This is a genomic window from Staphylococcus sp. HGB0015 (assembly GCF_000411275.1).
Lineage (GTDB): Bacteria > Bacillota > Bacilli > Staphylococcales > Staphylococcaceae > Staphylococcus > Staphylococcus schleiferi.
This window is the reverse complement of record NZ_KE150417.1, coordinates 229,306-286,976: the sequence shown is the minus strand read 5'-3', so window position 1 is coordinate 286,976 and position 57,671 is coordinate 229,306. Positions and strand designations below refer to the sequence as shown.

Sequence of the window (57,671 nt, the reverse complement as noted above, 5' to 3'; positions counted from 1 at the left end):
CTATATTCACGCTTTAAAATTATTTATTCGCAATTGCTTTAATACCAGGTAATTCTTTACCTTCTAAATATTCTAATGACGCACCGCCACCAGTTGAAATGTGTGTAAAGTCTTCTTCAAAACCAAGTTGCATAGCTGCAGCAGCTGAATCGCCACCACCAATTATTGTTGTTGCATCTTTAAGTTCTGCAATCGCTTCACATACACCAATTGTACCTTTAGCAAAGTTACTAAATTCAAAAACACCCATTGGGCCGTTCCATACAACTGTATGTGCACCTTCAAGTTGTTTTTTGAATAACTCAACAGTTTTTGGTCCGATGTCCATTGCTTCTTGATCAGTAGGGATTTCATCGATAGATACAGTTGTAATTTGTGCATCGTTAGAAAATTCTTTTGCCACTTTACCGTCAATTGGTAATACGATTTGGTCCCCTGCACGGTCTAATAAATCTTTGGCAAAATCAATTTTATCTGCTTCAAGTAGTGAAAGACCGATTTCTTTACCTTGTGCTTTTAAGAAAGTGTACGCCATTCCGCCACCGATTAACACTTTATCTGCTATTTTTAATAAGTTTTCAATGACGCCAATTTTATCAGATACTTTAGCGCCACCTAAAATCGCAACAACAGGTTTTTCAGGATTTTCAACAACGCCACCAATGAATTTGATTTCTTTTTCCATTAAGAAACCTGCAACAGCTTCAAGGTGTGTTGAGATTCCTACGTTAGAAGCGTGTTCACGGTGTGCTGTACCGAAAGCATCGTTGACGAAAATGTCACCTAAAGATGCCCAGTATTTACCAAGTTCAGGATCATTTTTAGATTCTTTTTTACCATCTACATCTTCAAAACGTGTGTTTTCAAACATTAAAACTTCGCCTTCGTTTAATGCTTTAATGGCAGATTCTAATTTTTCTCCACGTGTTTCTGGAATAAACTGAACCTCTTTGTTTAGTTTTTCTGATAAACGTTTCGCAACCGGTGCTAATGAGAGTTTCTCTTTATCACTTTCTTCTTTGACTTTACCTAAATGTGAGAAAACAACAACTTTCCCACCTTGTTCAATGATATATTTTAATGTTGGTAATGCCTGAACAATTCGGTTGTCGTTCGTAATTTCGCCGTCTTTCATTGGAACATTGAAATCTGCACGCACAAGTACAACTTTACCTTTTAACTCAACATCTGTTACATCCTTTTTTGCCATCGAGAATCCTCCTCATAAAAAGTCATGAATTTTAAAATAAGCGGAGAAGCGTTTGTGCTCCTCCGCTTACTACAAGCTACAAAATAGTTCGAAGCACATATAGTCGTACTTACAATCCTATTTTAATCTATTTTATTTAGCGTGGCTTGCTAAATGTTCTAAAGTACGAACAAGTTGAGCAGTATATGACATTTCGTTGTCGTACCAAGAAGCAACTTTAACTAATTGACGGTCGCCAACAGTCATTACACGAGTTTGAGTTGCATCGAATAATGCACCGTAAGTCATACCTAAAACGTCTGAAGAAACAATTTCGTCTTCAGTGTAACCGAATGATTCGTTAGTTGCTGCTTTCATTACTTTGTTTACTTCTTCAACAGTCACTTCTTTATCTAAAACAACTGTTAATTCTGTTAATGAACCAGTTGCAACTGGAACACGTTGTGCACCACCGTCTAATTTACCGGCAATTTCTGGAATAACTAAACCGATTGCTTTTGCTGCACCTGTAGAGTTAGGGATAATGTTTTCAGCAGCAGCACGCGCACGACGTTTGTCACCTTTTCTGTGAGGTGCATCTTGTGTATTTTGGTCACCAGTATATGCGTGAATTGTAGTCATTAAACCTTCAACAATACCGAATTCGTCGTGTAAAGTTTTTGCAACAGGTGCTAATGAGTTTGTAGTACATGATGCACCTGAAACAACTGTTTCAGAACCATCTAAATCGTCGTGGTTAACATTATATACGATTGTTTTAAGATCACCTTTAGCCGGTGCTGAGATTAATACTTTTTTAGCGCCTGCTTGAATGTGTGCTTCAGCTTTTTCTTTATCTGTGAAGAAACCAGTACATTCTAATACTACGTCTACACCAAGGTCACCCCAAGGTAATTTAGCAGGTTCTGGTTCAGAGAATGATTTCACTTCTTTACCATTCACACGGAAACCACCATCAATTACTTCCACTTCTTCAGTAAAACGTCCTTGCATTGTGTCATATTTCAATAAATGTGCAAGCATATCGTCATCTGTTAAATCGTTTACAGCTACGACCTCAATGTTTTCTACATCTTGAATTCTTCTAAATGCTAAACGACCTATTCTACCAAATCCGTTAATTGCTACTTTTACTGCCATGTTAATGGCCTCCTTTAATGATATTTAAAAAGTGGATCAATTCAAAATTAAACAAATCACGCACTTTTTATTATAACTAAATTGTTTCACTCGTAATGACTTTTGCCGCAGCTTCATCTGTAATTAAAACAGTATTGGGAGAAGCGATTTTAAGGTATGCCTTAATTGCAAGACCTTTCGACGCACCACCCGCTACAGCAAAAATGTGTGCTTTTGATTGAGCTTCTTCTAACTGAATTCCAATCGTTTTAACCTTGTGAATGATGTTACCTTGTTGATCAAAATAGTATCCTAACGATTCACCGACAGCATGATGATGTTGAAGCTTTTCGATGACTTCTAATGGCGATTGTCTTCGTTTCGCCATTTTCAGCGCATCACCAATACCATGAATAGTGAATTGAGACTCTCTAATTTTATCCAATGTCTGGATAACAGAAGGTTCTTGCATCAAATTTTGATAAGTCAACTCACTCACTTGCTCAGGGACGTATAGTGTAGTGTAGTCGCCCCCGGTTCTCTGTGCCATTCTAGAACAAATTGTGTTGGCTTGAAAAACAACATTTTGACCTAAGCCACCGCGTGCTGGAACAAACAAAACATGGAAGGGAAGTTTCGACATCGCATCACTAACTGATGCCATAGTTGAACCACCCGTTACTGAAACAATTGCACGATCGTACAATTGCTTTTCAAGCAGTTGCCCAGCAATTCGACCAAGTTCTACCTTTACAGCAGAATCTGTATCGCTGTTCCCCGGAATGACATGAACTTCATTGATATCGTATTGACCTTTAATCGTTTGAGCAAGGCGATGATAATCAGAATAATGATTGAAATAAGCATTCAACTGTGTGACTACATCCTTACCTTCTACTGTCAACGCCATACCTGTGGGTTTGACAGAAATTAACTCTTGATGTTTAAGTAAATCTGTTTCTGAACGTAAAACACGTTCTGTCAAATTCAACATCTCACTCAAAGTTCGTCGTCCTACAGGTTGATATTTCTGAATCGTTGCTAAAATAGAGAACCTTCGATACATTTTGTCTATCAAGTCAGGCACAATTTTTTGTTGCACTTGAATCATACGTTCCAAGGTAAATGCCCCCTTAATAGTCAATTAGATGGTCAACTTTGAGCCACGCTTTGACATTTATAGTCCCAAGCACTGTAAAAAAATATATCTTGTTGTTTACAAACCCATCATACTACTGAAAAAGATAAAATGCAAGTCATAAACCATCCCAATTCAATAAAAGGTTGGACGAATAACGACCAACAATAATCTCATATGACTTCCATTTCATTTATAGCACGTTACACCATTTTTAAACATCATTATCTATTTTATTGCAAGACGTTAAGTTATTTCATATATTTACATAAAGAGGTGATTCTATGTCAAGAGATTCCGAACAGCCCGAGGTTATAGACCCTTCAGATCCACGCTATCGTCGCCCCGAAGATATACAACGCGGTTTAAACGAAAATAGATATGAAGGTGGAAATTATACCTATACGCGTTACTATGGGTGTACGCCTGTAGGCTGCTTGCCAGGTTGTTTATTTTCCATTTTTTTATCAATACTTTTAACATTATTACTCAATTTACTTTTTTAATATGAACAAGAAGAAATAAGTCGAAATGCGCATTTTATACTTCTAGTCAACATCCATATCAAGTGATTAGAAATAATAAAGTTGCAAAATAAAAAGCATAGCCACACGCTTTATGCGTTGAGTTGACTATGCCTTTTCTTTATCTTATTCATATAGTAACCGCGCAACACGATACGGTTCAAAATCTTCCGTTCTTCGTTTACTTTGCGTTTCAAAGTGTATTTCTTAAGCCATTTTAATGTTGATTACTTTTATCTTCTGACGGTTTTTGATTTTGGCCTTGGTTTTGGTTTTGATTTTGTTGAGGTCGTTGTTGAGAATGACCATTAGGTTGTTGTGTTGAAGGTTCCTTTTTAGGCTCCTGTGTTGAAGATGGTGGCGTTTTAGGTTCGTTTGAAGATGGTTCATTCGTCTTCGGTTCCGACGATTTTGGTTCTGAACTATCTGGTTTTTCATTCGTCTTCGGTTCTTTTTTAGGTTCCTCAGTCTTCGGCTCTTCTTTCTTAGGTTTTTCTGTTTTCGGCTCTGTTGATTTAGGTTTTTGCTGCTGATTACGTTGGTTTTGTAACTCTGCTTGACGTTCCGCTTCAATCGATTGTTGACGCGCCGCTTCTAAAGATCTTTCTTGCTCCGCTTGTTCTTTTTCAATACTTTTTTCTTTTTCTCTCTTTTCTTGCGCTTTTTTCTCTTTTTCTTTTTTAATTTCAGCATCACGCTTTTCTTTTTGTTCCTCAATAGACTTCTCTTTTAATCGCTCACTACTTCGGTGTGATTGATCGACGAATGAAAAGATTGCAAACACTAATCCTGCTAGCAATAATAATACGACAATAATACTGATAATCGCTAAACCTCGTTTTTTCTTTTTCCCGTTTTCAGCATATTTTGGTCCTTGTCCACTTCTTTTTGGTGCTGACATGATTTTCCCTCTCTTTATTAAGATCTCAATCTATTTAGTTTAAGCTATATTTATTTTTAAACTTACGTCTTGTCTGCCTTGTGATATTACAATTATACAATATTAGAAAGTTGACGACTATGTGACTTTTAAATTAATAACATTCAATATAAATCATATCACTCAAAACGACAAGGCACCAATTATCGAAATCTCCTAAATCAAAACCATGATCCATCTCACTCACCTTTTATGAAACAACACTACCCAAAACTATGATTCATTACTATTGTAACGAAATGGGGCATATTAAGTCCAAATTGCTATTGAATCTAAAAAACTTCCATGCCTCATCTGCTGATACTACTTTCAAGGTGAAGTTTAAAAATAATCATAATGAGGAAATGATTAACTATTACACCATTAATCATCTAAACATAAACGAAGATAATAAAAAGAGGTCTGAATGCTGCATCATTCAGGCCTCAACTAAAGGGAGTCAAAAATTACCTTCGTCGTATATATTATGGGGTATACTGAATTTAATTAAGAGATGTATTAATTATCGAAGGTACTTCTATTATAACGCACTTTGTGAATTAATAAACACACTTTAATGCATTTAAAGTGAAAAGTTAATGTCTGTTCTATGACAATAATATGAACAAGTCAAAAGGAGTGGTTTAAGTGACGAATTATTTAATAACTGGTGGCACAGGTATGGTTGGTACAGCACTAGTTGAAGACATTTCACAACGACCTGATTCAATGATTTACATCCTTACACGTAGCGATCGAAGTTCAAAATCTTCGCGTATTCAATATATAAATTGGAATCAAACGGGTTGGGAACAAAAAGTCCCCGACATTGATATCGTTATTAACTTAGCAGGCGCGACGTTAAATAAAAGATGGACAAAGACGCATCAACAACTTATGATGACAAGCCGAATACAATCCACGCGCGCACTATATGACTTATTTAAAACACGCAAGCAAAAGCCGAGTGTGCTTTTCAACGCAAGTGCGATGGGATATTATCCACCATCTCATACTGCAACGTATACGGAAGACTTTCGTACAACACCACATGATCTTTTATCCGAAATCGTTTATCAATGGGAAAAGCAGGCTTCACTATTTGAATCACTAGGTACACGTGTGATTTTAGGCCGATTTGGCCTCATCCTCTCTCAAAATGGTGGCGCTCTGCCTATGATCGAAAAACCTTATCGTTTCTTTGTAGGAGGGCGTATCGGTAGTGGTCATCAATGGTATTCATGGATTCATCTTGAAGATTTAAAACGCGCAATTCTATTCTTGATTGATCATAAAACAGCTTCCGGTGTGTACAACCTTGCTGCACCTGCGCCTGAAACGCAAAATCAGTTTGGGAAAATACTTGGAAATACGTTGCATCGCCCCCACTACACATGGATGCCAGCTACACTTATGCGACTAGTTCTAGGGAAAATGTCAACATTGGTACTTGATACACAATTCATCGTCCCTCAAAAACTCAATCAGCTCCACTTTACATTTAATTATCCAACGCTTTCACTTGCACTTAATGACATCTATAGCCATTAAGTGAACTGACCCGTGTTGAATGCTAAAAGTGCTCCGATGATATCATTTCTAGTGATATAATCAATCAGAATTGACACGTTGAAACACCATACATGTCAGTTCTGATTTTTAATGTTATCGCTAATTAAATCGCGCACATAAAGACACTTTATTTTAATTGTATCTGATAAAACGCAAGATTAAGCCATTGTTCAAATTTATATCCAACTTTCTCTAACGTTCCCATATGTCGAAATCCAAATTTTTCATGTAACAGTTTACTTTGTATGTTTTGATCATCAATACCTGCCACCATCGTTTGAAACTGTTTTTCACGGGCATCTTGAATTAATATTTCTAATAATTGAGAAGCAATGCCTTGTCTTCTCGCATTAGGACTGACGTATAAAGAATGTTCGATCGTAAATTGGTAAGCGGGCCAATTTCTAAATTGACCATACGTAGCAAAGCCTAAGACCTCCCCATTCCGTTCGTATACAAATACAGGTTGTTGTAATTGTTGTTTCGTTTGAAACCATTTTTCACGTTCTTCTAATGTTACTGTTTCATATGTATAGACAGCAGTCGTATGCTTAATCGCATGATTGTAGATTTCTTGAATTTGAGTCAGATCATTCACTTGTGCCTGTCTTATCACGTCTTTTCTCCCCTTTTCCCTCATTTAAATAAAGCCTATTTATTTTTTCATTAAAAAAGAGTGGCGCATAAATCTAAAATACGCTTTCAGATTTCATTGCTCCACTCATTACATATTAAGATGAGATAGGTTCATCATCTTATAAATAACAGAAACTTCTCTATTATTCTGGTTGCATTACTTCATCAATTAAGCCATAAGCTTTAGCTTCTTCAGCAGTTAAGAAGTTATCACGATCAGTGTCTTTCTCGATTTTTTCAATATCTTGGCCTGTACGTTCAGCTAAGATTTTATTTAATTTTGCGCGTGTTTTTAAAATGTGGTTCGCAGCAATTTCGATTTCAGTTGCTTGACCTTGCGCCCCACCAAGTGGTTGGTGAATCATCACTTCAGCATTAGGTAACGCGTAACGTTTTCCTTTAGCTCCTGCTGCAAGTAAGAATGAGCCCATTGAAGCAGCCATACCAATACAAATTGTTTGTACATCTGGTTTGATATGTTGGATTGTATCATAAATCGCAAATCCAGCTGTTACACTACCACCAGGAGAGTTGATATAGAGGTAAATATCTTTTTCTGCATCTTGTGCTTGTAAAAATAAAAGTTGTGATACGATTGAGTTTGCTACATTATCGTCAATAGCAGACCCTAACATAATAATACGGTCTTTTAATAAACGTGAATAAATGTCATATGCACGTTCCCCGCGATTTGTCGTTTCAATTACTGTAGGAATTAAATTCATAGATTATTTCCTCCTAATTTCTTTGATTTGATTTTATTCTAACCTAAAAGTCAAACATGGTCAAAAATTACGCTTTTAACTTTCACTATTTTAAGAGTTGACCCCTACAATGCATGAAGGTAAAATGATGAGTGTACGTTTCAATTTACCCCTCGTAGTGTAATGGATAACACTTAAGATTCCGGTTCTTACAATAGAGGTTCGATTCCTCTCGAGGGGGCTATCTTACTTTTTAAAATCAAGGCCCCCTAACGATGGGGTTCTTTTTATTTTACTCGTTAATCATATACCATATTATATTGAACTTCAGTGATTTAAAACGATGTCATTTCTTACGAAGTTTTATTATACAAAGAAAGCGCTCAGACGATTTTCTAGTAAAAGTCTCTGAGCACCATTTTTTTGAATTGATGTCTAAGCCCATATCGCGCATACTTTACGAAATGCACTATCAAATAGCATTGAAATATAACATAAAAAACAGGTTATCCAGACTGATTAATTGCCTACTTTTTACACTTCAAATCGTTCTCCGCTTCTGATTTTATCCGCCATTTCGTTTAACTTTCTTAAACGATGATTGATGCCCGATTTCGAAATGGTTCCCGTACTGACCATTTCACCTAATTCTTTCAATGAGACATCTTGATGTTCAATTCTTAATTTTGCCACTTCTCTCAGTCGATCCGGCAAATTATCTATCCCAATTTCTTCATCTATCAGTTGAATACTTTCAACTTGCTTCATAGCTGCACTGACCGTTTTATTTAAATTCGCTGTCTCACAATTTACCAGTCGATTTACAGAGTTTCGCATGTCTCTGACTATTCTAACGTCTTCAAATTTGAGCAATGCTTGGTAACCACCGATTAAACTTAAAAATTCTGCTATACGTTCCGCTTCTTTAAGATACGTAATCCAACCTTTTTTACGCTCCAAACTTTTCGCATTGAGCTCGTATGTATTCATCAATTGCGTAAGTCCTTCAGAGTGACCCTCATACAGAGAAAATATTTCTAGATGATATGATGAAGTTTCTGGGTTATTAACTGAACCTCCTGCGAGAAATGCGCCGCGTAAATAACTTCTTCTCATTTCGTCATCTTTAACCATAGTTGGATCGATATCATGGCTAAACATTCCATTTTTAAGTATTCCTAACTCGTCTAAAATCTCTTTTGCTTTCATTTTTATTCGACATATATAAATGTTATTTTTCTTTAATTTCATCTTTTTACGTACTAATATTTCGACTTCAACCTGAAAAACAAGTTTTATTAGTGTATAGATACGTCTTGCAGTTGTGGCATTTTCAGTTTGAATATTAATGACAAACTGTTGATGCGATAGGCTTAAGGCCCCGTTCATACGAATTAAAGCACTGAGCTCTGCCTTAGCGTTATCTTTATCAACTTCAATCCTTGTCAGCTCATTTTTCATTTCTGATGCAAAGCTCATAATGAATCGTTTCCTTTCTATTTATCAAGAATCAATATGGCTAAAGTTATGATTTGAATTGATCAGGGTCAAATTGAATTGTACTAATTTCTTGTAATGCAATTTCATAAATCATCTCTGCCAATATTTCTGTTCGATGTCTCACGTATTCGTGCTCTGTAATTTCAGCGAGATGCTCTCCTGTTACAAGTTGAACACCTTGTTCCTTTAATACCTCTTCATCACAATAAACAGGTTTAGCACCTTTGTCTTCATACTTTTGAAGTATTTCTTGTGAGAATGGTAATTGATTCGCAATCACAAAATCAATGACATTTGCACCCAGTTGTTGATGAATGGCACGAATATGATCTGTAACTGTATATTCATCTGTCTCTCCAGGCTGGGTCATTATGTTTGAAACATATAATTTTTTAGCATCACTTTCGACAATAGCTTCGGCAATGCCATTGACACAAAGGTTAGAAATCACACTCGTATAAAGAGAACCAGGCCCTAAAACGATTAAGTCTGCTTCTCTTAGTGCTGCAACAGCTTCATCCATCGGTTTCACATCAGCCGGCTCTAAAAAGACACGTTTAATTTTTTTATGTTTTCGAGGAATATTAGATTCACCCGTTACGATTTCTCCATCTTCCATCTCTGCGTTAAGCGCGACACTTGAATTTGTAGACGGTATGACGCGTCCTTTGATATTCAAGATTTTACTGAGCTCTTTTACCGCATGGCCAAAATCATTCGTAATATTGGTTAATGCGGCAATCAATAAGTTGCCAACAGAATGGCCGCTAATGATATCCTTTTCGAATCGATATTGGAACAGCTGTTCTAACAGCGGCTCGACATCACTCAATGCAACCAGTACGTTCCTTACATCACCCGGTGCTGGTATATCCATTTCGCTTCTGATTTTGCCTGTACTTCCGCCGTCATCTGCGACTGTTACAATCGCTGTAATATCTATTGGGAAGGATTTGAGACCCCTTGCCAAAACAGATAAGCCTGTCCCTCCGCCAATCAGCACTAATTTGAGTTGTTTCATTTTATTCGCCACTTTCTATATGTGCATCACGATGATGAACATATATGTTATAATCATACGTCTGCTTAAGTTCCTCAGCTAATCGTTGTGCTAATGCGACAGAACGGTGTTGTCCTCCTGTACAACCAATTGCAATAACAAGTTGTGATTTCCCTTCTTTTTTATATCCAGGAATCATGAATAATAAGAGATCCAATAATTTTTCATAAAATGTATTCGTCTCTTTCCATTTCATCACGTATTTATATACTTCTTCGTCCATACCTGTCAACGGACGGAGCTCCTCTACATAAAAAGGATTCGGTAAGAAGCGTACATCAAAAACCAAATCTGCATCTATTTGAATACCATGCTTGAAACCGAAACTTGTCACATTGATTGTAAATGTTGATTTATTCTCTTTATTAAAATTCTCGTATACTCTTTTTCTTAATGCTTTCGGTGTTAACTTTGTAGTATCTAAAGTATAATTGGCCAAACTTCTCACTTCGGCAAGTAAATTACGTTCTTCATTTATCGCTGCAACTAGAGTTAAATCGCCCTGCTCTTGAAGCGGATGCTTACGGCGTGTTTCTTTATAACGAGAAATTAATTTTTCCGTTTCAGCATCTACAAACAGTACATCTACGATTACATTTTTTCTACTTTGCACAGCATCTATTTCACGCACTAAGTATTTAAAAAATTCTCGTCCTCTTAGGTCGATACCAATCGCTACTTTTTGTAACGAAGGGTTGCCTTGCTCCATTAATTCTACAAACTTAGGCAATAAAATAGGTGGAAGATTATCGACACAAAAATAGCCTAAATCTTCTAAACTCTGAATAACGACAGATTTTCCAGCGCCTGAAAGTCCTGTAATGACGAGTAATTCACTTTTAACGATTTCATTGTTTTCTTCATGTTGCATTGTTGACCACCATCCCTTAAGATTCTCTTTTAGTGTACATGAAAATCCTTCAAAGTCATAGACAGAAAGCTAAAATTTAACACTTTTCATAACCGTATGTATTGATGATGATGTAACAATGATAGTCTCTACCAATATACTTTAACAACTCGGCTAGCACTCATTTTCTGATCATCTTGTCATAACAAAGCACTATTTTCATAAGCATAAAAAACAATGATAAATAAAAAGAGTGGGACTTGGAAACTCGTTGTTACGTTAGATTCCATTGTCCCACCTGTATAGGGTGTCGTTTATTTAATATATGAACACGCAAAATATAGCGTATTCGAACAGATTAACTTCAATCTTATAAAACGATTACTTAAAATCGTGATTAAGCTTCATCGTGCAAGCTTTCGATATACGCTTGAACACTTTCTGCTGCGATACTACCATCACTTGTTGCTGTTACGATTTGACGTAATCCTTTTTCACGAACATCTCCAGCTACATAAATCCCTTTAACAGCTGTGCTCATGTCTGGATTTGCGACAATATAGCCTACTTCATTTGTAATGCCTAAGTTTTCAAACGGTTGTGTAAGAGGTTTCATGCCGATATAGACAAATAAGCCATCCGCATCCACTGTTTGTTCAGTGCCATCAACTGTTGAAACTAACGTCAATGAACCTACTTTACCATCTTTTTCGTTAACTGATTTAAGTGTATGGTTCCAAATAAAATCAATTTTTTCGTTTTTGAACGCACGATCTTGTAATATTTTTTGTGCTCTTAATTGATCTCTACGGTGAACAATAGTCACTTTATCTGCAAATTTTGTTAGATAAGTTCCTTCTTCAACAGCAGAGTCTCCTCCACCTACAACGTAGACATTTTTATTTTTAAAGAAGGCGCCGTCACATACAGCACAGTAACTCACACCACGGCCACCAAGTTGTTCTTCTCCAGGTACACCAATTTTTTTGTATTCTGCACCTGTTGCAATAATCACAGCAGTTGCCTCGATTTCGCTTGTGCCGAGATCGATAACTTTGTAATCGCCTTTATCTTCGATGCCTTTAATATCACCATATTTGTATTCGGCACCAAATTTTTTAGAGTGATCGAACATTTTATTTGATAAATCCGGTCCTGAAATCATTTCAAAACCTGGGAAATTTTCAACTTCTTCAGTGTTCGCCATTTGTCCACCTGGCACACCGCGTTCAATCATAACTGTTTTTAAATTCGCACGTGAAGCATAAACCGCAGCTGTCATACCTGCTGGGCCTGCACCGATGATTGCAACATCATATCTTACTTGTTCTGACATGATTCGTTCCTCCTCTTAATTTCATCATAAAAATTTTACAACATTTAAATACGAGACTCAAACTTATATGCTCAACAACCAATTGAGCGCAATTTCAAACATTTCTGGACACACGTCAAATAGTTCAATGAGCTCTTGTCGATTTAATGATTGTGCACCAGCATTAAAATACAAATAGGTAACTGCCGCAACATATGCGTTTACTTCATCAACATCTATTTTTTCCACCGATAAACTATCTGCATAATTAATCCAACTTAAAAATAATGCATCATCACCTTTAGTTTTAGGGAGGTGATAAAGCTTTTCCATTCCTTTGTGTATAAAATGTAACTTTGTGAGCTGTAGGTTTTGTATTAAATAGGAAAGATAGAGTTTCTCATAATCGCCTAGTGTTTCTAATATATCCCATACATCTTTCGTCATTAAAACCTCTTTACCATTTAATTGATTCAATAAAAAGAGCCCATAAAGACGTTCATGCTGATCCTCACTGGTTAATAGTGGTTCAATATGACGGTTAAAGTACTGTCTACTTTCATCCACGACCCAAGGTGGAAAACCAGGATTCGCTTTAAGAAATTGTGTCAATGCTTGCCAAAAATATTCACTTTGTTCAATATGACCCAGGTAATAATAATTATATGAAAGTGCATGAAAAAGCTGGAAAGTTTGAAATTTTCCTCTTCGGTGGAGGGGTAAGAGTAAATATTGTGATGCTTGATATTGCTTTAAATAACTTAACACGATTCCCAATTTAAAAGATTCTTCATCGTTAATTGGGACGACTTTATTGAGTAGTTTGAGGTAGTGATTAAACAGTGTTTGTTCATTCATATTATACAACAATAAAGTATAGTGACATAAAGCATGGACATCTGAAGCGTCTTCTTTCAAAAGCCGTTCAAACATTTCTTTTGCAATCGTGTTCTCGTTTAAATAGAGATAGCACATGGCAAGTAAATTTCGAATGAGGCGATTTTCTTGAATGACTTCATCTTGTCGTAGTAAGTACGCTCTGGCATCTAACAAGCGCCCTTGCCCAAACAAATATTGAAAAACGACTTGTGTTACAAACAATTGGCTTTCTAATTCAAGTTCATTTTCGCCAGTAAAAGAAACTTCAAACATACTCTCAAGTTCTTCGCGGTAGTCTTCATCTTCCGCGATAAACGCGTAGCTCAAACCAAATAAATAAGCTTTATTCGGTTCATTTAAATCAATGTTTAATTGACTAAGTTCATAATAAGAGGCCTCGAGTTCAGAGCCTTTACTGATTTCTTCGTAATAAATGGCTTCTGCCTTGCTTGGTGCATTTAATTTGATTAAGCAAGTCGCAAGTTGTTGCTTCGCCTCAAAATGATCGGGTGACAATTCTAACACTTTTTCTAAATAGCGCTGTGCTTTCACATAATCTTGCTGTTGCATTTTCTGTTGTGCCAAACGTTCATAAACAGAGACATCAGACCACAACTGTATAATATTATTCTTTTGTGTCATCATTGCCACCTCTCTTTCTCTTATTGTTCTTTTATTTGAATCGGTTTACCATAAGCAATGACATCATTGGGTATATCTTTTGAAACAACGCTGCCTGCACCGATTTTAGTACGCGCACCAATTTTAACACCAGGAAGAATTGTAACATTAGCTCCAATCATCGTATCGTCACCAATTTCAATCTCTCCTACTCTCAGTGCATCGGTCAAAAATTCATGTGTCAGTAGTGTTGTATTATAACCAATAATGACATTTTTGCCTATTTTTATTTTTTCAGGATAAAAAATATCAGGTGTCACTTTGAAAGCAATCGCCGTATATGGCCCGATTGTCATCTTCAAAATATGTCGATAGAGCCAGCGTTTGAATTTCAAACTCGGTACAAATCGCGCCAGTTCAATAATTAATGTATTTTTAAACAATTTTGTAAAACTTTGATAGTCATACATGTGCCAAAGCGCATTATGCGTTTTGGTCGGAATGACCGTTAAACGTCTTTTCATTTAACGTGACCCTTTCTTTTCCCAAGGCCAATTTAAAACACTTGCTTCTCGATACAACGGTGCTTTGGATTTAAATCGTCTCCATATAAACAGTGCTACACCAATCACAATAGCGATAATAGAGACAAGCTGTGCAATTCGAATCGTCTCAGTTAACATCAAGCTATCTGTTCGCAAGCCTTCGATATAGAAACGTCCAATTGAGTACCAAATTAAATACGTAAAAAATGTTTCGCCAATGCGAAGACGTCGACGTAAAAGAATTAGAATGATAAAACCAATCACATTCCATATGGATTCATATAAAAAAGTAGGGTGATAATAAATACCGTCGATTTTCATATTCTCAATTATGAATTGTGGTAAATGCAATTGTTCCAAAAAGGCGCGACTAACTGGCCCACCATGAGCCTCATGGTTCATGAAATTCCCCCAGCGTCCAATCCCTTGCGCCAATATAATGCTAGGTGCAACGATATCGCCGAGTTGTAAAGGATGCCAATCTTTGCGATAACAATAATACATTCCCATGGCAAACGCACCAATTAGGCCACCGTGGATCGCTATCCCTCCACGCCAAATCATAATAATCTCTGCGGGATTTTGTAAGTAATAATCCAAGTGGAATAAAACAAAATAGAGTCGTGCAGTAACGATAGCGACAACGACGCAGACAATTAAAATATTAATTAAATCGTCTTCTTTAAAGCCCACTTTTTGTGCACTTTTTTGTGCAAACCAATAACCAATTAATATTGCAGTTGCTATAATAATCCCATACCACTTGATTTGCAAACCACCTAGATCAATTGCTACAGGATTGATGTAACCAATCATCATTCTTTATCTCCTTTTTGATGTGTACTATTTTTTAATATTTCAGCATTTAAACGTTCATTAAATTCTTCTGCTGTATTAATGCCCATAATATTGAGTCGATAATTCATTGCAGCTACTTCAATAATGACAGCCACGTTTCTTCCTGGCCGAACTGGGACTGTTTTTTTAGTAATTTCCGTATCCAAAATTTTAAGCGTCTCGTGATTCAATCCAACGCGATCATATAATTTGTTTTGATCCCACGTTTCAAGATTGATATTCAGCCGTATGCGTTTTTGCGTCAAGATAGAACCTGCTCCAAAAAGCGTCATCACGTTAATAATTCCTAGCCCTCTTATTTCTAGTAAATGCTCAATAATTTTAGGCGGCTTACCAATCAATTCGTTTTTATTGATTTCCTTAATTTCTACATTATCATCTGCGACCAGACGATGACCGCGCTTCACAAGTTCTAAAGCCGTTTCACTTTTACCTATGCCTGAATCTCCAGTAATTAATACCCCAATCCCATACACGTCTACCAGTACACCATGTAATGCTGTAGAATTTGCTAATTCGTGCTCAAGATAAGACGTGAGACGTCCCATGACACGTGTCGTAGCTTCGTCCACATAAATGAGTGGTGTATCTAATGCTTTAGACGCTTCTAACAATTCCTCAGGCGCTTCAAGTCCTCTCGTGATAATAATTGCTGGTGTTTCTGGACGACAAAGTTTTCTCATCCGCCCCTGTCTATCCTCATCTGGCAATAAATTATAAAACGAAAGTTCTGTTGTACCTAATAGTTGAATTCGATTCGAAGCATAATGCGAGAAATAGCCTGCCATCTCTAAACCGGGTCTAGAGATATCTGTATTATGAATAGGTCGGTTTAAACCTGCTTCACCAGCTATCACTTTCAAATTAAATCGCTTTACTAAATCTTGAGTTGTTAACATGTCAGTCACCTCAGTATTCACTCTATCTCTCGTTAATCATCATATAGAAAGACGCAAAATAACAGTCTATTGCGAGACTAATCTCCACGCGCTTACTTAATCACACTTCTTTTTAACGCAGTCCTATCCGATGTACTGTGCCTATCGTGGTTAATTATGTCCTATATTATACATGAAATGCGAAAGAATGAGATGTATTTCATTATTAAAAAACTTTTACATTCATCTTAACTCGTTGTGTCTCATCCATTAAAAACGGTTCACTCTACTCAATGACCCTATTCATTTTAACATTTTTACTATTTAAGAAGGAACATCTACCACTAGACAGATAAAAAAGTCCTCAAAATTCATAAATCACATGAATTTTAGGGACTCATATAAGAACAATTTCTACACTATCATTTTAGTGCGAAATCACAATGATCATCTGTTAAATAAAGGGCATTTACTTTTCTTTATTCAATCTATCTGTCACTTCTTTTAATGTTTTTTCAAATTGTTTTAAAGGATCAATAGGGTGTGCTTCTTTATTTTGCTTTGCTTGTTCGCGCTGTTGATTGACATATTCAACGCCTTGACGTAGTGTTTCACTCACATTTTCAAATGTATCGCGGACAAAGTCTTCTACTGAAGATTTAAAATCGCTGTCTACATTTGTATCATCGGCTTTTGCTTCGGTTTTTTGAGTATCTGAATGGTTCGTTTGCGCTTGTGCTGTCGTTGTGTCTGTTGCCATTGCATCTAATAGTATTGCTGCTTCTTCTACTGAAATCTTTCCAGCTTGTAGTAATTCTAACACTTTGAATTTTGCTTCTTTCATTTACTAGCCCTCCTGTCGCGCTTTATCACGTGCCAATATTTCTTTCAAATATCGTCCAGTGTATGAAGTTGGATGTGCGGCAATCTCTTCAGGTGTTCCTGTTGCTAAGATTGTCCCGCCACCGTCACCACCTTCTGGCCCTAAGTCAATTAAATGGTCAGCAGTTTTAATGACATCAAGGTTATGTTCAATAATAACGACTGTATCACCATTGTCAACAAGTCGATTTAAAACTTTTAATAATCGGCTAATATCGTCAACATGTAAACCTGTTGTTGGCTCATCTAAAATATAAATTGAACGTCCAGTTGAACGTTTATGCAATTCAGATGCGAGTTTCACACGTTGTGCTTCACCACCCGATAGTGTTGTTGCTGGTTGACCCAACGTAATATAACCTAAACCTACATCCACAAGCGTCTGTAATTTACGTTTGATTTTAGGGATATTTTCAAAGAAATGGACTGCGTCTTCAACTGTCATCTCTAAAACATCAGAAATGTTTTTACCTTTATATGTGACTTCTAAAGTTTCGCGATTATAACGTTTCCCTCCACATACTTCACAAGGTACATAAACATCTGGTAAGAAATGCATTTCAATTTTGATAATACCGTCACCTTTACATGCTTCACAACGTCCGCCTTTCACATTAAAGCTAAAACGTCCTTTTTGATAACCTCGTACCTTTGCTTCGTTCGTTGAGGCAAAAACATCTCGTATATCATCAAAAACACCTGTATATGTGGCTGGATTAGATCTTGGCGTACGACCGATAGGTGACTGATCAATATCTATAATTTTATCAATCTCTTCTATACCTGTAATTTCATCATGTGCACCAGGTCTCACTTTTGATTTATTGATCGCTTTAGCAAGAGATTTATACAATACTTCATTAACAAGCGAACTTTTTCCAGAACCTGAAACCCCAGTTACCACATTCATCACTGACAACGGAAAATCAACATCTACACCTTTAAGGTTGTTACTTCTCGCGCCTTTCACTGAAATCTTACGGTCGGTTTTTTCTCGACGATGTTCAGGAACAGGAATAAACTTTTTACCACTCAAATATTGACCTGTCAGTGATTTTTTATCTCGCATCACCTGTTTAGGTGTACCACTAGAAACAACATGACCTCCATGATCACCTGCACCTGGTCCGATATCGACAAGATAGTCCGCTTCAATCATGGTATCTTCATCATGTTCGACAACAATTAATGTATTTCCTAAATCGCGCATTTCTTTTAGCGTATTGATGAGACGATCGTTATCACGCTGATGCAAACCAATCGAAGGTTCATCAAGTACATAAAGGACACCAGAAAGACGTGAACCGATTTGAGTTGCCAAACGGATACGTTGCGCTTCTCCTCCTGACAGTGTACCTGATGCACGATTCAACGTTAAATAATCCAAACCTACGTTATTCAAAAAGGATAAACGAGATGTAATCTCTTTTAAAATTAAACGCGCAATTTGGGCATCTTGATCTGATAATTCGATATTTTCATAGTAATCAAGCGCTTCTTTTATAGATTGTTCAACGACTTCACCAATATTTTTTCCAGCAACATAAACTGAAAGTGCTTCTCGACTTAATCTTTGTCCATGACACGTTTCACAAGGTTGTTCTGCCATATATTTTTGCATCATTTCACGGACATATTCTGAAGGCGATTCATGGTAACGGCGCTCAATATTCGGAATGACCCCTTCAAACGGCATCGTACGTGTACGCTGTTGTCCATTTTTCGATTGGAATGAGAAAGTAATTTCTTTATCTCCGGAACCATGCAAAATAATGCTTTTTTGTCGATCAGTTAATTTTTTATAAGGTTTATCCATATTGATTTTATAAACTTCACACACACGTTTTAATAACGTTGGATAAAAATCTGAACTCGTTGGCTCCCATGGGACAATCGCCCCTTCATTAAGGGATTTGTCTTTGTCAGGAACAACTAAATCAATATCAACGGTTAATTTAGTTCCTAAACCATCACAAGTCGGACATGCACCAAATGGACTGTTAAAACTGAACATTCTTGGCTCTAGCTCACCAATCGAAAAACCACATATTGGACATGCATGTTTTTCAGAAAACTCAAGTTGGTCTCCGTCAATGACATCGACAACAAGACGACCATCTGCAAGTTCTAATACGGTTTCAATTGAATCAGCCAGACGCGTTTCAATACCTGCTTTGACTACTAAACGATCGACAACAATTTCAATGGTGTGATTTTTATTTTTATCAAGTTCTGGCACTTGTGTCACGTCCATTATCTCGCCATCAACGCGGACACGCACATATCCCTTTTTACTAATATCATTCAATAATTTTTCGTGCGTTCCTTTACGATGATTAACGACAGGTGCCATTAATTGGATCTTTGTCCGTTCTTCTAACGCCATAATTCTATCCGTCATTTGTTGTACAGTCTGTGATTGTATCTCAATACCATGATTTGGACAATAAGGTTTGCCGATACGTGCATATAGCAAACGAATATAATCATAAATTTCAGTTACCGTAGCTACTGTAGAACGTGGATTTTTACTCGTTGTTTTTTGGTCTATTGATATTGCAGGTGACAAGCCTTCTATTGTATCCACATCAGGCTTGTCCATTTGACCTAAAAATTGACGTGCATATGCACTTAATGATTCGACGTATCGACGTTGCCCCTCAGCATAAATCGTATCAAAAGCCAATGAGGATTTACCTGATCCAGATAAACCCGTCATCACTATCAATTTTTGTTTAGGTAATTCAATATCAACATTTTTTAAATTATGGGCGCGTGCCCCTTTCACAACAATCGACGGTTCTTTCATGCTTTTCACCCTTCTGATTTTAATTCGAATAATAAATCTCTTAATTCTGTTGCTTTTTCGAAATCCAGTGCTTTTGCTGCTTCTTTCATTTCTTTTTCGACATTTTCTATCGTTTTTTGACGCTCTTTTTTCGTCATTTTCTTCGGCACTTCTGTACGTGCATCTTCATTTGTCTCATCAGATTCCACAGTCGCACTAATCACATCATGAATTTGCTTATTAATTGTTTGAGGCACTATGCCGTGCGCCTCATTGTAAGCCATTTGAATTTCACGACGTCGTTCGGTTTCATCGATTGCGACTTGCATAGAGTCAGTGATTTTATCCGCATACATGATAACTTCACCTTTGTCATTTCGGGCTGCACGACCAATCGTTTGAATAAGGGAACGTTCAGAACGTAAAAAGCCCTCTTTATCAGCATCTAAAATCACAACTAAAGAAACTTCTGGTATATCTAAACCTTCACGCAACAAGTTGATACCAATTAATACATCAAATGTTCCCATTCTTAAATCTCGAATGATTTCTATACGTTCAAGCGTTTTAATTTCTGAGTGGAGATAATTAACTTTGACACCTGCTTCTTTAAGATATGTGGTTAAGTCTTCACTCATTTTTTTCGTTAAGGTCGTAATTAAGACACGTTCATTACGCTCTGTGCGTTCTTGAATCTCACTTAACAGGTCGTCGATTTGGTTTTTCGTAGGTCGTACTTCAATTTTAGGATCTAGTAAGCCTGTTGGTCGAATAATTTGTTCCACCATTTCGTTAGTATGTTCAAGTTCGTAAGGTCCTGGTGTTGCTGAAACATATACGAGTTGCTTCGTTTTTTCTTCAAATTCTTCAAATTTCAAAGGTCTATTGTCTAACGCACTTGGTAAACGAAAACCATGCTCAACCAGTACCTTTTTACGTGCTTGGTCACCATTATACATACCCCGGATTTGTGGTAAAGTCACATGTGATTCATCAATCATCACTAACCAATCGTCACCGAAATAGTCTAGCAACGTATACGGCGTCGAACCTAAAGGTCTTAATGTTAAATGAACCGAGTAATTTTCGATCCCTGAAGTGAATCCCATTTCTCGCATCATTTCTAAATCATAATTTGTACGTTGTTCTAAACGTTGTGCCTCTAAAAGTTTGTTTTCACTTCTTAAATGTTCAAGTTGTGTTTCAAGTTCTTTTTCAATTCTTTCGATTGCAATTTTCATTTTTTCTTCACGTGTTACGAAGTGTGATGCAGGGAATAACGCAAAATGTTCTCGTTCTTTAAGAACTTCCCCAGTTAAATAATTAATCTCGCTAATTCGATCAATCTCATCACCAAAAAATTCAACCCGAATACATAATTCATCACGTGAAGCTGGGAAAATCTCAACAACGTCTCCACGCACTCTGAAAGTTCCCCGTTTAAAATCGATATCGTTACGTGTATACTGCACATCAACAAGCTTTCTCAATAAATCACTGCGATCCATTTCCATTCCGACACGAATACTTACTACCAAGTCACGATATTCATCCGGATTCCCTAAACCATAAATACAGCTTACACTTGCAATAATAATGACATCATCTCTCTCAAATAACGCACTTGTTGCAGAGTGACGCAGTTGATCAATTTCGTCATTAATAGATGCGTCTTTTTCTATAAATGTGTCAGTAGATGGAACATACGCCTCAGGTTGGTAATAATCATAATAACTCACAAAATACTCTACTCTGTTTTCAGGAAAGAAGGCTTTAAATTCACTGTAGAGTTGTCCTGCGAGCGTTTTATTGTGAGCAATAATTAATGTTGGTTTCCCTACTTCTTTTATCACATTACTCATTGTAAAGGTTTTACCTGTTCCAGTAGCCCCTAACAATGTTTGATGGCGCTTGCCTTCCTTAATCCCTTTCACAAGCGCCTCTATTGCTTTAGGTTGATCACCTTGTGGATCAAATTTTGAAGCAATTTTAAAATCATGATGCTCCATCCCTGTTCGCCTCCTATCAACTTAATACTCATATTTTAACAGAATACAATTAAAAAATACAAACATTTGTTCGTAACACGTGATTGTGCTTGCGCGATGTTTTAACATGTCAAAAAGGAGCGTATCTGATTGCCATGTCTTGCTTTTCAGATTCACTCCTGGTGAAAAATATTTATTTTTATAATCATTCTAAATATAACATTTGTAATGTAAATATTCTTAAATGTTATATTCCACTGTCATCATCATGCTCAGTCCGGTTTTTCTCTAAGTAATCCATAATGAGATATCCTGCTAGCAATGAGACAACATCTAAGAAAATAATCCATTCATTATGAAAGAAGCCTTTGTAGACTGAAGCCCCTATAACTACAAGAGTAATGAGAGTCCCTATCCATTTACTTCTCGTTACCGTACTGAAAAGAACAACAAGTACACATGGAAAAAATGCGGCTAATATATACCAGATCAATCCAATCACATCTTTCTTTTATTAAGGATATGCATTGTTGTTTCTCTTAATTCCGTTTTAGGGATAAATCTTTCTGTTAACATTTCAGGAATAATATGCTCTATGAAATCTTGAACTGAGTACAAATGATCAAATTGCATGATGGTTTCGAGACTCATTTCGTAAATTTCGAAAAATAGCGGTTCAGGATTTCTTTTTTGAATTTCTCCAAACGTTTCATACAGTAAGTCAATTTTATCAGCTACTGATAAAATTTGTCCTTCTAGAGAATCATCTTTCCCTTCCTGTAATCGACGTCGATATATATCTTGATACTTTTCTGGAATCTCTTCCTTAATAAAAGTATCAACCATTTCTTCCTCAACTTGTGAAAAGAGTTTTTTTAACTCACCGCTTGCATACTTGACAGGTGTTTTAATATCACCAGTAAAAACCTCTGCAAAGTCATGATTTAATGCCTTTTCGTATAAACTTTTCCAATCCACTGTTTTCCCATGATACTCTTCAACAGTGCCTAAATATTGGGCGATTTTTGTTACTTTAAATGAATGTGCCGCTACATTATGCTCAAAATACTTAAATTTTCCCGGTAAACGAATTAATTTTTCTAAATCTGATAATCTTTTAAAATATTGATGGACGCCCATAGCCAACCTCCTCTAAAATCAATTAAGCGCATGCAAGCTATTTGTTGATTATATTAACACATTTATATTGAATTTTTCACTTGTTTTTACAGCTTTCACTGATATTTAACAAAAATGAATACAATTTAAAATAATTCTTTACGCGAAGTCATAAAGTTTAAAAAACAAACGAGCCGACGCACCATCAATATCAGTTTTTTTAGCATTTAATGGCTGTACACTTTATATGGTGGTTATGTGTCTATAATAATTAAGTCGCAAACTTCCGATTGCTTCTTCGAGTCTCGCTTTCCCAGGCGCCTTACCTCAACTAATTTTGGCTTTTATTGTAGCTCATAAGAAGCCAAAATGGATTTTCGGTTTCGACTCTATGCCTCGGGAGTCTCGACTCGGTACGCAATCTATTAAGCAATTTCACTATTAAAAAGTGGCATTGCTTTTTTCTTTGGTCTTTTATACAGTCTAAAAATAATAAAAATGCGATTTTTGAAGTTATAAAGGTTCTTCATTTTTAATTTGAAAAACATGTATAAAAAAGGAACGAAGATGAATCCTAATATCATAGGGTTCATTTTTCGTTCCTATTTTGATACAACTTAATGCATGAGATGTCTTAAATAAGCCTCAATAAATGGACTAATATCGCCATCCATCACTGCATTGACATTGCCTGTTTCTTCATTTGTTCGATGATCTTTTACCATGGAATACGGATGGAATACATAGGATCTAATTTGGCTTCCCCATCCAATTTCTTTTTGTTCACCACGAATAGCCGCTAACTCTTGCTCTTTTTGTTCGAGCTCAAGTTGATAAAGCTTTGCTTTTAACATCTTCATCGCAGCTTCTCTGTTTTTAATTTGTGAACGCTCATTTTGGTTGTTCACCACAATACCAGTTGGATGGTGCGTAATACGAATGGCAGACTCTGTTTTATTAATATGTTGTCCGCCGGCACCAGAAGCACGGAAAGTATCAACGGAAATGTCATCAGGATTGATTTCAATTTCAATCTTTTCGTTGTTGAACTCAGGTATTACATCACAAGATGCGAAAGACGTATGACGTCGGCCAGAAGAATCAAAAGGTGAAATACGTACTAAACGATGAACACCTTTTTCAGCTTTCAAATAGCCATAAGCATTATGACCTTTCACAAGCATGGTAACACTTTTGACACCCGCCTCATCACCCGCTTGGTAGTCAACAATCTCCGTTTTAAATCCTTGTTGCTCGCAAAAACGCTGATACATACGTAACAACATATTGGTCCAATCTTGAGATTCTGTTCCACCTGCACCGGGGTGCAACTCTATAATTGCGTTATTCGCATCATGTTCACCATTAAGTAAGAGTTGCAATTCAAAATGATTAAGCTTCTCTTCAAAATCGATGACTTCAGCCTCTATATCTTGCTTGATATCTTCATCATATTCGTCTTGCAAGAGCTCAACGGTTGCTTCCATATTTTCAATCGTTTCTGCGACTTCATAATAATCTTGAACTACTGACTTTAACGCATTATTTTTATCGATGATTTCTTGAGCGCGGTTTTGATTGTCCCAAAAATGTGGGTCAGCCATCATTTCCTCATACTCTTGAATATTTGTCTCTTTGTTTTCTAAGTCAAAGAGACCCCCTAAGTTGTTCTAATTTCGAGGTATAGTCATCAATATTACGCTTAATCTCTGATAATTCCATATTTATCTCTCCTTCAAATGTTCAACAACTTATTTTCCATGGCAATTCTTATATTTTTTGCCACTACCACATGGACATTGCTCATTACGACCAATTTCTTGGTCCTTTACAAAAGGTTGGGGCTTAGCTTTCTCTTTGCCGTCCTCAGCTGAGACGTGCTTCCCCTCCAACTCCTTTGTTTTTTCACGCTCCACATCATCATCCACAGTAATTACTGATTTTAGGATATATTTACTTACATCTTCTTCAATGCTTTGCATCATGATATCAAATAACTCATGACCTTCATTTTGATAATCTCTTAAAGGATTTTGTTGACCATATGAACGTAAGTGAATCCCTTGTCTTAATTGATCCATCGTATCGATATGTGATGTCCAATGATCATCGATAGAACGAAGGAGAATCATACGTTCAAACTCTGGCATACGATCGCCTAATTGAGATTTTTGTCGCTCATAGGCAGCCTCGATTTTAGCCCAGATGACTTCATACATATCCTCTTGGTCTTTACCTTTAATTTCACTTTCTTTTAAGTCACCCTCATGTAAGAAAACGTCTTCGATATAATGAATAATAGGTTCATAATCCATTTTTTCTTCGTCTTCATTCACATAATAATTCAATGTTCGTTGCAACGTTGATTTCATCATTTGAATCACGAGCTCTGAACTTTCAACTTCATCAATAATGCGATTTCGCTCTTCATACATAATTTCACGTTGCTTACGTAAAACTTCATCATATTCTAAAATACGTTTACGTGCATCAAAGTTGTTACCTTCAACACGTTTTTGCGCAGATTCTACAGCACGAGAAACCATTCTAGATTCAATCGGCGTAGAGTCATCCATTCCCAATCGGTTCATCATCGCTTGCATTCGATCTGAACCGAAACGCACCATTAAATCATCTTGTAATGAAAGGTAGAAACGACTGTCCCCTTGGTCGCCTTGACGACCTGAACGACCACGTAATTGGTCATCAATACGGCGAGATTCATGTCGTTCTGTGCCAATAACAGCAAGTCCTCCGAGTTCTTCTACACCTTCGCCAAGTTTAATATCTGTACCACGACCGGCCATATTTGTTGCAATTGTTACTGATCCTCTTTGACCTGCACCCGCAACAATTTCAGCTTCTCTTTCATGGTTTTTAGCATTTAATACACTATGACGAATACCACGCTTTTTAAGCAAGTTAGAAATATATTCAGAAGTTTCAACCGCAACTGTCCCTAGTAAAACCGGTTGACCTTTACGGTGTTTTTCTATAACCTCTTCGACAACCGCATCGAATTTACCTTTTTGACTCACATAAATTAAATCGGACTTATCGTGACGTTGAACAGGTCGGTTGGTTGGGATTTGCGTTACTGTCATATTGTAAATATTACGGAATTCTTCTTCCTCTGTTTTAGCTGTCCCTGTCATACCAGCCAACTTGTTATACATTCTGAAATAGTTTTGGAATGTAATTGAGGCCATTGTTTTAGACTCATTTTGAATTTTTACGTTTTCTTTTGCTTCAATTGCTTGATGCAATCCTTCTGAAAAACGACGTCCAGGCATTGTACGACCTGTAAATTGGTCTACAATTAAAATTTCGCCGCCTGTCACCATATAGTCAACGTCGCGTTGCATTGTATAATGTGCACGTAACGCAAGGTTAATATGGTGAATAATATCAACGTGTTTGACATCATATAAATTCTCTATTTTGAACATACGCTCAGCTTTATCAATTCCTTGCTCAGTTAATTGAATCGCTTTTGTTTGTAAGTCGTAATTATAATCTTCTTCAGATTTAAGCATCTTCGCAAAAACATTGGCTTGCGTATAAAGTGACGTTGATTTTTCGGCTTCTCCAGAAATAATTAAAGGCGTACGTGCTTCATCAATTAAAATAGAGTCAACCTCATCAATAATTGCAAAATTGAGCGGACGCATAACACGGTCTTCTTTATAGTTCACCATGTTATCTCTTAAATAATCGAAACCAAGTTCGTTATTTGTACTGTACGTAATGTCTTTACTGTACGCTTCACGTTTGTCGATAGTGCTCAAACTGTTTAAGTTCAAGCCTACAGATAGACCTAAAAAGTTATACAGTTCAGCCATTTCTTCACTTTGTACACTAGATAAATATTCATTGACTGTAATGACATGCACACCGCGACCAGTGAGTGCATTTAAATACGTTGGCATTGTTGCAGTCAATGTTTTACCTTCACCTGTTCTCATTTCAGCGATGTCACCATTATGGATAGCAATCCCACCCATGATTTGAACTTTGTAAGGTGTCATATTGAATACACGTTTAGAGGCTTCACGGACGAGCGCAAATGCTTCAGGTAAAATGTCATCTAACTTATTATTTTGTTTTCTAATATCTTCAACTTTTTGTACTTCTTCTTGAAAAGCTTTCGTTTTCGCTTTCATTTCATCATCAGTTAATAGCGCCATTTGTTCTTCTAAGGCTATGACTTTATCTGCTAATTTACTTAAACGTTTGACTTCTCTTTTATTACCGTCAACCAGTTTAGTTAAAAAACCCATTTTGTTCGCTCCTTTAGCGTTAATACTGTGTCGCTTACAACAACTCATCATACCATTTTTGAGTATAAATTTATACTCAAATACTCAGTTACATTGCCGTCGTTATTTATCACACTACTATCATACGCGTATTTTACTAAAAAAGAAATCTATGGCAATGGTCTACCATAGATTTCTTAAATATCAATCCAATATGTCATGAACTCCATTCGCTATAATGATAGGCTCAAAAACGATGCCTAAGTGGTGAAATTCACGCTTTCTTACTCGACATATTGATTATTCAGTTTCAATTAAACCGTATTTTCCATCTTTACGACGATATACAATACTTGTACCATCTGTTTCTCGGTCATTGAATACGAAGAAATCATGTCCTAATAAGTTCATTTGTAAAACCGCTTCTTCTGAATCCATTGGTTTTAAACTAAATGTTTTTGAACGGATGATTTCGATATCAGAATCTGTAGCTTCGTTTTCAACTTCTGGTTCTGCACCTTCAACATCAACAAAAACGTCTTCTTCAAAACCACGATCTCTATTTTTACGGTTTACACGTGTTTTATATTTACGGACTTGACGTTCAAGTTTATTATTAATCAAATCGATTCCGGCATATAAATCATCGTGACGTTCTTCCGCACGAAGTGTAACATTCTTCAAAGGAATTGTCACTTCAATTTTAGTGCTAGAGTTTTGGTATGTTTTAACTTTAACATGAGCAGTTGCATTGGGTACATTAGTGAAATAACGTTCTAATTTACCAATCTTCTCCTCAATATAATTTCTGATAGCATCTGTGATTGTGAGGTTGTCTCCATGAATTTCAAAGTTAATCATAGTGCTCGCTCCTTTCAACCTCTTTTTAAAATATATTCCTTACTTATATTTTAACATGTTTACGCTATCTCGCAAACGTTAACATACTTAATTTTCTGACTTTTTGTTGTAATAATACATCTGCGGCACAATGCGCTGTATGCCCCGTTGTGTAAATATCATCAATAAGTAGAATAGACTTGTTTTCTAAACAAATCACACTTTCATCATGTTCAAAATAAATCGGATTCTGAACCTTAAATCGTTCGCTTGGCGTCAAAGTATATTGTTTCGGTCGTACGTTCATCTTTAAACAATCAACATAAGCGATTTTTTGAAAATCTAATATCGTCTTTACTGGATTAAAAGTACGTTTGATATCATTTTCTCGACTTGAGGGCATAGGAACAATGAAATCAATATCATGTGCTGGTATTTTAATATAATAAGCAAAAATCTCTGCTAGCGCCACATCTTGTAAAAATTTATATTGGTGAAAGAGCGTTTTAATAAAACCTTGATAATGAAAAATCGCGTTTATCCTTTCAAAGGGTTGCGTAGAAAGATTGAGGTGATCACAATTACGACAATATCCAGATGTATAGGCACCTAAACAATAAGGACATCGGCCCTCTTTATTAAAACGGCAAGCTTGGATAGCTTCGTCACAACTTATACATACAATTTTTGGCTTTAAAAAAAGCGATCGTATCCCCACCTCTTCATCATACGTTTTCATACAGTAATGGCATCTCACCCATCAATCCACCCTCTCTGCCTCGCGATTCGATTCATCATTTTGATTTCACGTCGTGCTGTAAACATCGCTGTTGTTCTTCCCTCATGGAAAAAACATACATCGCCTCCTGGGCTTTGCATTTTCCGCCCTACACGTCCAGCAATTTGAATTAATGCTGTTGCAGAAAATCGATGACTGTCAACCACCCAGACATCTAAGTCTGCCATTGTAAAGCCACGTTCTAATATCGTGGTTGTTAACATAATTGAATACGCTTTTTGTCGTAGGGCTTCAACTTTCTTTATGCGCGCACTATCTTCACTATGCACAAAGTGCAGTTGCTCTATTTGATGACGATACGTTTCAAAAAATTTTCGCATTTGTTGAATATCACTAAAGAATATCAGTGTGGTTCGTTGCTGTTTTTGTTGATGTTTCATTTGATTAAGAAGGTAAAGTTGAACTTTGGAAAAACGAACTTTAAAGTATTTAAAACGTGGGACGACAAGTGGCTTTTGATGAAAACGAGCAGGTAAAGTAATCGTATGTTCATTATCAAACTGTGCTTTTAATTTTTTAGGTGGCGTAGCTGTCATATAAATCAAACTTTTATGTGTTCTTGCGGCATTTTCAATTGTGCTCATTAAAGTCGTATCCATCGACAAAGGAAAAGCGTCTACTTCATCTACAAATATCACATGGAAATGATTTTTAAATCGATACAGCTGGTGTACAGTTGAAATTACAAAATGCGCATCATACTGCTGTTTGCTCGCTTGATGTAGCACATCAATCGCTTCGCTTTCAAATGATTGCTGAACACGATAACTGAGTTCAATCACAACATCTAGTCGCGGAGAAACGATTGCCACATTGTAGGCGGCGCGTCTTGCGCGTGCAATAGCTTCAAACATCATCTCTGTTTTCCCAGCACCTGTTACAGCATGAACTAATAAACTTTCGAAATTCATAACCGCTTGTACAATACGATCAGAAGCAAATTGTTGCTGTTCCGACAACTGGAAAGTGAGATGATACACACCTGTTGTACACTTCATTAAACTTTTCGTTATAAAGACCGTCGTTAAATTATCAATCCGCCCCATTTGAATACAGTGGCGACAATATACAACTGTGTTATCGTGGTACGGACTCTTGTAACGATAAAAATGTTCAGGCGCTGTTGTCGCACATCTCGCACAAAGCCATCCTTGTTTCGTTCGTTCAATGCCTTTCTTTTGTGTTTCGATATCTACTTCCCTACATAGCGCTACATCAGTAATTAGTTGTCCGTTAAGATACATTTAAGTGGCCCCTTTCACCTGTATACACGTTTATGTCCAATGAATTACTTTCTCGCTTTCAAAAATATTTGCACATTGTTTTATAACTTCATGCTATTCAAAAATCAATGACAGGCCGATGAATTTAAATAACTGGCAATGAAACATCTTTTATAAGCGGATTCGTCTTTAAACATCACAAAAAAATAAAGACATCTTAAAACCAACACTAAGCGTTTGGTTTTAAAATGCCTTATACTTTGAATAAGTTTATTCAACTTCTTCATCTGCTTCAGGTAAACGGATATCACGGTTCGTCACACCAATCCCAAATCCACCTAATCCTAAATGAGACGAAATCACAGGACCAAATTCAGAAAATGCAATGTTTTTCTCAGGGAAACGTTCGCGTAAACTTTGAAAAACATCACGTGATTCTTCTTTATTATTACCACCGATCACCATCACTGTCGCTGTATCGAATTGATCACCTAATTCAATTGCTTTTTGTTCGATTAATTTCAACGCTTTCTTTTTAGTACGGACTTTTTCATAAGGAACAATTAAGCCATCTTCAAATGTAAGCACGGGTTTCATTTTGAGTAAGTTTCCAATCCATGCTTGCGCCCCAGTAATTCGGCCACTTTTATGTAAATTTTTCAAATCATCTACAACTAAAAAAGCACCCGTATGATCTCTCATTTCAATCAAATCGGCTAATATTTCTTGTACATCTAAACCTTGAGCAATTAGATCTAACGCACGAATAACAAGTGCACCCTCTGGTAAACATGCAATTTTTGAATCGACTGGGTGAACGTTAATACCTTCAACCATATCAGCTGCTTGTAATGCTGTTTGATACGCACCACTAATACCACTTGAAAGATGAACCGTAATTACATCTGTATAGCCCTCATTTTTGTATGCTTCATAAGCATTTATCATCTCGCCAATTGCGGGTTGACTTGTCGTCGGAATTGTCGCTGATTTTTCTAATATATCATAAAATTCATCTGCAAAAATTGAAATATTTTCTTTATAATTCTCACCGTTTTCCAATGTAATACTCAATGGTACAACACGAATATTATATTTTTCTAAAACATGCTGAGGGATATAGCTTGTTGAATCAGTCATCACAGCTATCTTCATTTTTATTTCCTCCTCTAAAAGCTAAAACACAATCGTGTATTTTATTTGCAATCACTTTGATATGATTTAAGTGATATGAACGCTAATCGAAAAGATAGCGATAATTGTCAATGTGTGCTGTTCGGACTCGAATGTTGTCAAGTATGGCGATGCATATTTAAACGAAACCTACACACGCCTTTACACCTCCAGTTTAATTCAACCGAAAGACACAAATCCTTACAATATGTACTTGATACTTTCTTTTATATCAGATTTCTTATTATATTGCTATTGTTTTAACATACAACAATTTATAATTATATCAACAGTTTTCATAGGTTTCCAATAGGTATTGTGGATACAATCACTTCACGCACATCAATTATTATGCTTTAACAATACATGAAAGACGCTTGATTCATTCATGATAACTGCTAACGCGTACAAGAAAAATCATCACACATCGTGGTGTGACATCAAGCACAAAAAATGATTGCAACATTTGCCTAACCTTATATGAAGCTTATTAATATAGTATAATAGACAACGTAATTTGAACAATAAAGGGTGACATTTATGACAGATTCAGTCATTACAATAAAAGATGAGCATATCATAGAAAATGTAATTAATAAATCACGATTCATTGCACATATCAAACCTGTACAAGATGAATCAGAAGCAAAAGCATTTATAGAGGCCAAAAAGAAAGAACACCGTGAAGCCACACACAATTGCTCAGCATATACAATTGGGGATACCATGTTAATCCAAAAAGCAAATGACGATGGTGAACCTAGTGGTACTGCAGGAGTTCCTATGTTAGAAATGTTAAAAAAACTGGAGGTTCATAATGCAGCGGTCGTTGTTACACGTTATTTTGGAGGCATTAAATTAGGTACGGGCGGTCTGATTCGTGCATATGGTGGCGCAGTGAGAGATGTCATCCAAGATATTGGACGTGTTACTTTAAAGCCTGCAATTCCAACGCGACTGTCGATTGCATATGAACTGACAGGTAAGTTTGAGCACGAACTTCAAAGTACCAACTTCATATTAAGAGATACAAATTATACGGATCAAGTTACATATCATATTGATGTGTTAGAAGAAGATTACGATGCGTATATTCAATTTGTAAACCAACATACGCAAGGCAAGTTCACTATGGAAGAAGATCCTGTTAAACGTTTGCCTTTCGATATCGATTAACGAATGACTTCAAAAATCGATTCACCTTTTCATAACTTGTGAAAAATCATTGATGCATATATCCTCAATATTCTTTCATGAAAAGCAAATAAAAACGGGAATGGGCTATACACCCAATCCCGTTCTAACTTGTTGATGAACAAACGAACTTCGTTGAATTACGCTTTAAATTTTTAATATTTGCTTCGATAAAAGCACTTCATCTTCTTAATACTAAATCCATCCTTAAGATTCTGTCATCAAAATGAATTTGAAAAGACTACACTATTTTCTGCTCTCTTTTCGCTTTGAAATTAAGTTAAGTAGCGGTCGATAATCATCGTCAATTAATCCCGTAAACTCAACAATCAATTCAATTGTAACCACAATCAGAATAATCATTAAGAATACGCCCCATGGTTGTGATAAATATAAAATAATACTTACAACACTAAACATGAAAGCGATGGAATAAATGAGTATAACGGTTTGACGGTGTGTATAACCTAAGTCCAACAGTTTATGATGGAGGTGCGATTTATCTGCTTGCATAATATGTTGCCCTTTTTTCACTCGACGAATCATTGCAAATAAAGTATCAATGAATGGTACAGCTAAAATGACTATCGGGAAAAATAGGGATATAAATGTAATATTTTTAAAACCAAGTAATGATACAAAGCCAATAATAAAGCCAATCAATAACGCCCCGCTATCCCCTAAAAATATTTTTGCAGGGTGGAAATTGAATACGAGAAAACCGAGTAGTGAACCAATTAATACACTACAAATCATGATGATAAAGATATTACCTTGTAAGATGGCAATAAATGCAATCGTAGCTAATGCAATGACAGATACCCCTGCAGCTAGGCCGTCCAAACCATCAATAAGGTTAATGGCATTTGTAATGGCAACAATCCAAAAAATAGTAATCGGGATACCTAGCCACCCAAAATGAATTGTCGGTCCAATAGGCAAGGAAATAAAATCTATGGTCACCCCATAAGAGACAACTACAGTTGCTGCTAATATTTGACCTATTAACTTAATAATAGGTTTAAGGTCATATAAATCATCAATCAAACCCACTAAATAAATCACAACTGAACCTAGAAGTAACGGCTTAATCTCCCTTTCAATAGGTTCTCCAAGCCATATACCAATTAAAAATGAGAGTAAAATCGCCGATCCTCCCAGCATTGAAATAGGCTTAGTGTGGATCTTACGAAAATTAGGCTTATCAACAATATCCAATTTTTTAGAAACAGCGATAACGACCGGTATAATCATCAAACTGACTATCATTGAAACGCCAATGAGTATTAAAGTATACATCAGTTCACCTTCAATAAATGAAAATTTTCTTTATTAATATTCGACAAACAACAGCATATTTATAATGAGCTACCTTTAGAAAGTTTAACGTAAAGAATGAACTGTACTAAAACATAAATAAAAGTTAGAATGCTTTGTATAAGACAATCTAGAAGTTAGAACCAACATTCATCTTTTATAAACTTCAAACGGTAAATTGCGCACGCTTGTAAAGCGCATACGTCACCTTGTGCGCGATTGCGCTTTGAGCATGAATCAAATACTCATGCGGTTTATTTTAAAATAAAACTATTTGCATTAAAATCAATTTAAAAATGGTTTTACACGCTCAATCCTGTTATATATCCTACCATTCAAACGCTTCAAACACTTTATTATATTATCATATATTAACATGTAAATGCCTTTAATAACATTTATAGGAGCGAAAATTATTATTTTCTTTTTCATTATCATTGTATATTCTTTTACGATTATTCTCATTATCATTCAATGCATCATAATCGACAACTATTTGACACAATTGTGATATTTTAATTTTTTTAACTTATTATAAAAATACTAATACGACGTTTTATCATTTAAAATTCTGATTTTCTCTTATAAAAATGAATGACAAAATGTAACATTTCACTTACAATAACTAATGGTAAAGAAAAGGAGTCATAAATTATGATTGAAGCTATTATCTATAATATTTCAGTAACCATTGCTGGTATATATTTATTTCATCGTCTCCAATACGCAGAATCACACGATTTTAGATTTTCAAAAAGCTATATCACCGTATTGATGACAATTGTTGGACTATTATTAGCATTATATCCTGTACCTATAGAACATTATATGGTTCAGCTTTCTTTTGTTCCTTTACTATTTTTAGGACGCTATACAAATTCCTTTTACACATTTATTTCAGCCATGATTATTGCGCTTGTTGGCTATTTTGTATTATCTACATCTTTAACTTATGCTATAGCACTCATTATCATTGCAGGTGTTGTGAGCACTATCGGACCATTTTTAAAACAGAACCATGTCGTTGCAATTCAAATTTTGAATGTATTAAGTATCATTATTTTGACCGTTATTGCATTATTCATGCCATCGTATGATATTAAAGAAGTCATCTACTTAATACCACTTTCTGTGATTGCTACTTTAGTAACAGCGATTTTCTATGTTGATTTATTAAGATTTTTCTCTTTAATCGAACGTTACGAAAATGAAGAAACGGTGGATTATTTGACGGGATTAGGAAATGTTAAAGAATTTGACCGTCATCTCAACGAAGTCTCACGTATTGCAGATGATAATAACCAAAGTTTAGCTTTATTGCTGATAGACATTGATGGGTTCAAAGATGTCAATGATGCACATACACATCGTGCTGGAGATGCTGTTTTAAAACAAATGTCTCACTTATTCCAAAATTACGTGCCTAAAAAGACTAAAATTTTTCGTAATGGCGGTGAAGAATTTTCGATTGTCCTTCGTCATTATTCTTTAGATGAATGTGTGAAACTCGCCGAAAACATTCGAAAAGCAGTTGAAAAGTCTAATTTTCACCTTCCTGATAAAACGGTAATTAAACTTTCTGTATCGATTGGTGTTGGTTATTTAGATAGTGACGCACATAAATCTCATCGAAAAGTTTTTAAAGATGCAGATGACATGCTCCACGTTGCAAAAAATGAAGGCCGTAATAAAGTGATGTTTAATCCAATTATTAAATTACAATAAGCAAAATATTTTAGACACTTCGCGTAAGACATGTTCAATCACGCCAAGTGTCTTTTTTGATCTCTATATTTCTAGTCGCTTTATTTCAAATTAAAAAACAATTCTAGAACAATAACGCCTTGTTCAGAAACCTAAGCATATAGCGCATAAATGAATCTCCTTTTTTCTAATGTGTAATTATTTTAAGATGATTTTTTGTGTGACCCTATTATGAAAAATATTATTTATTCCCTATATATAAAGCTTTTGCTTATGATTTTTTGAAAACATGGGTATTATATATTGCAAGACCCTTTATTCCAATGTAGACTGACAATTGATTGTTATTAAAAAGGAGGCATAGTCATGGCAGAGGCATTAACGATTATAGATGAAGATAAAGTCATTGACGTTGTCTTACTTGCAGGCAAAGTCCTACTCGAAAGTGGTGCTGAAACGTACCGCGTTGAGGATACAATGGGCCGAATTGCTGCAAGCTATGGACTTGAAGATACATATGCTTTCGTCACATCTACAGCCATCATCTTTTCTTTAAATGATCGTACGAATACACGTCTTGTTCGTGTGCGTGAACGTACGACGGATTTAGAAAAAATTGCAATGGCTAATAATATCTCACGAAAAATCTCACGAAATGCTTTAACATTAGATGAAGCAAAATCGGAGTTAATTCATTTAGACCATGCTTCGTTACAGTATTCGTTTATTATTAAATTTATATCCGCTTCCATTGCATGTGGCTTCTTCTTATTCATGTTTGGCGGTGTCGCACATGATTTTATTTATGCAGTTATTGCAGGTGGCGCGGCATTTTTAACATTTGATTTAGTACAACGCTTTATACAGATTAAATTTTTCTCTGAATTTATAAGTGCAATGGTCGTGATTACGATTGCTGCCTTTTTTACTAAGATCGGCTGGGCAATCAATCAGGATATTATCACAATCGCTGGTGTTATGCCCCTTGTCCCAGGTATTTTAATTACGAATGCCATTCGTGACTTAATGGCGGGAGAACTGCTTGCCGGAATGTCTCGAGGTGTCGAAGCGGCATTGACCTCTTTTGCAATCGGTGCAGGCGTCGCGATTGTTTTACTCATATTTTAAGAAAGGTGTGGGAAGCATTGACAGTCATTTTGTATTATATTGCGCAGTTTATGATTAGTTTTTTTTCTACAATGCTATTTTCAGTTATATTCAATGCGCCTAAGCGATTGCTAGTTGCGTCAGGCTTTGTTGGTGCAATGGGTTGGTCTATTTATAAATTCACTGTAGATATGAACTACGGTATCGTGATGGCTGCTTTTCTTGGAAGCTTTATATTAGCGGTTATGAGCCATACGATGAGCCGACGTTATAAACGCCCTGTCATTATTTTTATATTACCTGGTATCATTCCTCTTGTACCCGGAGGCGCAGCTTATGAGGCAACACGACTCTTAGTATCAAATTCCTATACACCCGCTGTAAACCAGTTTTTAGAAGTCACACTAACATCAGGCGCGATTGCTTTTGGAATACTCTGCGCTGAGATCTTCTATTACATCTATACACGCATCAAGCATTACTATGGTAAACTAAAAGGTAAGACTTATCGTAAAGGATATCATATGAATAATCGTATTTAACGTAAGAGAAGGAGTGGTCAACTTGAAAGAACAAATTATTGAAAGACTTACACGCTACACTAAAATTAATACACAATCTGATCCAAATAGTGAGTCAACACCTTCCACTACAAGACAATGGGATTTATTACATCTTTTAGAGGAAGAATTGACAGCGATGGGATTGCAAACAGATTTGGATGATCAAGGCTATTTATTTGCGACATTAGAAGCCAATATTGAAGCGCCGGTGTCAACTATTGGCTTTTTAGCGCATGTAGACACTTCTCCTGATTTTAATGCTGCAAATGTCAATCCTCAAATCGTCGACAATTATGACGGTGGCATTATTAAATTAGGTACATCTGGACGTGAAATCAATCCTGAAGTTTTTCCAGACATCGTTAAAGTTAAAGGACATACTTTAATGACGACTGATGGCACTTCATTATTAGGTGCAGATGATAAAGCAGGCGTCGTGGAAATCATGGAAGCATTACGTTATCTATTAGAGCATCCAGAAATTAAACATGGTCGTATCCGAGTAGGCTTCACTCCTGATGAAGAAATTGGTCGTGGACCACATCAATTTGATGTTGAACGTTTTGATGCGGATTTTGCTTATACAATGGATGGCAGTCAATTAGGGGAACTTCAATATGAAAGTTTTAATGCTGCAGAAGCAACGGTTACTTTTGAAGGCGTCAATGTTCATCCCGGTTCTGCAAAAGATAAAATGGTCAACGCTTTAAATCTAGCGAATACTTTTCATCAATCGCTACCTGCTCACGAAGTTCCTGAGCACACAGAAGGTTACGAAGGATTCTTCCACCTGATGCAAATGAATGGTAATGTTGAAAAAGTGACATCACAATATATTATTCGAGACCATGATCGTACTTCATTTGAAAATCGAAAACAAACTTTAATTGAAATTCAAGAGAAAATAAACGAACAGTATTATTACAATCCTGTAAACCTTGTCATTCATGACCAATACCATAATATGGCAGAAAAAATCACACCACTTCAACATATTATAGATATTCCTAAAGCCGTTTATAAAGATTTAGGTATTACGCCAAATACTGCACCTATCCGTGGCGGTACAGATGGTTCACAATTATCATTTATGGGTTTACCTACACCAAATCTTTTCACAGGCTGTGACAATTTTCATGGGCCGTATGAATATGCATCGATTGATGTTATGGAAAAAGCAGTTCAAGTCATCATTGGTATCGTACAAAAAGTGGCTGAAAATCAAAAAGCATAACTTTATGACTATCAAAAGAGGTCAAAAAGAGTCAGAGAAGCTGTATTCTCTGACTCTTTTTTATCGACTGTATTTCTCTTTTAAATCATTCTTCATTGAGGGAGATAATTTAAAACGTCTCAATCTAGAAGTTATCATTAAAACCACTTAAATTGGTGTTATCCTAAGCCACATTTATTGTGGTAAATGCGTGCGCAATAACTTGATGGCTTGTATTGTATTATGGCGTAATTGAATCCCCATTTTGAAATCCGTCAATTGCTTTGGCATTTCGATAAAGCTATTAAACATGCCCGTTACACCTAAAGCTTCGAAACGTTCAAATTTATCTGCAGTGCCACACAATGCCACAGAAACTTTATCATGCTTTTGACATAATTCAGCGATGCGCAATGATGATGTATCGATAATTTCATCTTGTTCATCTATGCCTTCACCAAAAATGATTAAATCTGCTTGTCCAACTAATTGGTCAAGTCCTGTAATTTGATCCACAAGTTCATGGCTTGTATTGATTTCGGCATTAAAGAGTGCCGCCATAGTAGCAGCAATCCCTCCGCCTGCACCGCCTCTTTCAATAGGACCTAACAACAATTGATGTTCGTTTTTAAATAACTCACTCAAATACCATAATAGATTATCAATTTCTACAGCTTGCGTTCTCTCTATTTGCTGTTCTGTATAAGTTTTCATAATCGCACTTTGTTTACCATATAACTTACTTTCAAAATCGACCAGAACTTGAATACGACATTGTTGTAACCGTTGATCCAAATCACTTGTATCAATACGGCGAACATGTTTAATTTGGCGTGCGCCTTTAGTCATATCAACACGTTGGCCCTCGTCATCATAAAAACGTGCACCTAACGCTTCTAGCATACCCGCACCGCCATCATAGGAACCAATGCCACCAACTGAAATAACGATATGTTGTGCCGCTTTATCTAACGCATGTCGAATGACTTCACCCAGACCATAGCTTGTCAAATTGACGTGTGACGCTTGACCTGTTAAAAATTGACTTGCTTCAATCACTGTTAAACCATCATCTGTTTGGCCGTATGTGACATCAACGGCTTGCATTTCAGCATTATGCACAGAGATTCGATATTGTGTTCCAGACTTCCATAGAAATACTGCGTTCAGCAATTCTCTTCTACCATTAAATAATGGAACTTGAACGATATCTGCCGATTCTAATTGGCTCGCTACAGCTTCTTCCACATAGCGATTAGCATCATAACTCGAAATAATGCCATTATATTCATCCATCGCAACTAAAACTTTCATTTTGTCACCCTCTTATCTCTCATATCACTTAAATATCAAATCGAAACGATTCATCATTGATTATACTGTTTTTTCACTACTCAAACTGCTAGCGTACTATGATCGCTAGGCTTATGATACAATAGGCGCCTTGCTGGCATAAATGCTATAACAAGGTTTGCTTTTTGGAAAGATTAAACTTCCATTTTCTCCCTGTTTGTCCATTTTAATAATCATGGATTGTTCAACCACTCCATATTATAGCGTTGACTTATAATTGAATACAAACGAATAGAACGCTTATAGACATTTTGTAGTGATTCTACAATAACCTATAAGCGTTCCTTTTTACAAATTGATTACTCTTCAGCTTGCGCAAGTGAAGATACATTAATATTATTGTGGCTATCATGCCATTTGACCTCACCATTTACAAAATAAAATGCTTGTGGTGATTCGTGCTGAATACCTGTTTTTTCAGCAATATAATCCGATAACTCTCTTTCTTCTTGAACAACGAGATAATAACCGTCCATATCACGTTCATATAAAAATTTATTAAACTGATCAAATGCATTTTCAGAAATCGGACATGTGTTACTATGCTTTAATATAAAAATATAGTTGTTTTGTTCAAGCACTTGCTCAAATTGGTCAATCGAAGTTAGCTTTATCGCCATTCTCTTCACCTCTAAGTATATTTTCTGTTTGTCTTTTATCTATCATTTAATTCAACTTTTCTCAATGTGTACCATTATACACACATAATCTATCCTTGTTAACCTTTAATTTTGATTGAAACTGGAAATCTACACGTATGAAATCCGTTCTTTCCTTCCTTATGAAGCAAATGATTCCCCATTAATCCTTAGTCTTATGAGTGATATTATTTAGACTCTAACTTTCTTTTTTCCTTTTCAAAAGGTTGATCGAAACGTTCTAAATCGTCTCCTTTTGTTACTAATTGATTCACATCAAATTTTGATAATTTTTCACTATATTGAATCGTTTTCGCTCTTTCTTGATAATAACGTTCTAATTTGTAATACATTTCAATCGCATTTTGACGCGCGTTATTTGTGGCACTGTCTTTTAATTGCGTTTTGTTTAATTCTTTTATTTGTCCTTGAATGAGCGGTAACATTTCTTTATGGATGGCATCTAATTGCGCCTTTTCACTTTTAGCATTCATTGACTTTTCTGCTATTTCTTTAATCGCTTGGTTGTTACTAATGAGTTTATTTTCAAGCATTTCACTTTCTCTTGAACCTTGCTCTGTTTGTTTCGCCAAGTTCATTTGCGACTCGACACGACTACGGTGTTTTTCAAATGCTTGTGTAGAATCGAGAATTTTTTCATTAGATTGAATAGATTTTTGACAAAGTGCTATAAATAAATCTAATTGTTTGATTTCATGTTCTTTTTGATCAATTCCTTTTAAATATGTTGATTTTAATGCTTTCAATGAATCATCTCGTGCCGGTAGTTGATTGGCTGCCTCTCGATAATCTTTAAATTTTGGCTTTAACTTTTGATCAATTGCTTTTTTTATGTCATTAAAAGCTTGTTTATTTTTATCTGTCGTATCAGTTTGACTTAAATAATGAATTTGATTTAAGTCCATTTGATTGAGTGTTTTGCTTAATACGCGTTCTTTTTCATTGACTATTTTCATGCGTTGATCAAACGCTTTTAATTGGTCTTCAGACGAATGCATACATGCCGGAAGTAACGTGAGCGCTAAAAAGCTTAAAATTATAATTTTAATCCATTTTTTCATCATTGCACCCCTTATTAATTCGTATTATACAGAAACATATTTAACTTGAAAATAATATATGTTATAGTTATGCAGAATTAAGCAAAATGCCTTATTTTAGCCATAAGGAGGCTTTCACATGTATCGTCATGTTCAACCTTTTATTACTGCGCAACACCAAGATTTTTATGCGCAACAATATCAAAAATATCGAGACATTCTCTTTAACTTATTGAAGTCTCCAGTGAAAAGTACACAGCATATCGGAGGGACCTTTCATTTTAACTATCCTACTGAGCCCATCCTAGACATTTTAGTCGGTGTGGACAACCTTCATGACATTACTTCATTAGATGAAAAAAGATTAAATTATGCTGGATTTTATCGTTTGCATCATCCTTATGAAAAAAAGGTCATGATGGCAAAGTTTAATAACTTAATTGATTTAAAACAGGAAGTCCGACTGCATATTCTCCAACGTCACACCCCTATTTTCGAACAGTATGCGCAATATCACGATTTGTTAACATCCCATCCAAAAGCCATTGACTATTTTTCAACACAAAAACAGCAATTGACAGGTACAACGTTAGCTATTCGAGATTATGAAGCACAAAAAGCACAATGGTTTAAAAATCTGCGCCAATATTCATCTTAGAATTTCGATTAAAACATGACGCTTTATCATAAAACAGTTAAAATAGAATTAAATAAATTTCTGCCGACATTTCTAAAATAAAATATTAAACAGAACTTTAGTGCAGAAATAATTATATTATCAATGAATACAGACAAAGAAAGGATGTTAATTTTGAATCATTCTAGCATCTTACAAGGATTAAAAGCGCTCGTCCCAGAACGCATCATTAAAGTAGATGAGCCTCTTAAACGTTATACTTATACAAAAACTGGAGGTAAAGCAGACTTTTATATCTCGCCTGATTCATATAAAGATGTACAAAAAGTCGTAAAATACGCTTACGATAACCAAATTCCAGTAACTTATTTAGGTAATGGCTCTAACATTATTATTCGCGATGGTGGGATTAGAGGCATTGTTTTAAGTTTGTTAGATTTAAATCATATTGAAGCTTCTGATGCGACAATCATTGCGGGTAGTGGTGCAGCAATTATTGACGTCTCAAGAAAAGCACGTGATTTGTCACTGACAGGGCTTGAATTTGCTTGCGGTATTCCAGGTTCAGTTGGGGGCGCTGTTTATATGAACGCTGGCGCATATGGTGGCGAGATTAAAGATGTCATTGATTATGCACGTGTGATTAACGAACGAGGGGAATTGCTCCAACTCACACATAATGAATTAGAACTCGATTATCGAAATAGTATTATCCAACAGCAACATTATGTTGTCCTTGAAGCTGCCTTTACCCTAACACCTGGTCAGCTCGAAAGTATTCAAGAAAAGATGGATGATTTAACAGCGCGCCGAGAGTCAAAACAACCGCTTGAATATCCATCATGTGGGAGTGTCTTCCGTCGCCCACCTGGCTATTTTGCTGGGAAACTCATACAAGACTCAAATTTGCAAGGGCATCGTATTGGCGGCGTAGAAGTATCGACGAAGCACGCAGGATTTATGGTAAATGTTGATAACGGGACAGCAACAGATTATGAAAGTCTCATCCACCATGTTCAATCTGTTGTAAAAGAGAAATTTGATGTCGCATTAGAACGTGAAGTTCGCATTATTGGAGAAAAGTTAGAAGATCAATAGTAACTGATGTGAGGAGCGAATAGCATGCCTAAAGTGTATGGTGCCACTGTAGATAAAGAAACACGATGTATTCATTATCATACGCCTTATGATATTATTGCAATAAAGTTTAAATGCTGTGAAAAATATTACCCTTGCTTTAAGTGCCATAATGAATCTGAGAAGCATCGCCCAAAACGCTGGCACTCAGATGAATTCCAAGTAAATGCCATTATGTGTGGCGTTTGCGGCCATGAAATGTCAATTGAAACTTATATGATGTCGGAAGCTTGTCCAGAATGTGATGCCCATTTTAACAATCGATGTAAATTCCATTATCATCACTATTTCGAGATTTAATATGGCTTTCATTTGAGCTAAAATCAGAAATTCTTTTATTTTGTTTATCATAACTTCACATTAGTGAAATGACTGAAAAGGAATGACTGGGGTGAATCATGCCTCCCCTAGCATGAACAGCTAAAGTGGGACAAAAATCTACACGATTTTTGCCCCGCTCTTTTTATTGTCTTATCAAAATAAGATTGGATATCCCGTCCCAACCTCATCTTTAAATATTAATTATAGAATGAAGTGATGTTGAGCATTGTGGAATATATCCAATGCTCAAAGCGTGCTTTCAAAGTTAGATGATATGAGCTGCAAAAATTCTCTTTTTTGTTTGACCGTATTCTTGACTTAGATTCACCTCTACATTTTGCGCTTCAGTTCTATTTGAAAGAGCTACAAAAACAACCTCACCAGTTGGAGGTGAGGTTGCTCGATCAAATTGTATAGACTTCCTCAAGACATCCCGGCGTCTAACATGTCATCACGCCTAGAAAAAGAGGAGTTCATATCTTTTATGCTTTATCGTTGTCATCAAAAATAAAGTCTTCGTCTTGTAAGCCTTCAACGTTAAGCGCTAATACGTAACCGTCTCCTTTTACTGAAAAGAAGTCATGGTTTTTAGTTGTACGGTCTAAAGCATTTTCAATAATTGGGCTGAACTCTTTTTCTTCAAAGTACGGTTCAAAACCTAAGTTAGAAAGTGCTTTGTTACCGTTATATTGTACATAATTAAGCACGTCATCAGCTAAACCAAGAGGCTCATACAATTTACGTGTGTAAGATTCTTCGTTTGCATATAAATCTTCTAATAATTTATACATTTCACGATCCGCTTTTTGTTTTTCACTTTCGGATAACTCACTACGTAAACTTTGTGCATCCAGTCCAGTAAATAGACCATGAATGGATTCATCCAATAAAATTTTACGAATAATTTCTCCAGATGTCGTCATACGACCTTGTCCTGCTAAATAAAGTGGATAATAGAAACCAGAGAAGAATAAAAATGTTTCTAAAAACACACTTGCAACACGCGCCATATATTGATCATATATCGTTGTTTCTTTCGCCCATAATTTATGATACGTTCCGACAATTTTCTCAGATTTGTATTTCAAATGTGGCTCTTCAATTACCCATTTGTCCAATAACTCATCTGTTTCACTTGAAGGAAGCAATGTTGTGAAAATATGTGAATAACTTTTCGCATGAATCTGTTCCATCATCCCCATAAAAGCATAGACCGCTTTTTTACGTAAGTCACTTGTATGCATCATGATTAAAGGCATACCATCATCAGCTTGATGTGTGTCTAATCCTGTTAACCCGGCTAATGCTTTTTTAAAGGCATCTTGTTCTTGTTCAGTTAAAGTTTTCCAACTCGCAATATCTTTTGAAACTTTAAATTCGGTTTCAACCCACATTTGAGCAATGTTTTGACGCCAAAACATATTCGTCATATCTTCTTGAGTATTCCAATTTACAGCTATCATTAATTTCCATTTCTCCTTATCTTTTTTATTAGTATCACGATCTATGCATCACGCATGTATGGGGCTAAAATCAATGATTTCGTTGCCCCAAGCATTATAATAGAGATGCACTTATGCTTAATATGAATTTGGCATCAATTTATGCCTAAATTGAGCAACTTGTACATTCTTCGACGCTAAGTAATTTATTTCTTGTGTAATATAAAGATTTAAGCCCTTTATAATGTGCATAAACATAAAGTCGAGATAATTCACGTGTTGAGATTTCTGAGTTTACATAGAGAATTGTAGAAATACCTTGATCAATGTGTGTTTGAATCGTTGCAATTAAGTCGATTAATTTCATTTGATCTGTGTTAAATGCTGATTTGTAATACCACATCGTTTGCGGTGATAAAAATGGCATTGGATAAAATGTTTCAGAATTTCCGTATGTGCGTCGTTCAATTTGATCCACGATTGGCATAACGGAACTTGTCGCATTTTGTACATATGAGATGCTTTGAGTTGGTGCAATCGCTAAGCGGTATGCATGGTAAAGACCGTATTTTTCAACTTCAGCTTGTAATGCTTTCCAGTCTTCTCGTGTTGGTATATCGTGATTTTCAAATAATGCTTTGACTTTGTCATATTGTGGCAAAAAGTCTTCAGATGTATAACGCTCAAAATAGCGACCATTCGCATAATCCGTTTGTTCAAAGCCAACAAAAGTTTCGCCACGTTCTTTTGCGATTTCCATAGAACGTTCAATTGAGTAATAGTTCATCATCATGAAGAAAACATTGGCAAAGTCTCTAGCTTCTTCTGATTCATAGCTTATTTTATTTTTCGCAAGATAGCCGTGTAAGTTCATCACACCTAAACCAACTGAATGAAGTTCGCTGTTTGCTTTTCTTACACCAGGTGCGTTTTGAATATTAGCTTCATCACTTACAACAGTCAGTGCATCCATACCTGTATGCACAGAATCTCTGAATTTGTCTGATTCCATTACATTGACAATGTTTAATGAACCTAAGTTACATGAAATATCTCGTTTAATTTCATCTTCAATACCATAATCATTAATGACAGATGTTTCTTGTAATTGGAAAATCTCCGTACATAAGTTACTCATTTTGATTTGGCCGATATTAGAGTTCGCATGCACACGATTGGCGTTGTCTTTAAACATTAAATAAGGATAGCCTGATTGCAATTGTGTTTGCGCGATCATATTTAACATTTCACGTGCGTCTTTGCTTTTCTTCATAATATTTGGATTTTCAACAAGTTGGTCGTAATATTCATCAATATTAATGTCATCAAGTGTGACACCGTATTCTTTTTCAACCGTATGTGGTGCAAACATAAAGAAGTCTTTACCTTCTTTTGCTAGTTCGAAAAACTTAGATGGCACAATTAGACCTGTAGAAATCGTAGACAAACGTAAATCTTCATCGGCATTTACTTTTTTAGTGTCTAAAAACTCTTCCACGTCATAATGGAAAATATTAAGGTATACTGCACCTGCCCCTGGACGTTGACCTAACTGATCGGCATAACTAAAGCCACCTTCTAAAGCTTTAGCAACAGGGAGCACACCTTTTGCTACACCTTTGATGCCTTTGATTGCTTCGCCTCTGGCACGTAGTTTGGATAGATTAATAGCGACACCGCCACCAATCTTACTCAGTTGTTTTGCAGTTGAATCTATGTAGTTAATGGAATTTAAGCTGTCGTCCACTTCTAATAAGAAACATGATACAAGTTCCCCACGGCGCGCACGTCCTGCATTTAAAAATGTAGGCGTCGCTGGTTGGTAACGTTGATCAATCATCGCTTGAATAAATTGTTTTGCTAAAGCGACATTACCTTTTGCAAGGTATAGTGACACAATCACGACATGCTGATGATAATCTTCAAGGTATTTTGATTTATCATTGGTTTTAAGTGCATAGTCTTTAAAAAACTTACTTGCTGACATATAGCTCGCAAATGCAAATGGAATTGAAGATGCAAATGCAATGACTTCAGCAAGTTGCGCTTCACTGTATTCGTTAAATACGTTGTAGTAAAAATTATTATCAACTAAAAAGTGAAGGCGCTCCAATTCACTATCAAAATGAACGGTTTTATCTTTAATTTCTTCAAGATACACCGCTAACGCTTCTTGGTCTTTTTCTATTTGAAAAAAGCCGTTTTCATTTCTCTTTGTGACTTGATTGTTTAATTCAATGTGATTGTACTGCTTTTGTTCCATAGTTTTCATAAAAATTGACCACCTTCTCTTTAAATTCTGTTGTGTCTTGGGCATTCCCATGTAATTCAAACTTCAATAATAAAGGGACATTGTACTCATCAGAAATTGTTACGCCAGCCTTTGCGAAGTTTTGTCCCCAGTTGCGATTTCCACTTGCTGCAACGCCCTTTAAATATTCATGGTTTTTCCCTAAAAATTGTTGTACTGGTTGAGGCACCTCTCCAAAACCAATTGTACTTGTCACAATAATAAAGGGTTCTGTTATCTCTTTGGATGCATTCGTTTCATTAATCTCAAGTGTGTTATCAAGTTCTGCACGCTTAACAAAGCGTCTTACATTGCCGGTAAAAGAATAAAAAACGACTTTCATATTGAATAACCGCCTTTCATATTAAATGAACGCTTTTTATATAATTGCTTTTGTTTTCTCTCAATCACAATATAATTCTCATTAAATTAAATGCGAACATATATTTGTTGTCATATGCGCTTTAAAATGATGCGCGCATTTCGCAAATTGTTATATTCATCATGCAATCGTTCATCAAAAAATTAATAACACTACATGTAGAGAAGAAAAGAAATAGAATGTGCAAAAACGTGTAATCCTCTATCAATTCCATCTGTTTTTATCCTATTTCTCATCTTTCAAACACAATATATAGTGTTTGTTTTTATTTGTCGGTACTATATTATGTGTTTCATTATACATAAGTCCTTTCTGTTTTTAAAGAGATAAATATGAACTTTTGTCACCGATTGTCATCAAAAGCGATAGTATCAATAGGTTTAGGAAACAGAAAAATTTTTTCTGTAAGAAAACATTTTTAACGCTTGACTTTTGATGATAAAAGGATTACTAGGCGACGCAAATAGAACATATGTTCCCCTTTATTGTACACTTCCTTCACAAAATTTCAAGATATAATGCACGGTAACGCTTTTTATGCTACGATGTATAAGTCAAATTTTTATAATTAAGAGGCGATTTAATGAATTCAAAAATGAAAGGCATCGTTGCTATCTTAATTTCTGCGATTGGTTTTAGCTTTATGGCTGTGTTCTTTCGTCTCGCGGGAGATTTGCCCGTATTTCAAAAATCATTAGCTCGAAATTTTGTAGCGATGTTTATTCCCCTTTTCTTTATTATTAAATTCAAGCAACCCTTTTTCGGTAAACTCAGCAGTCAACCTTTACTCATTACACGCTCGATTTTAGGATTAACGGGTGTGTTGTTAAATATATATGCCATTGATCATATGGTTTTAAGCGATGCAGACATACTTATGAAACTCAACCCATTTTGGACGATTCTATTAAGTTTAATCTTTTTAAAAGAATATATTCAAAAGTATCAAATTACAGCGATGCTTGTCGCAATCGTTGGGATGCTTTTTGTAGTCAAACCTGAATTTTCTTCAGAAATATTACCTGCCTTGACAGGCTTATTGTCCGGTATTTTTGCAGCTTCTGCTTATACAGCTGTACGTGCACTAAGTACACGCGAAGCACCTTACACAATTGTTTTTTATTTTTCATTCTTCTCAGTTATTGCACTGTTACCGTTTGTGATATTTACGTACGAACCGATGAGCCGTATACAAATCATCTACCTTGTTTTAGCAGGACTTTCAGCGGCTGTTGGTCAAATCGGCATTACTGTCGCATATAGTTACGCACCGGCAAAAGATATTTCTATTTTCACATACGCTTCTATCATCTTTACAGCACTCATAGGCTTTGTTTTATTCAAAGAAGCACCTGATTTCTATGCTGTCATTGGTTATATTTTTATTCTAGGTGCAAGTTATTATATGTTTGAAAAAGCAAGACGCTCAACTTACTCTGAACATCGTCATAAAAAGCAACAATCAAATTAAAGAAGGAGGCATACCCATGCCTAAAGGTCGTTCAAAAGAAGAATTAAAGGATATTACATTACTCGGCAATCAAAACAACACATATGATTTTGATTATCGTCCAGACGTATTAGAAACGTTTGATAATAAACATCAGGGACGAGATTACTTTGTTAAATTCAACTGCCCTGAATTCACATCTTTATGTCCAATTACAGGTCAACCTGATTTTGCTACCATCTATATTTCATATATTCCAAATGTAAAAATGGTTGAATCAAAATCACTCAAACTTTATTTGTTTAGTTTTCGTAATCATGGTGATTTTCATGAAGACTGTATGAATATTATCATGAATGACCTTATAGAATTAATGGACCCTCACTACATTGAAGTATGGGGTAAATTCACACCTCGTGGTGGTATTTCAATTGATCCTTATACAAACTATGGTCGTCCAGATACAAAATATGAAAAAATGGCCGACTATCGCATGATGAATCACGATTTATATCCTGAAACAATTGATAACAGATAATTTTATTTAAATACATTTAAAGCACACGAGGTTGGGACATCAATCTCAAAATAAATAGCGCTCAGATGATTTTTAATAGAAAGTCGTCTGAGCGCTTCTTTTTTGGGCTGTACACTTTATATGGTGGTTATGTATCTATAATAATTAAGTCGCAAACTTCCGATTGCTTCTTCGAGTCTCGCTTTCCCAGGTGCCTTACCTCAACTAATTTTGGCTTTTATTGTAACTCATAAGAAGCCAAAATGGATTTTCGGTTTCGGCTCTATGCCTCGGGAGTCTCGACTCGGTACGCAATCTATTTAAGCAATTTCACTATTGAAAAGTGGCATTGCTTTTTTCTTTGGTCTTTTATACAGTCTAAAAATAATAAAAATGCGATTTTTGAAGTTATAAAAGTTGCGATAGCCATATGAAACTCTTTTAATTAGTTTAACTTTTTGATTAATTCCTTCAATCGCACCATTATTGAATTGAGGGGTTCCAATCGTATAAGCAATGATATCCTCATACTTTCTGTAGAAGCGTAACACTTTCCATCCATACATTTAAAACGTTGTTTTAACAGATTTAAATACACTGCTATCTCTTGGAATCTTAAAAAAGTAATTCGCGATAAACGTTTTCTGTGTTTGTGTATTCGGTTTGGATTCGAATGATAACAGTGAGGACAAGTCATAGGCTTGTATGAAAGGGTACCAAAGATGACGTTAGATTTCTTACCTCTAATAACTACATCTTCTTCAACTTTAGTGATTTTAATATTATTATCTTTAATTTTTAGTAACTTTAATATATCATTACACATAGGCGCAATATGTCTCCTTTATTTTTGGTTTAGTCACTTAAAATGATAGAGGCATTTGCGCTATTTTTGTACAAAAAAGCAGGATGACTTATGTCATCCCACCATAAAAAATGAAGAACCCTTTTTTATGGTAAAACGGCTTTTCATATCTCGCAGCGCCTCTCCTCTTTTTAGAACAAACCTCTTTCAATCTATATCATCACACCTAAAAATATGTACATAAATGAATTATTTTCTTTGAAATGTATAAAGCTGAGTTGTATATCATATTAATCATTTTCTTGTTTAATCTACAATTTAGTTATAGAATAGTTTTAACTTCATGCGAAGAGGGGGACTTTTTTTATGGGCGCACATTACACAAAGGAAGAAATATTGAACAGTACGCCACGTACAGGTTTTTTTGGGCATCCTAAAGGTTTAAGTACATTATTTTTCACTGAATTTTGGGAGCGCTTTAGCTACTATGGTATGAAAGCCATTTTAGCTTACTATATTTATTATTCTATCGCTAAAGGGGGATTTGGCCTCGATCAAGGTGTCGCACTACAAATTGTGTCTATTTATGGTGCGTTAGTTTATATGAGTGGTGTGATCGGTGGATGGATTGCCGACCGTATTACAGGCACACGTCACGCACTGTTTTACGGAGGAACACTCATTATGCTCGGGCATATTCTTTTATCTCTACCCAATAACTTTGTAATCCTTTTAATTGCATTACTCGTGTTAATTATTGGGACAGGGATGTTGAAACCTAACATTTCCTCAACAGTAGGCTTATTGTATGAAAAAAATGATCCACGCTTAGACGCGGCTTTTACAATTTTCTATATGAGTATTAATTTAGGGGCATTACTCTCCCCACTTATTGTAGGTTGGGCACAAGTGAACCTTGGTTTCCACTTTGGTTTTGCTATTGCTGCAGTAGGGATGTTTATTGGGTTGGTTACATACTACATCACGAATAGAAAATATTTGGGTCTTGCTGGATTAGAAGTACCTGATCCATTAACAAAAGCAGAGCGTTCAAAATTAATCAAAATCGTTATTATTGTGGCTGTTGTCATTGCAGTAGTTTGCTTTATTTTAAATCTATTACAACTGTTAACGATAAGTACATTCGCAACCTTTATTACACTTTTAGGTGTGTTTTTACCACTCTTTTATTTTGTTAAAATTATTTTAAGTAAAAAAACAGCCGATCATGAACGCAAAAGAGTTTACGCATATATTCCTTTATTCATTGCATCGGTTGCGTTTTGGATGATTCAAGAGCAAGGTTCAACTGTACTTGCACAATTCGCTGATACTAAAACACAACTTGATTTAGCAAAAGTGACGGGTGGACTCATCGATTTTCATATTCCACCTGCTTGGTTCCAATCGCTAAATCCACTCTTTATCATTACGCTTGCACCATTATTTTCTATATTGTGGGTGAAATTAGGCCGTTTTAATCCACCTACTGTTATCAAATTTGCAATTGGTGTTATTTTAGCAGGGGTTTCATACTTAATCATGGTTATCCCTGGCGATGCTGATTTAATTAATCCATTTTGGTTGGTTGCAAGTTTCTTAATTGTAACGATGGGTGAACTTTGCTTATCCCCTATTGGCTTATCGACAACTACTAAATTAGCGCCAGAAGCTTTTACCGCACAAATGATGAGTGTGTGGTTCTTATCTAACGCGATGGCACAAGGGATTAACGCACAAATGGTAACGATGTATACGCATATTAGTACCAACCAATATTTCTTAATTTCTGGTGCAGTCGCACTTCTCATCGGTATCGTTTTAATTTGTATCGCACCATTCATTAAAAACTTAATGCAAGGTGTTAAATAACATTTAACTTCAACGATGGCACGATTAAGAAGCGGAAGTGGAACAACGAAATCGATTCGATTTCAGTTCTACTTCCTTTTTATTTATCTGATAAAGCGTTATTTCTCTGTTACTAAAAATGTTTCACCTAAACTAAAATCTGCTATAGATTCCCTATCATATCGGGCGTTAATTAAGTCTATCTCTACGAAATTATTTTATGCTTGATAACTTGATTTGTTATTTGTTGGTTATTTTTATTAATACAATGCTCAAAATCAATTACTTTCTTCTTATTTTATTATTTGGTACCATATGAGAGTCTGGAAAGTTTAATCTTTTATTTTAGAAATCTATTTAAAACAAGTGAAACAGGCACTTTTACCTTAATAAGTCCCAACACGAATGACCACTGTTTTCTTAAATGTGCGTCATCTATTGAATGTTTTAGACCATCCAATAGATCACTTGTCATAACCGATTTAGGTGCCTTAAAGTAATCACACTATTAAATAGTGCCCTACTTCGTTTCAGATTCATTCAATCACGCTTGATAGATAAAGTGATAAAATTAAAATTATTCAAAATATTTTGTCGTCATACAAAATTCACATTTTCAAAATTATATTTTCAGAAACTTATTGAAATTTAAATATATCAGGCGTAAAATGGCTTCTATATGCTTTGTTCAGACAGGAAGGATTGATTAAAATGTCAGAATTATCACACGAAAAAGCTGTCCAGACCATTCCTCAAAAAGGATTTTTCGGACACCCTCGTGGTTTAGGAGTACTCTATACTGTTGAATTTTGGGAGAGATTCAGTTATTACGGTATGAGAGCCCTTCTGATATACTATATTTACTACAATGTAGGTCAAGGTGGTTTAGGCCTTGAAAAAACTTTTGCCCAGTCGTTGATGGCTGTCTACGGTTCATTAATTTTTATGACTTCCATTCTAGGGGGATGGATTGCTGACCGTATACTGGGTACACGTCGCTCGATGGTTTACGGTGCATTACTGATTATTATCGGTCATATCTGTTTAAGTTTACCGTTTGGATTATCCGGATTACTTGCTTCAATGGTATTTATCATTGTAGGTTCTGGTTTAATGAAACCGAACATTTCTAACATTGTTGGCCGCTTATATCCTAAAGGTGATGATCGTGTCGATTCAGGTTTTGTTATTTTTTACATGTCGGTAAATATGGGGGCATTTCTTTCTCCACTTGTATTGGATCATTTTAGAAATACGGGCAACTTCCATGGTGGATTCCTTATTGCCGCAATTGGTATGGCATTATCACTTTTATTCTATTTGCTATTCCATAAGAAAAATTTAGGCGATATTGGAACAACTGCACCTCACCCATTAAGTCCATCAGAAAAGAAAAAATATGGCATCACATTTGGAAGCTTAGGCTTACTCTTACTGATTTTACTTGGCGTTACATACGCAACAGGAACACTTACATTTGATTTAATTAGTCTCATCGTTTTAATATTAGGCGTTGCTTTACCGATTGGATACTTCTTCATTATGATTGTTAGTAAAGACACATCTGATGTTGAGCGTTCACGTGTAATTGCATTTATTCCTTTATTTATTGTCGGCGTTATTTTTTGGTCTATTCAAGAGCAAGGCGCCAACGTACTCAACGTTTATGCGGATGAAAAAGCGGACCTCACATTTAATTTGCTAGGTTGGCATAGCGCTTTTCCAGTGACATGGTTCCAATCGATTAACCCATTCTTTATCGTCGTCTTAGCGCCTGCTATTTCATTATTATGGCGTAAATTAGGTCGCTTCGAGCCGAGTCTACCTATCAAATTTGCGATTGGTCTCGTATTAGCAGGTATTTCATTTATATTAATGATGGTTGTCATATACGCATATAATGGCTCAGATATTTGGTTTATGTGGATTGTTCTATCTTATTTCATTTGTGTTATTGGTGAATTATGTATTTCTCCAACAGGTAACAGTTCAGCGGTAAAACTAGCGCCTGAAAAATTCAATTCACAAATGATGAGTTTATGGTTACTGACAAATGCAACTGCACAAGCAATTAACGCACAGCTTGTAAAGTTACAACCTATTATTGGAGATCAAAACTACTTCGGTTTAATTGGTGGTATTGCTGTTGTCGTTGCTCTACTCGTTGCACTTGGTACACCACTTATTCTTAAAGCGATGAAAGGTATTCGTTAAAACATTACTTTAAACGGATAGCATAATTGACTTCAAATACAATAAAGTAAAACAGGAGTAGGAGAAATCTAAGTTCAACTTTAGACTTCTCCTACTCTTTTTAGATCTGTTTAAAATGATTAACATACACTACGTTTAGATATACAATGAGAACTAAGATTAACGAAAGGAGTCAACACAATGGCCCCGAAATATGAACACGGTTTACTTTTTTATCATGAACATTCAGGCCTTCAAAATATCCATGAAGGCATAGGGGAAGTGACAGTTGCACTTTCACAACTTTGTAAAAGGCTTTCCATCCAACTGAGTGAAAATGAAGGCGATATTGAACGTTACTGCAAAACAATAAAAGACGGTAACAATGTTGAATACATAGATGTGCTCTTTATTCTAGGTGGCGATGGTACGGTTAATGAACTTGTCAATGGTGTCCTCAAACACGAACTTCATATTCCAATTGGCGTCATCCCAGGTGGAACGTTTAATGATTTCGCAAAGACACTCAATTTAACGAATAAAGCCGGTGAAGCGAGTCATGACCTTTTAGTTGCGACGCCGCAAACTTATGATGTCATGAAAGTGAACGAGCGCTACGCCCTCAATTTTGCTGGGATTGGTTTAATGGTTCAAAATGCGGAGAATGTTAAAGGCAAATCAAAAGACCTCTTCGGAAAATTAAGCTACATCTCGTCTACGTTTAAAACGATAACAAACCCTGAACATTTTAAATATACTTTAGAAATTGATGGACAAAGTTATTCTGGCGAAACGTCTATGCTTTTATTTGCAAATGGCCGATTTATTGGAGGCGGAAAAATCCCCTTAACAGATATGTCCCCTTCAGATGGTGTACTCAACACTTTTATCTTTAATAACTACAGTATGAGTATCCTTAAAGATATTTTCAGTTTAAGGGATAGTATGACTTGGAATGAAATTAGCGACAATATCCAGCATATTTCCAGTCATACAATCAAAATTACGACTGATCCTGAAATGCGCGTCGATATAGATGGTGAAATCGATATGACAACACCAACCACGATTGAAATTATTCCAAATGCAATTCAATTATTAACAGCTCCACCCGCTGAAAATAATCAATAAAAAACACATGTGTCAGTAAAAAAGTCACTGACACATGTGTTTTATTGTGCGGTTGTATTTAATCTAACTTTCTATGATAAAGACTCTGTTTCAGAAATATCACTTAAAAAGTAAGCTTCAACTTCTTTCCAATTGTTTAAGCGTTCGAAGTCCGTATTCCCTTCGTTATGTGGCGCTGTAAACATTAAAGGTTTACCTGTATGAATCGCTAATTGTCGAGGACTATCATCAATTAAATAATCCGTCGCAACGATACCTTTACGCCCACAGAAAACAAATTGCTGTGGATCTAAAAATGGAAAATGTGTTAACAACCAATCATATTTATCATGGAAAGATGTTGGCACATCCATCGCTGCAGTTACAATGTAAATATCGTAATGTTCAGCAAGTTTTTTAACGACTCCCTGTGCATCTTTCATGACATTTAAGCGTCGAAAGAACCCTTCAGACGCTAAAATATCACGAATTTCTGCGGTATGCTCAGGCATAATATCGTAAATTTTACGTCCAATAATTTGTTCTACGGTTATACCTAGTTCGGTACGACGATTAAATTCATCGATTAGTGCTCCCGTCGTATCAGCTAAAACCTCATCCATGTCTATCCCAATTGACGCTCTCATCTAATCGCTCCCTATTATTCATTTCATTTAGAAGGCTATCAAAACAGTCATGCTTTAATGCCTCTATAACACGCCCTTATTTCAATAGTATCAATGTATTAAAAGGATTGTAAAACTTTGCGAATCACTTCATTTTGCTCTGGAAAACCTAAAGTGATGCGCACGCCATTTGGAAACCCTCGTGCAATGATTCCATTTTGCAGCAACTGTTCGTCTAGTTCTTTTGCTCGATCTGTTTGTGCAAAGATAAAATTCGTTTCCGATGGATAAAGCTTTACAGAAGTCTCTAAACCATCAAATTTTTCTCTCTCAATTCGATTACGTTCCACAACTTTTTGTAAGTAATCTTGATCTTCAAATGCTTTTAAAGCAGCCTGCTCTGATAAACGTGTTGTATTGAATGGTGGTCGTAATACATTTAATTGTGCAGCCAATTCAGCTGTCGCAACTAAATAACCGATACGTAAACCAGCAAGTGCGTATGCTTTAGAAAACGTACGCATCATCGCAATGTTATCATATTTTTTCATTAATTCAATCGTATTTGGAAAGTCTTTTGCAGTGACATATTCACCGTATGCTTCATCAAAAAGTACAGTTACATCTTTTGGGATTTTTTCTAAAAATGCTTCTATTTCAGCGTGTGTATGATAAGTACCTGTCGGGTTGTTAGGGTTACAAATCCAAACTAACGCTGTTTGCTCATTTACCGCTTCTGCAATCCCATCTAAATCAAATGCGCCTTCAATCAGTGGCACTTGAATTGTTTCGGCATCTTCTACAGTAGCGTTATGGAAATATTGTCCAAAAGTACCTTCGCTTGTGACAATATTATCCCCTGCTCGAACCATTGTTCTAGAAATAATTACAATCATCTCATCAAGGCCGGCTCCAAAAATAACTTGTGATGGCTCAACACCATAATGAGAAGCAATGGCTTGTTGTAAAAGCGGTGCATTGGGTTCTGGATATAAGAAGAGATCATCTACATGATCCTTAATCGCTTGTTTTGCCAATGGAGAAGGGCCATATACATTTTCATTTGAAGCATGTTTATATAGCTCACCTGCAATGCCATATTTTTTCTTAAGTCCTTCTGGTGATAAGCCTGGTTGATAAGCGCGTAATTTAGAAATTTGAGATTTCATTTCTAGCCCTCCTATATGTCAGAATTTTTTAAATATGTTAACTATTATAACGAGTTTTACTTTAAAATGCTAGAGTGTGTAGCCATCATCATCGATGGTCCTACTTGTTATAAAACATTTCATATACGCTACATATTAATTATAGTTAGGTTTCTAGTCATATTGCACGCTTTTTGATTAAAATCTAAAAAG

At 35.8% G+C, this 57,671-nt stretch carries 50 protein-coding genes and 1 pseudogene; 15 read left to right on the top strand and 36 right to left on the bottom strand.

The genetic code is table 11. From position 1 onward, the window contains the following. Window positions 1–19: 19 nt before the first annotated feature. The 3 genes from HMPREF1208_RS01350 to HMPREF1208_RS01340 form a co-directional block, all read right to left on the bottom strand. Window positions 20–1,210, bottom strand: a complete 1,191-nt coding sequence (locus HMPREF1208_RS01350; protein ID WP_016424541.1) for a phosphoglycerate kinase — start codon at window positions 1,208–1,210, stop codon at window positions 20–22. A gap of 132 nt (window positions 1,211–1,342) precedes the next feature. Then, the gene (gap, locus tag HMPREF1208_RS01345; protein ID WP_016424540.1) at window positions 1,343–2,350 is read right to left on the bottom strand and encodes a type I glyceraldehyde-3-phosphate dehydrogenase; all 1,008 of its coding nucleotides are present in this window, start codon (window positions 2,348–2,350) and stop codon (window positions 1,343–1,345) included. 76 nt (window positions 2,351–2,426) lie between these two features. Next, a complete protein-coding gene (locus HMPREF1208_RS01340; RefSeq protein WP_371665245.1) occupies window positions 2,427–3,440 on the bottom strand; it encodes a sugar-binding transcriptional regulator in 1,014 nt (337 codons plus the stop codon). 311 nt (window positions 3,441–3,751) lie between these two features. Between HMPREF1208_RS01340 and HMPREF1208_RS01335 the strand changes: the two genes are divergently transcribed. Beyond that, on the top strand, window positions 3,752–3,973 hold the full coding sequence (locus tag HMPREF1208_RS01335) for a hypothetical protein (protein ID WP_016424538.1): 222 nt from the start codon (window positions 3,752–3,754) through the stop codon (window positions 3,971–3,973). A 235-nt stretch (window positions 3,974–4,208) separates the two neighbouring features. On the opposite strand, the gene HMPREF1208_RS01330 is transcribed toward HMPREF1208_RS01335, so the two are convergent. Continuing rightward, the gene (locus HMPREF1208_RS01330; protein WP_016424537.1) at window positions 4,209–4,892 is read right to left on the bottom strand and encodes a DUF4887 domain-containing protein; all 684 of its coding nucleotides are present in this window, start codon (window positions 4,890–4,892) and stop codon (window positions 4,209–4,211) included. Window positions 4,893–5,558: 666 nt separating this feature from the next. Between HMPREF1208_RS01330 and HMPREF1208_RS01325 the strand changes: the two genes are divergently transcribed. Then, entirely contained in the window at window positions 5,559–6,461 is a 903-nt protein-coding gene (locus HMPREF1208_RS01325; protein ID WP_016424536.1) for a TIGR01777 family oxidoreductase, read from the top strand. Between the two features lie 148 nt (window positions 6,462–6,609). Here HMPREF1208_RS01325 and HMPREF1208_RS01320 read toward each other — a convergent pair whose 3' ends face one another. The 21 genes from HMPREF1208_RS01320 to fakB1 all read right to left on the bottom strand — a co-directional run bounded on the left by HMPREF1208_RS01320 (window position 6,610) and on the right by fakB1 (window position 31,381). Continuing rightward, window positions 6,610–7,098 (bottom strand): GNAT family N-acetyltransferase, encoded by a 489-nt coding sequence (locus HMPREF1208_RS01320; RefSeq protein WP_016424535.1) that lies wholly within the window; start codon window positions 7,096–7,098, stop codon window positions 6,610–6,612. Window positions 7,099–7,261: 163 nt separating this feature from the next. After that, entirely contained in the window at window positions 7,262–7,843 is a 582-nt protein-coding gene (gene clpP / locus HMPREF1208_RS01315; RefSeq protein ID WP_016424534.1) for an ATP-dependent Clp endopeptidase proteolytic subunit ClpP, read from the bottom strand. Window positions 7,844–8,356: 513 nt separating this feature from the next. Next, complete coding sequence (gene whiA, locus HMPREF1208_RS01305) at window positions 8,357–9,301, bottom strand: DNA-binding protein WhiA (RefSeq protein WP_016424533.1); 945 nt, start codon at window positions 9,299–9,301, stop codon at window positions 8,357–8,359. A gap of 46 nt (window positions 9,302–9,347) precedes the next feature. Further along, window positions 9,348–10,343, bottom strand: a complete 996-nt coding sequence (locus HMPREF1208_RS01300) for a gluconeogenesis factor YvcK family protein (protein WP_016424532.1) — start codon at window positions 10,341–10,343, stop codon at window positions 9,348–9,350. 1 nt (window position 10,344) lies between these two features. Beyond that, on the bottom strand, window positions 10,345–11,253 hold the full coding sequence (rapZ, locus tag HMPREF1208_RS01295; protein ID WP_016424531.1) for an RNase adapter RapZ: 909 nt from the start codon (window positions 11,251–11,253) through the stop codon (window positions 10,345–10,347). A gap of 376 nt (window positions 11,254–11,629) precedes the next feature. Beyond that, window positions 11,630–12,568, bottom strand: coding sequence for a thioredoxin-disulfide reductase (gene trxB, locus HMPREF1208_RS01290; protein WP_016424530.1), 939 nt, complete (start codon window positions 12,566–12,568; stop codon window positions 11,630–11,632). A gap of 63 nt (window positions 12,569–12,631) precedes the next feature. Then, window positions 12,632–14,071: a tetratricopeptide repeat protein gene (locus tag HMPREF1208_RS01285; RefSeq protein WP_016424529.1), complete on the bottom strand. Its 1,440-nt coding sequence runs from the start codon at window positions 14,069–14,071 to the stop codon at window positions 12,632–12,634. Between the two features lie 17 nt (window positions 14,072–14,088). Further along, entirely contained in the window at window positions 14,089–14,571 is a 483-nt protein-coding gene (locus HMPREF1208_RS01280) for an acyltransferase (protein WP_016424528.1), read from the bottom strand. Continuing rightward, on the bottom strand, window positions 14,572–15,408 hold the full coding sequence (gene lgt / locus HMPREF1208_RS01275) for a prolipoprotein diacylglyceryl transferase (RefSeq protein WP_016424527.1): 837 nt from the start codon (window positions 15,406–15,408) through the stop codon (window positions 14,572–14,574). After that, window positions 15,408–16,349, bottom strand: coding sequence for an HPr(Ser) kinase/phosphatase (gene hprK / locus HMPREF1208_RS01270; RefSeq protein ID WP_016424526.1), 942 nt, complete (start codon window positions 16,347–16,349; stop codon window positions 15,408–15,410). Before hprK ends, lgt begins: the two co-directional genes overlap by 1 nt. Window positions 16,350–16,797: 448 nt before the next feature. Beyond that, window positions 16,798–17,172 carry an SHOCT-like domain-containing protein gene (locus HMPREF1208_RS01265; RefSeq protein WP_016424525.1) on the bottom strand — a complete coding sequence of 125 codons (375 nt, stop codon included), beginning with the start codon at window positions 17,170–17,172 and terminating at the stop codon, window positions 16,798–16,800. 3 nt (window positions 17,173–17,175) lie between these two features. Continuing rightward, entirely contained in the window at window positions 17,176–20,019 is a 2,844-nt protein-coding gene (uvrA, locus tag HMPREF1208_RS01260) for an excinuclease ABC subunit UvrA (RefSeq protein WP_016424524.1), read from the bottom strand. A gap of 5 nt (window positions 20,020–20,024) precedes the next feature. Further along, the gene (gene uvrB, locus HMPREF1208_RS01255; protein WP_016424523.1) at window positions 20,025–22,007 is read right to left on the bottom strand and encodes an excinuclease ABC subunit UvrB; all 1,983 of its coding nucleotides are present in this window, start codon (window positions 22,005–22,007) and stop codon (window positions 20,025–20,027) included. A gap of 226 nt (window positions 22,008–22,233) precedes the next feature. Beyond that, complete coding sequence (locus HMPREF1208_RS01250; protein ID WP_037559196.1) at window positions 22,234–22,479, bottom strand: CsbA family protein; 246 nt, start codon at window positions 22,477–22,479, stop codon at window positions 22,234–22,236. A gap of 5 nt (window positions 22,480–22,484) precedes the next feature. Further along, on the bottom strand, window positions 22,485–23,126 hold the full coding sequence (locus tag HMPREF1208_RS01245) for a YfbR-like 5'-deoxynucleotidase (protein WP_016424521.1): 642 nt from the start codon (window positions 23,124–23,126) through the stop codon (window positions 22,485–22,487). Window positions 23,127–23,722: 596 nt separating this feature from the next. Beyond that, window positions 23,723–24,827 (bottom strand): peptide chain release factor 2 gene (gene prfB / locus HMPREF1208_RS01240; protein WP_126496224.1). Its coding sequence is split into 2 segments (ribosomal slippage): window positions 23,723–24,754 and window positions 24,756–24,827, totalling 1,104 coding nucleotides; the frame shifts between segments, so codons are not numbered across the junction. 29 nt (window positions 24,828–24,856) lie between these two features. Continuing rightward, window positions 24,857–27,385, bottom strand: a complete 2,529-nt coding sequence (gene secA, locus HMPREF1208_RS01235) for a preprotein translocase subunit SecA (RefSeq protein ID WP_016424518.1) — start codon at window positions 27,383–27,385, stop codon at window positions 24,857–24,859. A 279-nt stretch (window positions 27,386–27,664) separates the two neighbouring features. Further along, complete coding sequence (hpf, locus tag HMPREF1208_RS01230) at window positions 27,665–28,225, bottom strand: ribosome hibernation-promoting factor, HPF/YfiA family (RefSeq protein WP_016424517.1); 561 nt, start codon at window positions 28,223–28,225, stop codon at window positions 27,665–27,667. Window positions 28,226–28,289: 64 nt separating this feature from the next. After that, entirely contained in the window at window positions 28,290–28,961 is a 672-nt protein-coding gene (locus HMPREF1208_RS01225) for a ComF family protein (protein WP_016424516.1), read from the bottom strand. Continuing rightward, window positions 28,958–30,247, bottom strand: coding sequence for a DEAD/DEAH box helicase family protein (locus tag HMPREF1208_RS01220; RefSeq protein WP_016424515.1), 1,290 nt, complete (start codon window positions 30,245–30,247; stop codon window positions 28,958–28,960). The genes HMPREF1208_RS01225 and HMPREF1208_RS01220 overlap by 4 nt, the downstream gene beginning before the upstream one ends. 249 nt (window positions 30,248–30,496) lie before the next feature. Further along, window positions 30,497–31,381 carry a fatty acid kinase binding subunit FakB1 gene (fakB1, locus tag HMPREF1208_RS01215; protein WP_016424514.1) on the bottom strand — a complete coding sequence of 295 codons (885 nt, stop codon included), beginning with the start codon at window positions 31,379–31,381 and terminating at the stop codon, window positions 30,497–30,499. A 558-nt stretch (window positions 31,382–31,939) separates the two neighbouring features. Here fakB1 and HMPREF1208_RS01210 point away from each other — a divergent pair. Continuing rightward, window positions 31,940–32,575, top strand: coding sequence for a YigZ family protein (locus HMPREF1208_RS01210; protein WP_016424513.1), 636 nt, complete (start codon window positions 31,940–31,942; stop codon window positions 32,573–32,575). 264 nt (window positions 32,576–32,839) lie between these two features. On the opposite strand, the gene HMPREF1208_RS01205 is transcribed toward HMPREF1208_RS01210, so the two are convergent. Continuing rightward, window positions 32,840–33,892, bottom strand: coding sequence for a glycosyltransferase family 4 protein (locus HMPREF1208_RS01205; protein WP_016424512.1), 1,053 nt, complete (start codon window positions 33,890–33,892; stop codon window positions 32,840–32,842). 672 nt (window positions 33,893–34,564) lie between these two features. On the opposite strand from HMPREF1208_RS01205, the gene gdpS reads away from it, so the two are divergent. From gdpS to pepT, 4 genes are all read left to right on the top strand, one after another. Beyond that, a complete protein-coding gene (gene gdpS / locus HMPREF1208_RS01200; protein WP_016424511.1) occupies window positions 34,565–35,635 on the top strand; it encodes a GGDEF domain-containing protein GdpS in 1,071 nt (356 codons plus the stop codon). Between the two features lie 345 nt (window positions 35,636–35,980). After that, window positions 35,981–36,742: a threonine/serine exporter family protein gene (locus HMPREF1208_RS01195; protein WP_016424510.1), complete on the top strand. Its 762-nt coding sequence runs from the start codon at window positions 35,981–35,983 to the stop codon at window positions 36,740–36,742. A gap of 26 nt (window positions 36,743–36,768) precedes the next feature. Next, window positions 36,769–37,263 carry a threonine/serine exporter family protein gene (locus HMPREF1208_RS01190; RefSeq protein ID WP_037559194.1) on the top strand — a complete coding sequence of 165 codons (495 nt, stop codon included), beginning with the start codon at window positions 36,769–36,771 and terminating at the stop codon, window positions 37,261–37,263. Window positions 37,264–37,285: 22 nt separating this feature from the next. Continuing rightward, window positions 37,286–38,518, top strand: coding sequence for a peptidase T (pepT, locus tag HMPREF1208_RS01185; protein WP_016424508.1), 1,233 nt, complete (start codon window positions 37,286–37,288; stop codon window positions 38,516–38,518). 174 nt (window positions 38,519–38,692) lie between these two features. On the opposite strand, the gene HMPREF1208_RS01180 is transcribed toward pepT, so the two are convergent. The 3 genes from HMPREF1208_RS01180 to HMPREF1208_RS01170 form a co-directional block, all read right to left on the bottom strand. Beyond that, a complete protein-coding gene (locus HMPREF1208_RS01180) occupies window positions 38,693–39,811 on the bottom strand; it encodes a glycerate kinase (RefSeq protein WP_016424507.1) in 1,119 nt (372 codons plus the stop codon). Between the two features lie 338 nt (window positions 39,812–40,149). Beyond that, complete coding sequence (gene ytxJ / locus HMPREF1208_RS01175) at window positions 40,150–40,470, bottom strand: bacillithiol system redox-active protein YtxJ (RefSeq protein WP_016424506.1); 321 nt, start codon at window positions 40,468–40,470, stop codon at window positions 40,150–40,152. 206 nt (window positions 40,471–40,676) lie between these two features. After that, complete coding sequence (locus HMPREF1208_RS01170; RefSeq protein ID WP_016424505.1) at window positions 40,677–41,570, bottom strand: EMYY motif lipoprotein; 894 nt, start codon at window positions 41,568–41,570, stop codon at window positions 40,677–40,679. 118 nt (window positions 41,571–41,688) lie between these two features. Between HMPREF1208_RS01170 and HMPREF1208_RS01165 the strand changes: the two genes are divergently transcribed. The 3 genes from HMPREF1208_RS01165 to HMPREF1208_RS01155 all read left to right on the top strand — a co-directional run bounded on the left by HMPREF1208_RS01165 (window position 41,689) and on the right by HMPREF1208_RS01155 (window position 43,623). Continuing rightward, window positions 41,689–42,207, top strand: a complete 519-nt coding sequence (locus tag HMPREF1208_RS01165) for a GrpB family protein (protein ID WP_016424504.1) — start codon at window positions 41,689–41,691, stop codon at window positions 42,205–42,207. 144 nt (window positions 42,208–42,351) lie between these two features. Further along, a complete protein-coding gene (murB, locus tag HMPREF1208_RS01160) occupies window positions 42,352–43,284 on the top strand; it encodes a UDP-N-acetylmuramate dehydrogenase (protein WP_037559060.1) in 933 nt (310 codons plus the stop codon). 24 nt (window positions 43,285–43,308) lie between these two features. Continuing rightward, complete coding sequence (locus HMPREF1208_RS01155) at window positions 43,309–43,623, top strand: CHY zinc finger protein (protein WP_016424502.1); 315 nt, start codon at window positions 43,309–43,311, stop codon at window positions 43,621–43,623. 503 nt (window positions 43,624–44,126) lie between these two features. On the opposite strand, the gene nrdF is transcribed toward HMPREF1208_RS01155, so the two are convergent. The 3 genes from nrdF to nrdI form a co-directional block, all read right to left on the bottom strand. Next, the gene (gene nrdF / locus HMPREF1208_RS01150) at window positions 44,127–45,107 is read right to left on the bottom strand and encodes a class 1b ribonucleoside-diphosphate reductase subunit beta (RefSeq protein WP_016424501.1); all 981 of its coding nucleotides are present in this window, start codon (window positions 45,105–45,107) and stop codon (window positions 44,127–44,129) included. Window positions 45,108–45,252: 145 nt separating this feature from the next. Next, complete coding sequence (gene nrdE, locus HMPREF1208_RS01145) at window positions 45,253–47,358, bottom strand: class 1b ribonucleoside-diphosphate reductase subunit alpha (protein WP_016424500.1); 2,106 nt, start codon at window positions 47,356–47,358, stop codon at window positions 45,253–45,255. Continuing rightward, window positions 47,321–47,719 carry a class Ib ribonucleoside-diphosphate reductase assembly flavoprotein NrdI gene (nrdI, locus tag HMPREF1208_RS01140; RefSeq protein ID WP_016424499.1) on the bottom strand — a complete coding sequence of 133 codons (399 nt, stop codon included), beginning with the start codon at window positions 47,717–47,719 and terminating at the stop codon, window positions 47,321–47,323. Before nrdI ends, nrdE begins: the two co-directional genes overlap by 38 nt. 622 nt (window positions 47,720–48,341) lie before the next feature. On the opposite strand from nrdI, the gene HMPREF1208_RS01135 reads away from it, so the two are divergent. Both HMPREF1208_RS01135 and queF read left to right on the top strand, forming a co-directional pair. Beyond that, a complete protein-coding gene (locus HMPREF1208_RS01135) occupies window positions 48,342–49,229 on the top strand; it encodes a DMT family transporter (RefSeq protein ID WP_016424498.1) in 888 nt (295 codons plus the stop codon). 16 nt (window positions 49,230–49,245) lie between these two features. Continuing rightward, window positions 49,246–49,746 (top strand): preQ(1) synthase, encoded by a 501-nt coding sequence (gene queF / locus HMPREF1208_RS01130; RefSeq protein ID WP_016424497.1) that lies wholly within the window; start codon window positions 49,246–49,248, stop codon window positions 49,744–49,746. A 299-nt stretch (window positions 49,747–50,045) separates the two neighbouring features. Here the strand turns inward: queF and HMPREF1208_RS11665 are convergent. After that, window positions 50,046–50,282 (bottom strand): annotated as a pseudogene (locus tag HMPREF1208_RS11665) (transposase); the annotation flags it as partial. Next, entirely contained in the window at window positions 50,171–50,551 is a 381-nt protein-coding gene (locus HMPREF1208_RS12620; protein ID WP_016424496.1) for a transposase family protein, read from the bottom strand. The pseudogene HMPREF1208_RS11665 and the gene HMPREF1208_RS12620, both read right to left, overlap by 112 nt. Window positions 50,552–50,896: 345 nt before the next feature. On the opposite strand from HMPREF1208_RS12620, the gene HMPREF1208_RS01120 reads away from it, so the two are divergent. The 3 genes from HMPREF1208_RS01120 (at window position 50,897) to HMPREF1208_RS01110 (ending at window position 55,705) form a co-directional block, all read left to right on the top strand. After that, window positions 50,897–52,402, top strand: a complete 1,506-nt coding sequence (locus HMPREF1208_RS01120) for a peptide MFS transporter (protein ID WP_016424495.1) — start codon at window positions 50,897–50,899, stop codon at window positions 52,400–52,402. 690 nt (window positions 52,403–53,092) lie between these two features. Next, a complete protein-coding gene (locus tag HMPREF1208_RS01115) occupies window positions 53,093–54,595 on the top strand; it encodes a peptide MFS transporter (RefSeq protein WP_016424494.1) in 1,503 nt (500 codons plus the stop codon). A gap of 180 nt (window positions 54,596–54,775) precedes the next feature. Next, window positions 54,776–55,705, top strand: coding sequence for a diacylglycerol/lipid kinase family protein (locus HMPREF1208_RS01110; protein WP_016424493.1), 930 nt, complete (start codon window positions 54,776–54,778; stop codon window positions 55,703–55,705). 71 nt (window positions 55,706–55,776) lie between these two features. Here the strand turns inward: HMPREF1208_RS01110 and HMPREF1208_RS01105 are convergent, their stop codons facing one another. Beyond that, on the bottom strand, window positions 55,777–56,331 hold the full coding sequence (locus HMPREF1208_RS01105) for a 5' nucleotidase, NT5C type (RefSeq protein ID WP_016424492.1): 555 nt from the start codon (window positions 56,329–56,331) through the stop codon (window positions 55,777–55,779). Between the two features lie 98 nt (window positions 56,332–56,429). Next, window positions 56,430–57,479: a histidinol-phosphate transaminase gene (gene hisC, locus HMPREF1208_RS01100; protein WP_016424491.1), complete on the bottom strand. Its 1,050-nt coding sequence runs from the start codon at window positions 57,477–57,479 to the stop codon at window positions 56,430–56,432. Window positions 57,480–57,671 lie beyond the last annotated feature (192 nt).

Excerpts from the sequence above, each read along its gene's own strand:
- HMPREF1208_RS01350 (WP_016424541.1), bottom strand. The coding sequence starts at position 1,210 with ATGGCAAAAAAGGATGTAACAGATGTTGAGTTAAAAGGTAAAGTTGTA.
- gap (WP_016424540.1), bottom strand. The coding sequence starts at position 2,350 with ATGGCAGTAAAAGTAGCAATTAACGGATTTGGTAGAATAGGTCGTTTA.
- HMPREF1208_RS01340 (WP_371665245.1), bottom strand. The coding sequence starts at position 3,440 with ATGATTCAAGTGCAACAAAAAATTGTGCCTGACTTGATAGACAAAATG.
- HMPREF1208_RS01335 (WP_016424538.1), top strand. The coding sequence starts at position 3,752 with ATGTCAAGAGATTCCGAACAGCCCGAGGTTATAGACCCTTCAGATCCA.
- HMPREF1208_RS01330 (WP_016424537.1), bottom strand. The coding sequence starts at position 4,892 with ATGTCAGCACCAAAAAGAAGTGGACAAGGACCAAAATATGCTGAAAAC.
- clpP (WP_016424534.1), bottom strand. The coding sequence starts at position 7,843 with ATGAATTTAATTCCTACAGTAATTGAAACGACAAATCGCGGGGAACGT.
- whiA (WP_016424533.1), bottom strand. The coding sequence starts at position 9,301 with ATGAGCTTTGCATCAGAAATGAAAAATGAGCTGACAAGGATTGAAGTT.
- HMPREF1208_RS01300 (WP_016424532.1), bottom strand. The coding sequence starts at position 10,343 with ATGAAACAACTCAAATTAGTGCTGATTGGCGGAGGGACAGGCTTATCT.
- rapZ (WP_016424531.1), bottom strand. The coding sequence starts at position 11,253 with ATGCAACATGAAGAAAACAATGAAATCGTTAAAAGTGAATTACTCGTC.
- trxB (WP_016424530.1), bottom strand. The coding sequence starts at position 12,568 with ATGTCAGAACAAGTAAGATATGATGTTGCAATCATCGGTGCAGGCCCA.
- HMPREF1208_RS01285 (WP_016424529.1), bottom strand. The coding sequence starts at position 14,071 with ATGATGACACAAAAGAATAATATTATACAGTTGTGGTCTGATGTCTCT.
- HMPREF1208_RS01280 (WP_016424528.1), bottom strand. The coding sequence starts at position 14,571 with ATGAAAAGACGTTTAACGGTCATTCCGACCAAAACGCATAATGCGCTT.
- lgt (WP_016424527.1), bottom strand. The coding sequence starts at position 15,408 with ATGATTGGTTACATCAATCCTGTAGCAATTGATCTAGGTGGTTTGCAA.
- hprK (WP_016424526.1), bottom strand. The coding sequence starts at position 16,349 with ATGTTAACAACTCAAGATTTAGTAAAGCGATTTAATTTGAAAGTGATA.
- HMPREF1208_RS01265 (WP_016424525.1), bottom strand. The coding sequence starts at position 17,172 with ATGAAAGAAGCAAAATTCAAAGTGTTAGAATTACTACAAGCTGGAAAG.
- uvrA (WP_016424524.1), bottom strand. The coding sequence starts at position 20,019 with ATGAAAGAACCGTCGATTGTTGTGAAAGGGGCACGCGCCCATAATTTA.
- uvrB (WP_016424523.1), bottom strand. The coding sequence starts at position 22,007 with ATGGAGCATCATGATTTTAAAATTGCTTCAAAATTTGATCCACAAGGT.
- HMPREF1208_RS01245 (WP_016424521.1), bottom strand. The coding sequence starts at position 23,126 with ATGGGCGTCCATCAATATTTTAAAAGATTATCAGATTTAGAAAAATTA.
- secA (WP_016424518.1), bottom strand. The coding sequence starts at position 27,385 with ATGGGTTTTTTAACTAAACTGGTTGACGGTAATAAAAGAGAAGTCAAA.
- hpf (WP_016424517.1), bottom strand. The coding sequence starts at position 28,225 with ATGATTAACTTTGAAATTCATGGAGACAACCTCACAATCACAGATGCT.
- HMPREF1208_RS01220 (WP_016424515.1), bottom strand. The coding sequence starts at position 30,247 with ATGTATCTTAACGGACAACTAATTACTGATGTAGCGCTATGTAGGGAA.
- fakB1 (WP_016424514.1), bottom strand. The coding sequence starts at position 31,381 with ATGAAGATAGCTGTGATGACTGATTCAACAAGCTATATCCCTCAGCAT.
- HMPREF1208_RS01210 (WP_016424513.1), top strand. The coding sequence starts at position 31,940 with ATGACAGATTCAGTCATTACAATAAAAGATGAGCATATCATAGAAAAT.
- HMPREF1208_RS01205 (WP_016424512.1), bottom strand. The coding sequence starts at position 33,892 with ATGTATACTTTAATACTCATTGGCGTTTCAATGATAGTCAGTTTGATG.
- gdpS (WP_016424511.1), top strand. The coding sequence starts at position 34,565 with ATGATTGAAGCTATTATCTATAATATTTCAGTAACCATTGCTGGTATA.
- HMPREF1208_RS01195 (WP_016424510.1), top strand. The coding sequence starts at position 35,981 with ATGGCAGAGGCATTAACGATTATAGATGAAGATAAAGTCATTGACGTT.
- HMPREF1208_RS01180 (WP_016424507.1), bottom strand. The coding sequence starts at position 39,811 with ATGAAAGTTTTAGTTGCGATGGATGAATATAATGGCATTATTTCGAGT.
- ytxJ (WP_016424506.1), bottom strand. The coding sequence starts at position 40,470 with ATGGCGATAAAGCTAACTTCGATTGACCAATTTGAGCAAGTGCTTGAA.
- HMPREF1208_RS01170 (WP_016424505.1), bottom strand. The coding sequence starts at position 41,570 with ATGAAAAAATGGATTAAAATTATAATTTTAAGCTTTTTAGCGCTCACG.
- HMPREF1208_RS01165 (WP_016424504.1), top strand. The coding sequence starts at position 41,689 with ATGTATCGTCATGTTCAACCTTTTATTACTGCGCAACACCAAGATTTT.
- murB (WP_037559060.1), top strand. The coding sequence starts at position 42,352 with ATGTTAATTTTGAATCATTCTAGCATCTTACAAGGATTAAAAGCGCTC.
- HMPREF1208_RS01155 (WP_016424502.1), top strand. The coding sequence starts at position 43,309 with ATGCCTAAAGTGTATGGTGCCACTGTAGATAAAGAAACACGATGTATT.
- nrdF (WP_016424501.1), bottom strand. The coding sequence starts at position 45,107 with ATGATAGCTGTAAATTGGAATACTCAAGAAGATATGACGAATATGTTT.
- nrdE (WP_016424500.1), bottom strand. The coding sequence starts at position 47,358 with ATGAAAACTATGGAACAAAAGCAGTACAATCACATTGAATTAAACAAT.
- nrdI (WP_016424499.1), bottom strand. The coding sequence starts at position 47,719 with ATGAAAGTCGTTTTTTATTCTTTTACCGGCAATGTAAGACGCTTTGTT.
- HMPREF1208_RS01135 (WP_016424498.1), top strand. The coding sequence starts at position 48,342 with ATGAATTCAAAAATGAAAGGCATCGTTGCTATCTTAATTTCTGCGATT.
- queF (WP_016424497.1), top strand. The coding sequence starts at position 49,246 with ATGCCTAAAGGTCGTTCAAAAGAAGAATTAAAGGATATTACATTACTC.
- HMPREF1208_RS12620 (WP_016424496.1), bottom strand. The coding sequence starts at position 50,551 with ATGTGTAATGATATATTAAAGTTACTAAAAATTAAAGATAATAATATT.
- HMPREF1208_RS01120 (WP_016424495.1), top strand. The coding sequence starts at position 50,897 with ATGGGCGCACATTACACAAAGGAAGAAATATTGAACAGTACGCCACGT.
- HMPREF1208_RS01115 (WP_016424494.1), top strand. The coding sequence starts at position 53,093 with ATGTCAGAATTATCACACGAAAAAGCTGTCCAGACCATTCCTCAAAAA.
- HMPREF1208_RS01110 (WP_016424493.1), top strand. The coding sequence starts at position 54,776 with ATGGCCCCGAAATATGAACACGGTTTACTTTTTTATCATGAACATTCA.
- HMPREF1208_RS01105 (WP_016424492.1), bottom strand. The coding sequence starts at position 56,331 with ATGAGAGCGTCAATTGGGATAGACATGGATGAGGTTTTAGCTGATACG.
- hisC (WP_016424491.1), bottom strand. The coding sequence starts at position 57,479 with ATGAAATCTCAAATTTCTAAATTACGCGCTTATCAACCAGGCTTATCA.